The organism is Anaerococcus faecalis, assembly GCF_013371425.1.
GTDB classification, from domain to species: Bacteria; Bacillota; Clostridia; order Tissierellales; family Peptoniphilaceae; genus Anaerococcus; species Anaerococcus porci.
Genome location: NZ_JABVBA010000011.1, coordinates 1 through 57671, shown reverse-complemented (window position 1 = coordinate 57671; position 57671 = coordinate 1). Strand labels below are relative to the sequence as shown.

Here is a 57671-nt window from a genome sequence, read left to right as displayed (position 1 = left end):
TTCATTAACCTTAACATTTGCCTTACCACATATAACTGTGATACAAGCTTCAAATCCGTTCAAGCTTTCCTTAAAAGATGATTTCTCATCTATCTCAATAGCCTTCAATCCGATATAGTTTAGAACTGTTTTTTTTGGTTCTATATGTTGTAATAATTTAAGTCCTGCTATATCAATATTTAAGTTTTCCCTCTTTAAGTTTGTCAAAAGTGACTCCTTTCTTAGCAAACAATCATTTTTTTGATTAACTTTATCAAGTTAACTATATTATATGAGCAATTTGATAAGATGTCAAGCAAAAAAATGATTTTTTTATTTGCTTTTGATGATTGATTATAATATAATAAGTATAGGATAAATTATTTTGATGGAGAACTTATGGAAAAAGATAGAATTTCAAGCATGGGCAATTATATAATTGAACAGGGCGAGGTAACTACAGAAGAATTATCTAAAAAGTTTGATGTCTCTATAGTTACAGTTAGAAGAGACCTTAAAAAACTTGAAAAAGATAATGTAATAACAAAAATATATGGAGGAGCCAAGGCTAAGTCTGATAAGCTAGAAACCTTTATCAAAAGAAAAAGCCTAAATGCAGGTTCAAAACACTATATTACAAATATAGCCAAGGATTATATAGAAGATGGAGATAGGATTTTTATAGACTCTGGTACAACAGTAGAAAATCTATTGAATCTTCTGGATGATAATATTCACCTTACGGTCTTTACCAACAATTTATCTGTAATAAATGTTGCAAGTAAAATGCCTAATGTAAACTTATTTATAGTAGGAAACTTTTACAATAATATCAGTAATTCTTTTACATATTGGGGAAAGAGTTCAGAACTTTATTCTTTTAATATTGATAAGGCTTTTATGTGTACATCAGGCTTTACGATAAAAGATGGCTTAACAAATAAAAATCCAATAGAACAAGAAATAAAGGATATGATTTGTAAGCTTGCTGATTATATAATTCTTTTAGTGGATGACTCAAAAGTAGGAAAAACATCCTTAATGACCTATGCTGATGTTAAGGATATTGATATGATTATTACTAATAAAAAACCGAGTAAAGAATATATAGACTATTTTGACTCTCATGATATTAAGTATAGATATTGATTTAAAGCTATAAAAAGTACCGTTACATACATAGTGCAACGGTACTTTTTTTATTATTAAAAATAATTCCTATATAAATAATTTTTAGGCTAAAGTTTGTTTTAAAATTCAAATTTAGCTAACAATACCAACAATATAATAATTGTATATTCTTTTGATAGAGGTAAAGTATATAAAGTAAATAGTTAAAAAATCTACAGGAGGATTAAATGAAAACTTATAATATCGAGGATAAGGTTGCAGTTATAGTTGGAGCAAGTTCAGGACTTGGAGCAGATGCTGCAAGGTGTTTTGCTAAAGAAGGTGCAAAACTTGCAATTCTTGCTAGAAGAAAAGAAAAACTAGATACTTTAAAAGAAGAGATTTTAAATGACACTGATGTAATAGCAGTTTCTTGCGATGTGACAGATGAGGAAAGTGTAAAAGAAGCAATAAAAACTGTTATAGACCACTATGGAAAAATAGATATCCTATTTAATAACGCAGGTATTGCAGTAAGAGGCGGTGTTCATGAATTAAGTTTAGAAGATTGGAACAAATCTATAGAAACTAATCTAACAGGTATTTATTTAGTTTCTAAATATGTAGTACCACACATGATTGAGAAAAATTATGGTAAAATCATAAATACATCTTCAGTAAATTCAGTTATAGCAGATAAGCTTGATGTATTTATAAGACATGGATATAATGCTTCAAAAGCTGGAGTTCTTGGCTTAACAAAAGGTATGGCAGCATCTTATGCTAAATATAATATCACCGTAAACGCAATAGGGCCAGGATTATTTGAATCTGAAATGACAGCAAATACTCTTATGAAATCAGAAGAATTCTTAAAAGCTTATAATATGGCAAATCCTACAGGAAGACCAGGAAAAAGAGGAGAACTTAATGGATCAATTTTATTCTTCGCATCAGATATGTCTTCTTATGTTACAGGTCAATTCATACTAGTTGATGGTGGAGCAACAATAGTTTAATATTTAATAAAAATACCCCTTTAATGGTTTTGTCCAGTAAAGGGGTACATAACATGCCAGGATTTAGTTTAATAGACATAATAATTTGCATACTATTATAGAATAAATTTAATCATTCATCATCTTCGCTTATATTTAAACTATCTATATAATCATTTACATATATTATTTGATTTTTGGCTTCCTCAATTAATTCTTTCAAATCTTGTTCTGATAAATTTCCATTTTGTAAACTTAATGCAACGCTTAATAATAGTGGTAAATTCAACCCAGTTATTAGATAATAATTTTCTCTTGGAATTTTTTTAGCAAATTCTTGGTTAACTGAACCGCCTAACATATCGGTAAAGACGAATATTTGTTCATCTTTATCTATATTTTCTAAAGCATCATTTACTAAATCTTCTAGTTTCCTTTCATCAACATAAGCGGGTATAGCTATTACATCTTTAAATGATGGTAATATATAACTTAATGTATCTTTTAATCCTAAAGCTAGATTGTGATGAGATGATATTATTATTTTACTCATATTTATTAACTCCTTAAAATATTTTGTGCTTATTTAAGGTGCAACACTCAATATATTAAAGTAGGAGCACACTAAACATACTATAATTATCCCAATTATTATTCCTAAAAATCCAATTTTTTTCTTTTCCATTAGCCAATAAACTAAACCTACTAGCAATACAGGTAGTAATGAAGGTAATACCGCATCAAATATTTGTTCTTGTAAATTCATTGTTACATCACCAAATTTAAATTCAACTGATGTATACACTTTAATGGCTGTAGCTATAAGACTACCTACTACTGATAGTCCCATTACGGATGCAGCATCTGTAAATACGTTTAATTTTTTTGATAAATCTGTCACTAGTCTTGTACCTGAATTATAACCTAATTTATAGAATTTTAATCTCATTAGTACTAAAAAACAGTTAAGTATTATCCAAATAATAGCTCCTAAAGGATTACCCTCTAGCGCTAGATATCCTCCTATTGATCCCATGATTGTTGGATATAAAACCCATAATATAGAATCTCCAACACCAGCCAGCGGTCCCATTAGTGATGTTTTTATAGATCTTACGGCCTCTAAAGAATCAGATTTTTTTTGCTCTTGCATAGCTACATCTGCTCCCATTATTAGTGGAATCACATAAGGTGTTGAATTGAAATATTCATATTCAACGTCCATTGCTTTTATAAACTCATCATCATCTGGATATATTTTTCTAAGTGCATCATGAATTGCCCATGCATATCCTGTTCCTTGAAGAGTACCATAGTTTATATTGTTACTACCTATAAAAGAACATTTTAAAGCCGTTTTTGTATGATCTTTTTTTGTTAGTATTTTTTCCTTATTTTCTAAATTATTATTCATCCCAATCATCCCCCATTTCTTCGATTGTATTATGATTCAAAGCTACTTGATTTCTATTTATTAAGTAATTATAAGTAAATAAAGCTAAAGCTAAACCAAGGATTGAAACTCCTAATATAGGTAACTTCAAATATGCTGAGAATACAAATCCTATAAGAACCGCCCAGAAATATTGTTTAATAGGCATGTATCTTAGAAGCATCACGACTCCGACTACCGGTAACATTCCTCCTGCAATATTCAAACCATTTGTAACCCATTCAGGAATTATTTTCACTATGCTAGTAACTGCTGTTTGCCCCCATAATACCAATATTATCATTGGAATAAATCCTTGCAATGCAACAAATAATATTGAAATGAAATTTATATATTTAGATTGTGCGAATTTCTTTTGATGCAATAATTGTTTTGATTTATTTGTAACAAATGAGTTTAGTGTTCTTGTTAGTATATCTAAGTTAATAGCCAAAATTCCTACTGATAAACCAACTGTTACAGATGCCCCTATATCTATCCCACTTCTTCCATGTAAGTATATTGCTACTACTGTAGCTAGTGCATAGTCAGGTACTGAAGATCCTCCTAATGCGGCAACACCCAGGCTCATCAATTGAAAAGTTCCGGCTATATGAAGAGCAGCTTTTAGATCTCCCATTATCAAACCAGCTATTAATCCAACTGTTATAGGCCAGTGGTTTATTATTGTTATTCCTCTATTATCGATTAATGCCCACATTGGCAATAAGATTATTAAAATATTTTGTAAAACTTCACTCATAATAACTCCTTAAATATATTTGCTAAGCTCTTCTTTTGGATTTGTAGGTACATATTGAAAATAAACTGGAACACCTAATTCTTCTATTTTTTTTAAATCCTTCTTTTGTTTATCATTCAAATATACTTGATTAACTATTGGCTCACTGTTAGGTGTATTAAATACTATTCCTATATCAACTTCAGGTATTTTTACTCCACCTTCGATTAATTTTAAAACAGTTTCTGGTTCTTTTACTACTATTAATACATTGTGATTATCATATTTTCCTATACCGAAATTTTTAATGGCTGTTTCAGTGCTTATTATTGACATTCCTGTTCCTGCAGGTTTACTCATTCTCATTAAATTTTTTTGAGTTTCATCATCACATATAACATCATCAACCACCATAATTCTCTTAGCTTTTGTTGCGCTTGTATATTGTGTAACAACTATTCCATGAACTAATCTTTGATCTATTCTAACTAATTGTAACGACATTTAAATCCTCCTTTAACTTATCAAATGCTGAAGAAATATAATCGAAGTATTTACTGTTTTCTTTAATAAATACCGGTATAACTTCTAAGTTTAATTTAATCTTGTTCTTGCCTTTCAAGGCTTTATTTTTTGTGTAAGCATCAACCCAGTTATCATCTGGTATTAATACATCCATTTCTTTTATGTTATAATTTGTAACTGGACAAATTATTAAATCTTCTCCAAAAAAATACTGATATCTTTCATCCCAAGTTTCTTCTATATTAGGATATTCTAAAAATAATGGTCTTACTAAAGGCAATCCTCTGTCAGAAGCTTCTTTATATAAGTTATAAATATATTCAATCAAATCTTCTCTTAACTTTGTATAAGAAATTAGTATTCTTTCAACCTCCGGTCCAAACGACCAGATTTCATTAGCTGATCCACTGGTTCTTACTCCACCTCCACTATTTCCAATTCTTCCAAAGTGAGGTTGTCTATCACCATGCATTCTTAATATAGGAGAGAAAACTGCAAATTGAAACCATCTAATTAGTAGCTGTCTAAAATAATCACTTTCAGAGTTTCCACTATGAAATCCACCTATATCACTGGTCCACCAAGACTGACCTGATAGACCTACGCTTATGGCAAATTGTATCTGTCTTTTTAGTGATGAAAATGTAGAATCTATATCTCCAGACCACAATAATGTTCCATATTTTTGTGATCCTAACCAAGATGATCTAATCAGAGTAGGATAATTTTGATTTGTTACTGAGCTAATTGTCTTAGCATAATATATTGGATATAAATTGGCATTTTTACTCATATTCTCATTTGAAAATCCATAGTTAAAATGATTGTACTCATCCATCTCAGGCTCAGCTTGATCAGCCCAAAATAAGTCAACTCCTTTATCTATATAATTTTTCTGAAGCTTATCAACAACAAATTCATTTGCTAATTTCTTAGAGAAATCTAGTATATATTTACCATTAAATATTTTTGAATTCTCTCCATCTAATAATAATGAATTTTTATTATAATATTGGAAATTTTCAGATTTCCTGGCAACTGTAGGCCAAACTGAAACCATCAATTTAGTACCATTTTTGTGCATAAAATCTGCTACTTCTTTAATATTTTTCCAATATTTGTCATCAAATTTAAAATCTCCTTCTTCTGTCCAATGAAAATAATCAATAACCATTACAGAAGGTATTATATTTTTGGATAAATATTTTTGATATACATCTAAGAGTTCCTCTGAAGTTTGATATCTAAGTTTACTTTGCCATAAACCAAGAAGACTTTTATCTATCATAGGAGCTTTTCCCAAAAAACTAGATATGGTTTCTATTATTTCTTTTGGATTTTCGCCAATTACTATTGTATAGTCAATAATATCGCTATTAAAAGATTCCCAAAAAAATTCATTATTACCAAAAAATACTTTTCCAACAGCAGGACTATTCCAAATAAATCCGTAACCTTTATTAGAAAGATATGCAGGCATTGTTGTTTGTGAATTTCTTTGCATTAGCTCCAATATCTGACCATTTTTGTTTAATTTTTCGCTTTGATAACCACCCATACCAAATATTTTTTCATTCTTATCACCATAAAATCTAAGATTTGCTTTACATATATTTTTTCCTATATTTAAAAATTCATAAGCACCTATATTTAATGAAAAAGATTCTTCTATATCCTTTAATGGCACCAACTTATAATTTTCCATTGTTCTTCTTACATTATTTTGTACTTTTGAGTATTCTTTTAAAAAATCTATACCATTATTAAATGTAAGACTATTACCATCAAATTTTGTTTGTAATTTATTATTAATAAATACCAAATTTTCTTCTTTTTTTTCAAAATATAATTTACAATTTTTGTGATTTTCGTATTTTAGATTTACATTTTTTTCTTCTAAACTATCTAGTTGCTTGGACGCCCTAACCCTAATAGCATTTTCTCCAACTGTTTGCAACTCTAAATAAAAATTCTCTTTATATATTAAAGCTCGATAATCATCTAACTTTATTTCAAAATCATTTATTTTGCTCATATCACTTTTACTTATTTAAAAAATCAACTAAATCTTTAAATTTATCTAAAGCACTAAATTTAACAAATACTGGTATTTTATCAATTGGTGCATTTATAATATATGTTTTACCGCCTTCATATATTTTTTTATCAAATATATCTATCCAATTGTTATCTTTTGGAAAATATACTTTTCTTTCATAACAATTTTCATAAATAATAGGAGCTACTAATAAATCTTCTCCAAACATATATTCATTGTCAGTGTTCCATGATTCTTTATCGCTAGGAAATTCATAGAATAATGTTCTCATTAGTGGATTTCCTGTTTCATGTGCATCAACCATCAAATCATAAATATATTCTCTAATTATTTCTCTTATATTTAAATATTTTATAAATATATTTTCGGCTTCTTCTCCATATGACCATATCTCATTTGGAGCACCTGTAGGCATTTTTCCTCCTCCGCTATTTGATAAAGATTTACTGTGAGGAAGTCTATCACCGTGCATTCTCAAAATCGGTGAAAAAGTTGAATATTGAAACCATCTAACAATTAATTGTCTAAATGTAGGATTTCTTGGATCTCCACCATGAAATCCACCAGTATCTGTAGTCCACCAAGGAAGTCCAGCTAAACCAACATTTAATCCTGTATTAACTTGATTTCTCAAAGCCTTAAAAGAGCTATCTATATCTCCTGACCATGCCAAAGCACCATATCTTTGTGCTCCTGCCCATGCTCCTCTTACTAAGGTAACTACAGAATCAACATAATCCTTATTGCCATCATATATCATTTTTAGATAACCAATGGGATATAAATTACCTACTTGTTGTACTGTTCCTTTGTAGTATCTATAATTATCAAAGTCGTATACTGCATAACCTGGTTCAGCTACATCTATCCAGTAATAATCTATTCCCTTGTCCTTATAGTTTTTCTTTAACAAACTCCAAACATATTCTGTTGCTTCGGGATTAGTTGTGTCAACAAAAACTGTTGTACCTTGAATTTGCATTGTCAATCTAACACCTCTATTAACATTTACCATATAACCTTCTTCTAAGTAAACATCATAATTTTCTGCATCAGATTGAACTGTTGGCCATACTGAAATTATTGGCTCAACTTTGTAATTATTTTTTAATTCATCTACTAGCTTCTCAGGATTAGGCCAGAAATTTTCATCAAACCTATATTCTCCTTGATGTGACCAATGAAAATAATCTATAGCTATAGTAGATAATTGAATATTTTTTTCCTTATACCTCTTTACTACATCTAATACTTCTTCTGGAGTTCTATACCTTAATTTACTCTGCCATAAACCAAGAAGTTTTTTTGGCATTATTGGTACCCTACCTGTAACTTCAGTATAATTATTAATTAGTTTTTTAGGTGTATCTTCTGACGTAATCCAATAATCAATACTATAAGTAGATTTCATATTCCACTCAGTTAGATTCTTTGCAAAATTAACTATTCCTATACCAGGATTATTCCAAAGAAATCCATAGTTCAAATTAGATATATAAAAAGGCACAGAAATTTGAGAATTTCTTTGAGCTAATTCTAAGCTTGTATATTTTAAATCTAAAAACTCATGTTGATATTGACCCATACCAAATATTTTTTCAGAATTATTAGATTCAAATCTTGTAGTTATTTCAAAATCTCCACCAAAATTCGCTCTATATTGTCTTGATTTCAATTTCAAAGTAGAATTAAAATCGCGAGTTACTTGAATTGTTCCAACATCTTCTGAACCATCATCATGTTTTACTGCTCTTAACCTTATAAACTCTTTTAATAAAATATCTCCATTATTGTTATAATATGTTATTCTATCTCTGTGATCTAAAATAGCATAAATATTTCCATTCCTAATATAATATTCTTCAGAATCAAGTTTCTTAATCTCTACTTCTTCGTAATTATTTTCAGGAACTAATAACGCAAAGTTTTCATCTATAAGTTTACCTGCCGGAAAAGCTCTAAATCTCAATGAATTATTTCCCCATGGTTCTATGATTATTAATTCACCATCATATTTTTTTATTAATTTATGATCACTTGTAACAATCAATTTAACCTCCTTAATGACACCAAAAATAGTTTGTTTGTATATTTTACTAACTGAAGTATAGCATATATTTTTTAAAAAGTAAAGCATTCTAATTTTATTTGATAATAGTGATATCTATTATACAGAATACTTTTCATCCTTAACTACACTATTTTCAATGATTGCAAAACTTACTTTATGTTTTAAAAATTAATTAGATATTTAAAAATCTTTACTTTTTTTAAAATAGTATTATAATATAAACAAATAGTTTGTTTTAATTATTTACTAACTAGTGCATTAAAAAGGAGAAAAAATGACTTTTTTTAACAATATTAAAGAAATAAAATATGAAGGAAAAGATTCAAAGAACCCATTTTCTTACCGCTACTATAGTCCAAATGAAGTAATTCTTGGAAAATCAATGAGGGAACATTTAAGATTTGCTCTTGCCTATTGGCATACTATGACAGCTGACGGTTCTGATCCATTTGGTGTTGGAACTTATAAAAGAAATTGGTTTGGAAGAACAACTAAAGAAACTACAAAAAATAGAGCTGATGCCTTTTTTGAAATACTATCAAAAATGAATGTTGATTTTTTCTGCTTCCATGATGTAGATATTGCTGATCAAGGGAATAGTTTACAAGAATTTTTCGATAATCTTGATGAGATGACAGATATAATCAAAGATAAGATGAAAGAATATGATAAAAAACTTCTTTGGAATACTGCAAATATGTTTACTCATCCAAGGTATGTTAATGGTGCTGCTACAAGTAATAATGCTGATGTATTTGCTTATGCAGCTGCTCAAGTAAAAAAAGGTATTGATATTAGCAAAAAACTTAATGGTGATAACTATGTATTCTGGGGAGGTAGAGAAGGATATGAATCCTTAATTAATACAAATTACGGATTAGAATTAGATAATATGGCAAGATTTTTCCATATGGCTATAGACTATTCTGATAAAATTGGACATAAAGTGCCATTTTTAATCGAACCTAAACCAAAAGAACCAATGACACATCAATATGATTTTGATGCCGCCACTGCCCTATCATTTATAAACAAATATGACCTTCAAGATAGATTTAAATTAAATATTGAAGGTAATCATGCTTCTTTAGCAGGCCATACTTTTGAGCATGAATTAAGGGTTGCTAGGGAGAACAACGCTCTAGGTTCTATTGATGCAAACCATGCTGAATGTCAATTAGGATGGGATACTGATGAGTTTCCATATGATATATTCCACATAACATTAGCCATGTACGAAATTTTAGAAAATGATGGATTAAATCCAGGTGGCATAAACTTTGATGCTAAACTAAGAAGAACTTCGACAAGCCCTGATGATATATTTTTAGGTCATATTTCTGGAATTGATACCTTCGCTAGATCATTAAGAGCGGCAGCTAAGATAAAAGAAGATAATTTCTTAGAAAATATACTTGATAAAAGATATGAATCTTACGATAGTGGGATAGGAAAATCAATTGTTGAAGGTAAAGAGTCACTAGAATCTTTAACTAAATATGCTTTAGAACATGACCAAATAAATGTAGAATCAAATCATCTAGAGTATATAAAAGTTAGAATTAATGATTATCTAGTATAATATTAAAAAAAGTTTTCGTATCAATAATTTACGAAAACTTTTTTTGAAAGGAGAAAAAATGAATTATATTCTTGGAATAGACTTAGGAACAAGTTCTTTAAAAGGTGTAGTTTTTGATGATAAAGCAAACTTTATAGGTTCATCGTCAGCATCCTATGATGTTTATAATCCTAAAAAAGGATATTCTGAACAAGACCCTAATGATTGGATTAAAGCATTTGAAAAAGTAGTTGATAATTTAAATAATTCTTTAAATATAAAGGATAATTTAGTAGCCTTAAGTTTTTCAGGACAAATGCACAGTTTGGTTTTATTAGATAAAAACTCTATCCCTCTTAGAAAAGCTATATTATGGAATGATGTAAGAAATAGTAAACAATGTGATTATATAATGAATGAATTTTCTCAAGATCTTTTATGCATGACTAATAATATAGCCCTAGAGGGCTTCACTCTTCCTAAAATATTATGGGTTAAAGAAAATGAACCTAAAATTTATGAAAATGTAAATAAAATTCTTTTACCTAAAGATTATTTAAGATATTATCTTACTGGAAAGTTCAATATGGATTATTCTGATGCTTCTGGTACTCTTTTATTAGATTTAAAAAAACATAAATGGTCCGATGAAATTCTAGATAAATTTGAGATTAATAAAGAATGCCTTCCAGATTTAGTTAACTCCACTGATTTAATTGGTAGTATCAGGGAGGATTTAAAGAAAAAATATGGTTTTAAAAATGATGTAAAAGTATTTGCTGGTGCCGCTGACAATAGTGCTAGTGAAATAGGAAGTGGTGTAATAGGTAAAGAAAATTCTATGCTATTAAGTATAGGAACTTCAGGTGTAATATTATATCCAGAAAAAAATGTCCATAATTTATATAAAGGTAAATTACATTTTTTTAATAGTATAAATAAAAATTTATACTACTCGATGGGTGTTACACTTGCAGCGGGACAGTCTTTGAGTTGGTTTAAAAATAATTTCGCAAAAGATGAGAGCTTTGGTAAGCTCACAGAAAATATTGATAAAATAAGTCCAGGATCAGATGGGTTATTATTTACTCCTTATTTAAATGGTGAAAGGAGTCCTTATTTTGATAGTAAAATTAGAGCAAGCTTCATAGGTCTTGACATATCCCATACTAAATTACATTTAGTCAGATCTATTTTAGAAGGCATAACTTTTTCTTTAAAAGATAACTTTGAAATTATCAATAATTCCTTAGATAGTAAAATAGATAATATAATATCAACCGGAGGTGGTAGTAAAAACAAAGACTGGCTTCAAATTCAAGCTGATATATTTAATAAAAATATACTAACTATTGATATTGAAGAAGGCCCAGGATTAGGAGCTGCAATGATTGCAGCATTAGGTATGGGTTATTACAAAAATTTAGTTGAATGTTCTAAAGCTTTCATAAAATATAATAATTTAATAAAGCCAAATTTAGAGAATGTAAAAATTTACGAAAAGCTTTTTAAAGAATATAGAAAAATTTATACTAACACTAAGGATATATGCAAAAATCTTTCAATAATATAAGAATTTTAATATGAAATATATAAATAGAAACAACAAAACTAATTTATAGCTTATGCTTAAATATATGATATACTATTTATATAGTTAGGTGATTTATATGAAAAGAAATAAAACACAAAATAAAATTTTAAAAGTATTATTTGAAAATCCAAATTTGTCTAGAGTTGATTTATCAAATGTTCTTAACATAAATAAAAGTACAATTTCTACTAATGTTCAAAGACTATTAGATTTTAATTTTTTAAAAGAAACAAGTAAGGGAAATTCTACTCCAAAGGGCGGAAAAAAACCTATTAACTTAATGTTAAATTATGATAAAAAATTATTTTTGGGATTTGATATTTCAAAAAATTATATATCATATGCCTTAACAAATTTAAATCTTAATATAATTAAATATGGATTAAAAGAAACATCTATTAGCAAAGAAAATATATATTATGAAGTAAATAGAGTTTTAAATAATCTTAAGAATTACTATATAGATAAAAAAGAAAATAAGTTATTTTCTATTAGTATTTCTATTCATGGAATAATTTTTAACAATAAAATTACATTTACTCCTAATTATGATTTAGATAAGTCTGATTTTATTAGTAGATTAAAAAGAGAGAATGATGGAGTTAATATTTATCTAATAAATGAAGCAAATGCAGCCGCTCTTTGTGAACATCATTTTAATAAATATAAAAACTTAGCAAGTATAAACATAAGAACAGGTATAGGCTGCGGTTTAGTTATTAATGATAAATTAATAGAAGGTTTTGAAGGTTATGCAGGTGAAATAGGACATATGATAGTAGTTCCAAATGGAAAACTTTGTAGATGTGGTAATAATGGCTGTTTCGAACAATATTGTTCAGAAAGCGCTGATATTTCTTACTTCAATACCATTTCAAAAGAAAAAATATCATCTGTACAAGATCTTACAGCACTATATAAGAATGGTAATTATGCCGCAATTGAAACAATAAATAGGAATATATTCTATATGTCAATAGGTATTAATAACTTAATAAAAATTATTGCTCCTGAGATAATCTTTATAAATTCTTACTTGGCTTATAATATAGATAATTACATTGAAAGAATTCTAAAGCATATGAATGAATCTTTCAAACAAAATGTAATTGTAGAGGTATCTACTTTCTATAAAAGATCTACACTACTTGGATGCATTTACTATGGTATTAAAAAATTCATAGAAAATAAATAATATAAAAATATCTTAATTAAACTATAAAATTATTTTATTGGAAAATATACTGATAAGGTAGAATAGTATAAAATATATTATTTAAACTACTATATAATAATTTGCTAACATATACTATTTAATCTGGAAGAAAGCGCTTTTTAATCAAGTCTGTTAAAAATTTTATGCATCAACCTAAATCCTAATTAATATAGTAAGGATTGATACAGAAAATAATTTACAGGCCAAAAAATCTTATGGAATTTATATAAAAAACATTATCACACTTTCACAAAAAAATTCACTTTTATAGTGGATTTTTTTTAATTTTATTACATATTAAGTTTGTATATAAAAGAATTATTAGAATTAAAATATATTTGACAGCTAACGATTGTTATCCTATAATAAAGCTAACAAGTATTAGCTTAGGAGGTGAATGTGACTACTAGAGAATTAATTTTAGATAAGGCTTTATTTTTATTTTCTAAGTTTGGTTATTCAGACGTTAGTATGAAAGATATAGCAAACGAGGTTGGGATTAAAGCTCCATCTATTTATAAACATTTTAAATCAAAGGAAGAAATTTTTGATACCATTTTAAATAATGCAATAATAAGCCTAGATGAAAAGATTCATGATGCTGAAGATTATAAAATTATTAGAGATGGTAAAAAAAGTCTAGATATCGAAAAATTAGCAATAGATATTTTTTCCTATCTGCTTAACGATTCTTATGTTTCTAGAGTAAGAAAGATGATTTCTATAGAAATGTATAAAAACCCTCAAGCCATGAAATTTTATGTTGATAGATTCATAGAAACTCCTATGAGAAAACAAGAAGAGATAATAAATTACTATGGTTTAAGTAAATATGGAAGTTTAAAAGTTATTTCCACAATATTTTATTCCCCAATACTTTTCGCAATAAAACTTCATGATGCAAATCCAGAAAAAGAAGAGGAACTGCTTGAACTTTTAAAAGATACATATAAAAAATTAGAATACATTTTGTAAATAACTAAAATTTTAAAGGAGAAATTATGAAACTTAGTTTAGATCAAAAAATGAAAGCTTATGGATTAGATAAGTTATTAAAATATGTACACAAAGATCCAGAAAACAATTTACCAAAGGCGATAGATTTTGCGAAAAAAATTTCACCTAACGATTTTAAAAGTCAAATAGATTTGATAGAGCAAACTGTAAATGATAAAGATAATGTCTATTATAAATATATACTTGACATACTTGATAGAATTGATTCGGATGTTGTTGATACTTTCATTGAAAATTTCTTATTAAATGCTACATTATTTTCTGAAGAAATAAAACAAGATACTAGGACTAAATATAATTGTAATGTTCCATGGACTATACTTTTAGATCCCACAGCAGCTTGCAATCTAAAATGTAAGGGTTGTTGGGCAGCAGAATATGGTTATAGTTTAAATTTATCTAATGAACAAATAGATGATATTATAAATCAAGGTAAGGATATGGGTATATATTTCTACATTTTTACGGGTGGAGAACCTTTGGCTAGAAAAAAAGATATCCTAACAATATGTGAAAAACATAAAGATTGTGAATTTTTAATTTTTACAAATTCAACTTTGATTGATGAAGATTTTGCTAAAAAAATGCTAAGAATCAAAAATATAATACCTGCAATATCTATAGAAGGATCTGAATTTACTACAGATTCTAGAAGAGGTAAAGGTACTTATAAAAAAATTATGAATTCTATAGAAATATTGAACAATTATAAACTTCCATTTGGTATATCTTGTTGTTATACTTCAGAAAATTATGAATCTATAGTTAGTGAAGAATTTGTTGATTATATGATAGATAAGGGTGCTTTGTTTGCTTGGTACTTTCATTTTATGCCTGTAGGAAAATCAACGAGTAAGCAATTACTTCTAAAACCTTATCAAAGGAAACATGTGTATGAACAAATTAGAAAATTTAGAGCAACAAAGCCACTATTCTTCTTAGATTTCCAAAATGATGCAGAATATGTAGGTGGTTGTATAGCAGGAGGAAGAAACTATTTTCATATAAATGCAAATGGAGATATGGAACCTTGTGTATTCATTCATTATTCTGATTCTAATATTAAGGATAAAACTTTAATAGAGGCTTTGCAATCACCATTGTTTGTGGCATATCGTAACGGACAACCATTTAATGATAATATGTTAAGACCTTGTCCAATGCTTGAAAATCCAACTCTACTTAGAGATATGGTTAAAAAATCACAAGCTAAATCAACAGATATATTAGTAAAAGAAGATGTAGATGATCTTTGTGGAAAATGTGACGACTATGCTGAAGTATGGAAAGAAACAGCAGATGAAATTTGGTATTCAAATAAAAAATAGACAAATAAAATAATGACCTCAAAAAGTTGAATTTTGGCTTCCAACCTTTTGAGGTTATTTTATTGACTACTTATAAATGTTACTTTTTATTTTATCCAAATATTAAATTTAATAAAACAATAGTAACAAATCCTACTGCCCATGCTATAGTTGATATAATTGAATATCCTTTAATTTGTTCTTTTGCATCTGTTAAGCCCAATGATCTATTAACAACCCAAAAGAATGAATCATTAAAATATGAGAAAAAAAGTGAGCCTACACATGCTGATAGTGTTGCAAATACAGGATTAACACCTAAAGGTAATACTATTGGTGCTGAAATTGAAGCTGATGTAAGCATGGCTACTGTTCCAGAGCCTTGTATAAATCTAATTAAGGTAGATATAATAAAAGGAAGCAATAGAGGGTTTATATTCATCTTTGATATCGAATTAGCTATATCAGCCCCTACTCCTGATTCAGTTAAAACTTTACCTAAAGCTCCACCACCACCTGTAACTAAAATTATAATTCCTGCAGATTGTATCCCAACTTCTAACTCTTTTATTACCTTATCTCTACTCATGCCCTTAGTTAATGTAATAATAGCTATTATTAAACCTATACCTACAGCTACAATAGGTGTTCCTAGAAATGACAAGGCAGAATAAATTCCTTTTATTTCTAATCCTGATACTTTAGAAATTGTTGATAAAATTGTGTTTATGAGAATTAAAATTATTGGTACTATAATCGGTAAAAACGCTATCAATGTTGATGGCATTTTTTCATTATCTTCAATTGTATAATCATTAATATCTGCTAAAGATGATTTCTCAGGCCTTATCCAATTGCCTTCCTCATCTGGTATTTGATAAATCTTTTTCCCATAAAATCTTGCATATAACAATGTTGCAATAACCATAGGTATAGCTATAACAATACCCCATAGGATTACTGCCCCTACATTAGCTTCAAAAATTCCAGCAGCTCCAACAGGGCCAGGTGTTGGAGGTACAAGAGTGTGGGTTATAACTAAACCTGAAGCCAAAGCAAGTCCTAATGTTATTATTGATTTTCTTGTATTCTTTGACAATGCTTTTGCCACAGGAAATAATATAACAAAACCAGAATCACAATATATTGGTATAGATACTAAGAATCCAGTTATTGCCATAGCTAAGTCTTCCCTTCCCTTACCAAATATCTTGATAAAAGTTAGAGCCATCCTTTTTGCTGCATTTGATATTTCAAATAGCTGCCCCATCATAACACCAAAACCAATTATTATTCCTATAGAACCTAAAGTTCCACCAAATCCATCGGTTACACTTTTTATTACATTTTCGTAAGGCATACCCCCAGCAATACCTATAAACAAAGCTGATATTATTAATGCTAAAAATGTATGTATTTTTGTCTTAACAATTAGACCTATTAATAAAATAAGTCCAATTATTAAAGCAATTATTATCCTATTATCTGACATAATAAACTCCTAATTTTTTCTAAATTGTGGTCCATATTTAGCTGCTAATTTTACAGCTTCTACCATGCTAACCTCTGATGCTACATTTTTCCCAGCAACATCAAATGCTGTACCATGATCTACAGATGTTCTTAAAAATGGCATAGAGTTTGTTAGAGATATAGTTTTCATAAAATTATATGTTTTTGTGGCTATATGACCTTGATCATGATAAAGTGATAATACAGCTGCATATTTTCCTTGAAGCCCTTGAGCAAAAACCGAATCTGCTCCTATTGGTCCTACAACATCATATCCTTTTTTCTTAGCATCTTCTATTGCAGGAATTATCTCATCTACTTCTTCATATCCAAATAAGCCATGTTCTCCTGAATGAGGATTAAGTCCAGCAACTGCTAAAGTTCCTTCTACTCCTAACCTATGCATTGCTTCTGTACATCTTTGAATGTATTCATAAATCTTGTCATATTTAACCTCATCTATGGCATCCCTCAAAGATAAATGTCTTGATAAAAAGAAAACTCTTAGACCTTCAACTTCAAACATTGTTAGAGGATCTGATACTTTAGATATTTCTTCAAACATTTCTGTATGACCTATGAAAGGTATTTCTGCAGCTCTTAATGATTCTTTGTTAATTGGTGATGTCGCTACTGATTCAACCTCTCCATTCATCGCTAATTCCCCTGCTTTAAATATATATTCATATGCTGCTTTACCACATTCAGCGCTAACTTTTCCGAATTCATAGTCTTTACTCATATTATTAAGATCTATTAAATCTATTGTTCCATATTCATATAGACCATCTTTAACATGATCTATTACATTAATTTTTAAACCAAGCTTGGTAACTTCTAGAGCCTTTTCTACTACATTTTTATCACCTACTAAAACTATATCTGCATCTTCATATAATTCTTTTTTAGCAAATGTCTTTACTACTATTTCTGGGCCTATTCCTGCTGGATCTCCAAGTGTTACTGCAATTCTACTTTTTTTCATGTTATTCTCCTTTGCTTAATAATCTAGCTATACATTTAACCATAACCGAGTCACTTCCTACCATTCCACCCTTACTAACAATTTTTAGACCATCTACTTCTCCACCAATAAGTCTTCCATACGCTACTAAAGGCTCTATTTCTTCTCTAATTTCTATTCCTTGACTACCTAATTCTTCTGTTACTGCTATCGTTACATCACCTCCCGATGAAAATATTCCTGAAATCGATTTATCTTTTGTAACTATTGATTTACCAATTTTTGCAAGTCCTCTTGATATCATTAAGGACAAATCATCTATACTCATATCCCTACTTTCAGATATTTCCTTTAAATTTAATCTTTGAGAAACATCATCTGGTGTAGTAGTTATAATAATGAGATTATTATCATTTAGCTTTTCTTTAGCCAAAAGACTACATCTATCAATTTCATTTAATGCTAGATCTATATCAATTAATTTTAAAGGATCTACTTCTATTTTAAAAATATCAAAGTTTCCATATAAGGCTTTCATCTGATTAATGGTTACATTTGTTACCGATCCAATAATGGCTAAAGATTTAGTACTAATACTACTTTTTTTATACATCACCTTAGTAACTTCTTTTGTAAATGGACCCGGGTCGACACTAATAAATCTAATATTAGTACTTACACTTGCAATTGCAATATTTTCTATTTGCTTATTAGTAATTGCATCAAATATTATCAAGTCTTTATTTTTGTTTTCGATAATTTTTTTACTAATATTTTCTATACCTTTTTCTATTTCATCTATAGAAATATGTACTATCTGACCTTTATAATCCTTACTAAAATTTTCTGTTACAAAATTTGAAACAGCTGATATCTTTGAATCCTTACCAGCATCCGTATTTATTAAAGGAACTCCATCAACATACATAAAATCATTTACTACAATTCTTTTTGAATCTGGAAAAGACGGGACACATATAGCTAAGTTATTAGTCTCTAATGCATCTTGAAATGCCCTAAGTTCTGATCCTAGATTTCCCCTTAAGGTAGAGTCTATTCTTTTTGAGTATAAGATTACATCTTCTTTTTTTAATTTTCTTACTCTATCATATACTCTTCTATAAGCTTGATCTTTAGTCATAGCTCTTGAATCTGTTGTAAATGCATAAACATCAATATCTTCATCAAGATGTTTAATGTCATCTCCAGTAACGCTTGCAGCTCTTAATCCTATACTCTTCATTAAAGCACAATTAGCATTAGCTCCTGTTAAATCATCAGCTATAATAATAACTTCACTCATATATGCCTCCAAAATTTATACATTGCTTAACCCCTCTATTTTCTTATCGCTTATAAAATAATCGAAATTTTTACTTTTATAAAATGAGTATAAGCCAGTTTTTCCATACTTAGTACTATCACATAACAAAATGCTTATTTCCGAATTAACAATCATCATATTTTTTATTTTCCCTTTATTTTCAGAGGTAGAATAAACATAGTCATCATCAAAGGCATCTGTACCTATAAAGCAAATATCCCCATGAAAACTTGATAAATTTTGAAATCCTTCAATAGACAAAGAAGTCCTTGTTTTCTTTTCTATATAACCACCTAATAAATATGTATTTATAGAATTGTATTTAGATAAAAGAGTAGCTATATCTAAATCATAAGTAATAACCGTTACATTTTTTAGTTTAGATATATACTCTATTAGCATTCTAGTAGTGGTCCCAGCATCTAAGAAAATTGTAATATCATCTCTTAGATATTTTCTAGCTTTCTTAGCTATAATTTTTTTTAAGCCTATATTATCTAAAATTTTATTATCTATAGGATTTTCTAATACATGCTCCTTAACCTTTATAGCTCCTCCATGAGTCCTTATAGCTATTTTTCTATCTTCAAGTTCTTTAAGATCTTTTCTGATAGTTACTTCGGAAACTTCAAGTTGTTCTGATAAATCAGATACATTTACCCTATTTTTTTCATTTAATTTATTAGTGATAAAACTAAGCCTTTCTTCTAAAAACATTTCGTTTTATTTCATTTCCTTTCGTTTTCTTTTTTTATTCTAACATATATTTATAACGTTTGCAAGAAAAATATATGTTTTTAAAATTCAAAAACTTAAATACAAATTTAAGAAAGTATAAGTTTTTTATATACTAATAGTTTAGATTATAAGAAAGGTGATGTTACAGAACAGATAATTCTATTCTGCAACACCACCTTTATTTAGAATAAGAAATAAATTTTAAACTCCAGATAAAATTTGGAAAGGAAATATAACTATTTGTGGAAATATAATCATAAGAACTATAATTATTACTTCAACAAGTAAAAATGGAAGAACTGATTTTACTACTCTCTCCATACTTATGCCACCTGCAGCACTAGCTACATTTAATACCGTCCCTACTGGTGGAGTCAGAAGCCCCATAACTATAGATATTACAAATACTACTCCAAAGTACACTTCATTAATTCCTGCTTCTCTTATAACTGGCATAACAACTGGTGCTAATATTAGTATAGTTGGATTTACATCCATAGTTGTACCAATTATTAATATTAATCCTAGTATTATAAACATTAAAATTCTAGGGGACCCTATAAAAGGATGTAATAAATTTGAAACTAATAATGGAATATTTGCAACAGTCATTACCCATGATGAAATTGCGGAAGCAGCAACTAAGAACATTATCGTAGCAGCCGATTTAGCTGAAGATATTAATCCTTCAATTAAATCTCTAATTTTTAACTCTTTATAAACTACAAGCCCTATTATCATTGAATAAACTACTGCAACCACACCTGCTTCTGTAGGAGTAAAAACCCCTGTTTGCAAACCCAATAAAATTCCAACCGGCATTAAAATAGCCCATATTGCATCAACCGTTGCCTTTATTCTTTTTTCTACAGGAGCTTTAGGAAGAGGGGCTACACTTCTTTTTTTAGCCACTATAAACCACATTATAGATAATCCTATAGATATGTATATTGCAGGTGCTACTCCAGCTAAAAACAAATGTGATACAGGTATACTAGCTGTTACACCCAATACAATCATTGGTGCTGATGGTGGCATAATTGGTGATAAAAGATTTGAAGCAGCTACAAGACCAGTCGCATCATCTCTATCATAATTTGCTTTAACCATCATCGGTATTAATATTCCACCTAAAGCTGCTGTAGAAGCCACTGCTGAGCCTACCATGCTTGCAAAAAGCAATGTTGCAATTATTGTTACATATCCCAGACCACCTCTAAAATGGCCAACCCATGCACCAGCAGCATCAACTAATCTATTTGTAAGTCCACCTCTATTCATTAAGTCTCCAGCAAGCATAAAAAATGGTAGAGCCATCATTGAATAGCTATCTGCTCCATTAAACATGTTTTGAGAAATTATTTGAACATCAAAACCATTAAGATATGCAAGCATGCTTACACCACTAAAAATCAGGGCAAATGCTATAGGCAATCCTATTGCCATGGAGCCTAATAAAGATATTATAAATACTATAAGAGTCATATATTTTTCTCCTTATTATCAATTTTTTTAAATTCCTTTTCTATATAATCATCTTCGCAAAAATCAATTTCATCTGGATTTATAATAGCAGTATATATTTTTTCGATTGCTATAACTCCAATTAAAACTGCTGAAACTATACAAATAGAATATAAGAATGAAAATGGGATTCCAAGAACAGCTGTTCTTGCTCCAGAACTTTGAATTACCATCTTTATAGATCCTAGTGACAGAATTATCATCATAGCAATTATTATCAAATTTACTATAATAAAAGATATAAGTTGTCCTCTTCTAGAAAATCTTTTTACTAACATATCCACACTTAGGTGTTCGTTCTCTCTCATAGCAACTATTGCACCTATAAATGTCATAAATACAAATGTATATCTTGATATCTCCTCTGAAGAAGCAAGTCCTGTATTGAAAATAAATCTTAAAACTACATTCAAGAACACAAACGCTACCATTATCCCCATCATTATTCCTAATAAGATATCAATAGCTTTATATATTTTATTAAACTTTTTCATTTAGTTCTCCTACTTTACTTGTTCAATTCTTTTAATTAGGTCTTCAGCCCAATCATATTTTTTATATAAATAATCATATACTGGCTTAGCCATTTCTTTCATTTTTTGTCTATCTTCTTCTGTAGGTTCGGTTATATTTAAACCTTCTTTTTTCAAGAACTCCTTATCGTCTTCTATACTTTTCTCATATATATCCCAAGCTCTTTGAGCTGTTTTTTTTGCTGCTTTTTCAAAAATTTCCCTATCTTCTTTAGGCAGACTATCTAAGAACTCTTTATTGCCCAACATTTCTATAGAGGATACCATATGATTTGTTTCATATATATCTTTTGAAACAGTATACCATCCTTCTTGTCTAAATGTTGATAGTGGGTTGTCTTGTCCATCAATAACTCCTTGTTCTAACGAAGTAAATACTTCACTCATATCCATAATAACAACGTTTGCACCTAAGGACTCAGCTAATTTAACGTGGATAGGATTATTAGGCATTCTTAATTTTTGACCTTTAAAATCTTCTATTTTTTTGAGATCTTTAGATGAAGAAAACACTCTTGCTCCATTTGGAGCCCAAGCCATAAACTTAAGTGGTTCTCTATCTTCTAAATATTTAGCTATCTCATCACCAATTTCTCCTTCATATACTTTCCTAGCATGTTCTACATCTCTAAATATAAATGGAAAATCTGGCGTAGCCATCATGTCTATTTCAGACCACATAACAGTACCTACTGCAGTTATTTCAATAATTCCTGATCTAGTATAATCGTAGAGTTGTTTTTCTCCTCCAAGTCTACCAGAATCATATAGTTGAACATTATATCTACCATTAGTTTCCTCTTCAATCATAGGTAAAAAAACTTCTCTCATAGCTATATTTACAGGATGAGTAGGAGCTACAACGGTGGCAACTTTTACAAGCTGGCCACCATTACCAGAAGTATCATCACTACATGATGTTAGAGAGAACAAAAAAAATATTGCTACAATTAAGCTAAATAATTTATTCTTTCTCATTTCTATCCTCCAGATTTAGTTTTCCAATGTTAATACTATTTTTTCTGTATATACATCTTTATCTATAATCATTTTTATAGCTTTTTCAGCGTCTTCAAATTCCATTTCATGACTTACTAAATCGTCAAATGATAATTTTCCAGTATTATATGCCTCAATTACTTCAGGAAATCTCTTATTGCTTAATCTTGAACCAAGAATATCTAATTCTTTTGAAGTAATATCAACTGATGCTATTTGTGAAGGTTGTGTTGAAAAGCCCAAATTTACAACTCTTCCAGCACTTGCTGCTGATTTTACAGCTATTTCAAATGTTTTAGGAGTACATATAGCATCTACTACAACATCAGCAAGTCTGCCTTCATTATTTTCTTTAATAAATTCGATAGGATTTTGAGTATTAACATCTATTGGAATCATTCCAAATTTCTTTGCTCTTTCAAGTTTTTTTTGATCCATATCAGATGTGAAAACTTTAGCTCCAAAATATTGAGCTACTCTGGCTACTGTTTGACCTATTGTTCCAGCTCCCATAACAAATACTACATCATCTTTTTTAACATCTGCTCTTCTATTTGCTTGAAAACCTATAGAAAATGGTTCTATAAGTACACTCCTGTTAAATGGCATATCTTTATTAACTTTATAAGTTTGATAATCTTTTACTACAATCTTTTCACTAAATCCACCTTCAACATGTACACCTCTTACTTTAAGATTTTCACAAATATTTGGTCTTCCATTTTTGCAGTTTTTACACTCACCACAATTTATAACAGGATCAACTACAACCTTATCACCCTTTTTAAAATTTTTAACTTCTTTTCCAACTTCTTCTACAATTCCTGTCATTTCATGACCTATTACTCTGGGATATTTTGCCATAGGATTTGAACCTTTATATATTCCTACATCAGAACCACATATTCCTACAGCTTTGATTTTTATTTTCACATCATCAGGTTCTTTTATTTGAACTTCTTCTAAATCTACTATTTCTAAGTTTTCTACTTTATTAATCCTTACTGCTTTCATCGTATCCTCCGTTATTGATATCTTGAATTCTAGTATACTAGTACATTATTAGAATAGCATCAAAGTAAAACGATGTCAAGAAAAAAATATTTTTTTACATATTTCCTAAAATACAAACTATTCTGATATAATATAAGAGGTGATAAAATGAATTTTAAAATATTAGAAAGAAAAGATAGAGAAAAAACAAAAGACTATGTAATAAGAAATATGAGATACAATATTTTGTTTTTTAATTTAGTACCTGGTGAAAAAATAAGTGAAAATCAGATATCTGACCTTTTAAATTTATCTAGAACTCCTGTTAGAGAAGCTTTCATTGACTTAAACTCTAGCTTACTTTTAGATATAAAGCCACAAATTGGTACTTTTATTTCTTTTCTAAATATAGATATGTCAAAAGAACTGCTATTTTTCAGGTCAAGTTTAGAACAAAATGCAGTTATAGAAATATGTAAAAAAGGAAATTTAACACTTGAAAAAGAGTTTAATGAAATAATTGAAAAAGAGCAAATGTTACATCAAACTAATGATTTTGAAAAGTTAATAAAATTAGATAATAGATTTCACGAATTAATATTTGAAGAGCTAAATTATAAAAAAATCCCAAAAATAATAGAGAATAATACTTCATATCTTATAAGAATGAGAATATTAAGGTTAAAAGCTAATATTAGACAAACAAATTATATTGATGAGCATAAAAATATATTAGAGTTAATAAAAAATAACTCTCCAAAAGAAGCTTCCCGTTTAATAACAAGCCACATACTAGAACTTATAGATGATATGAAAATTCTAAACAACAAATATCCAGATTACTTTAATTAAAATCCAAAGTTCCGCAATTAACAAATCTTTGGACATCTAGAGACTTTGTAAACTATCCTATAATATTAGTCTATAATAAATCGTATTGGTGAAAGTAGATGATACTTTTAATAATGCGATTTTTTATTGAAAAAAGTATACTTATTTAATCATTTACATTTTTTATTAAGGCTATTTAATCCTATTGGTTTTAGAGCTTTTGTTAATTTTAGGACTATAATTTTTATGACTAGAATTTTAGTTTTAAGAAATCAAAAAGCAGGAAGTAGCATGTTCTACTTCCTGCTTCTTGATTGTGTTTATTTTTGTCTACCAAGACCATTTGATAAAGGACCATTCTTTCTTAAGAAATATTCAATTTTTTCTCCAAGTTTTTCTTCAAAATACATTTCGTATTTTTTTAAGATTTTGTATTTTTCTTTTTCAAAAGGAATCTTACCATATTTTTCTTTTAGAATTTCTTGTTTTTTCTCTATCCCTACGAATGTATCTGTTATTGAATTATCTAATAGCTGAATTAATTTATCATAGTCATTGTAATCGTGAGATATTAAAAAATTTTCTAATATTTTCCTATCTCTTTTTCCTATATTATCGTCTCCTACATATGCTTTGATATCTTTTATTATAAAAGAATGACTGATGGAAATTTTTGCAGGAAAAAAGTAGGCTTCATTACGAAGCATATAGAAGCTTTCCATTATCTGAGAAAGACCTGTTTTCCTTTTGCTTTTTCCTATATCATGAAGAGAGCCTATAGCGTAGGCAATATCTTTATCAAGCCCTATCTTATCTGCAATGTCTCTTGCACTTTTTCCTATAAGCTTTGAATGGGAAACCCACTCTCCTAAATTTTCATTACTTTCTATTAGGTAGTAGTGAATTTTATCTTTATTTGGAATATTTCCGTAATTTTTCTTATACATTTCTTCTTCCTATCTTTCCATAGGTGTAAATTTTCCCATCTTCACTTATAATCCTATAAGATTCTTCATTTTCTTCTTTTCCAATTTCTCCAAGAACAAAGTTCTTATCTCTAATTTCATTTTTATAGACTATATTTATATATCCTATATCTTGGTCTTTGATATCTGATATTTCCCTTATAAGGTCCATATAAGATGCATTATTTACATGACCATTTATGTCTATATCATTTTTTCTTATATAAATTTTTTGAGCTTCTTCAAAGTTTTTGGAATATTTTTGTCTTTTTCCTATATAAGCCGGTTCTTCTTTCCCATATGCTTTTATTAAAAAATCAGGAATTTTTATAGCTCTCATCTTGTTTAAATCAAAAAGTAAGAAAGAACAAAAAGCAAGTCCTATAGTTTCTCCATCTCTTTCTATAATAAAGTTTCTATTAGCATAAAATCTTTTCATATCTATGGCAAATGTTGTTATTTTAAGCTTATCACGTGCCTTTATAGGCTCATTTATTTTTATATCCCAAGAGTAGACTATCCATCTTTTATCTTTCATTAAATTCTTATCTTCTAGTTTATCTGCTTGGTCAAAGGATACTTCAAACATAAGTCCCAATAGATATTTCATTTTAAGATAGCCGTCACTATTTGTTAGAAAGTTTTCTATTATAAATTCTTTACTTGTTTTCATTTTTATCCTTTAATTTTCCCTTCTAAATATATTTATGAGTATTCCACAAGCCATTACAAGACTTATGCTAAGTACTAAGATTAAAAAGGCCTCCATAGACCTTGTTTTGTATCCTAAGATAATAAGTGATATTATAGTTGTTGATATTATCATAGATAAACCCATAAATATGAGTGCTTGACTTTTTTTATTTTCTACATTTTCATATGATTTTTTCTCTTCTATAGATTTCTGATTTATTAGCCTAAAATCACCATTTGAAAGTTGTCTTAATATGTTTAAGGAACTTTGTGGAAACTCCTTTATTAGTGAATATATATCATAAAGCTTTGGTCTTAGTCTATCTGATACAATTTTAGGATTTATTAATTTAAATACCATCTTTTTTGCTATTGGTAGAGCTAGTTCTATGAAAGATTCCTTGTAAACTAATTTTTCAATAAGACCTTCTAAAGTAAAGATTGTTTTGGCAAAGTTTGTAAGTTCCGATGGAATTTTAATCGAATAATCTACAAGTAAAGTATAAAAATCATTTATAAGGTCTGCAAGCTTAATTTGATTTAAACTAATTACCATATACTTATCCAAAAGTCTTTGTATTCTTTTCTCAAAGTCAGATATTTGCTTAGAATCAAATTCCAAAAGACCCATACCTATAATGGCATCAGTTATCATCTTTACCTCATTGAAGCTTGCTCCCAAAAACACTTTCATTATCTGATACCTGTAATTTTCAGAAAGACTTGCAACTATCCCAAAATCTAAAAGATAAATTTCAAGCTTATCATTTACGAATATATTTCCAGGGTGAGGATCTGCGTGAAAGTAACCATAGGAGAACATTTGATTTACATAAGCTTTAATGATATCTTCTCCTATCTTTTTTCTTATATCTGATCTTTTATTGTAGATAGATCTTACAGACTCTCCTTCTATGTATTCCATAGTAATGACTTTTCCCCTACAATAATCCTCATAAACATCTGGTGCCTTAAGATCATCATCTCGAGTGTTTAGGGCCCTATATTTTTTGATATTTTCTTTTTCTATATTAAAATCTATTTCCTTATTTAAAGAAATTTTAAATTCTTCTATTATCTCACCAAGATTAAATGATTTAATTCCTTCAAGTCTTCTTTCAAGCCTTTTATAAAGGTCTGTTATTATTTCAAGATCAATCCTAACTCTTTTATCTATATCTTTTCTTTGAACCTTTACCACAACTTTTTTCCTTGCTGACCCGACTTTAAGATAGGCCAGGTGAGTTTGGGCAATAGAGCCTGTAGCTAGAGGCTTTTTATCAAATTCATCGTAAATTTCTTCTATTTTTTTACCGAATTCATCTTCTATAACTTCTTTTATATGATCATAGTTTTCTTCTTTTACCTCATCTTGAAGTTTCTCAAGTTCATTTATTATATTTTCTGAGAATATATCTCTTCTAGTCGATAAGAGCTGACCAAATTTAATAAAAACAGGACCCAAGTCTTCGAATAATGTCCTAAGATTTTTGCCAAACCTATGTTCTCTTTCTATGTCCTTTTGTGTTTTGTCAGTTTTTTTCTTAAAAACTTCTCTTGCATCTATCAGTAGATTTAGGTTTAGAAATTCCCTAATTATATCAATCTTTCTTTTTTTATATCCCATTTTTTTCAACTTCTATTTTCAATTTGCTTTAATTTTATGTTATTTCTTTCCAAAAGTGTTAAAGCATAATCATCTACCCTATATGCATTTGAATAATAAATTTCCTTAATTCCTGCTTGAATTAGTGATTTAGTACAATTAAGACAAGGAAAATGGGTCACATAGCACTTGGCATTTTTGACTGATATTCCTTCTTTTGCACAATATAAAAGAGCATTCATCTCAGCATGGATTGTTGCTATACAGTGATCATCTCTCATAGTATGGCCCACCTCATCACAGTGAGGATTTCCCTTGATTGAGCCATTGTATCCAGTAGAAATTATTCTATTTTCACTATTTACTATTACACAACCTACATAAGCCCTATCACAAGTCCCACGCATAGCAACCATATGGGCAAGTTTTATGAAATATTCATCCCAAGTTAATCTATCTTTTGCCATAATATCACTCCTTAAACTATCTGTATATACTATTTTACCAAATTTGTAAGTAAATATCAGCAATTAAAGAGCTGTCTAAGAATTATTTCTTAAACAGCCCCATTTCATAATATTACTTTCATATCAAGTTCATCTTTTTCTGCTTTAAAATTTATATCAATCTTTTTTCCAACACTTTCTACTTCTATAATTTCTCTAATTATAGGATTTATTTTTGAAGATGATATTTCTTCTTTTTTGACTATTTCTCCATCATAACTTTTACAAGTTATATTTTCAGTGTAGTTTGATTTTGTACTATAGTCCGGATTTGGTCTTAGGTCATTTATAATATATTCTAAAATAATATAGGATTTATCCTCATTTATTTTATCTTTTGAAAGAATCTTTTCACTTGACAAGTCATTTTTTGAAATCTCTTCAGCTTTTTGAATTGATATTTCATAGAATTCCCCTAATTTTCCTGTCTTTATTGGCATATCAACAAACTTTTGCTCTATCTCTATTTTTTTATAATCTTGACTTTTTTCTTCATTTGAAGCTTCTTTCTTTTTTAAATTATTATTTTGACACCCTATCAGTAAGAAAAGACTTAGGAGAAGTAATATTTTCTTTTTCATCTTATACCTTTAATTTCAGCTTAAATAAGATATTAAATATCTTTATAAATACATATGTGAGAATTATAAATATAAAGATATTTACAATTGAGAAGCCATCAAATACCGAATTTTGAAATATCAATGTCCCATAACTTGCTACAAGTAAAGTTATCATAACTTTTGCAAGAATTTCTATAGGCTTTATCATTATCATTATTCCAGAATTTTCTGTCTTAAGCCTATCTATAAGACTTAAGGCGATGAAAAATACTATTATTGAAAAGATTAATAAGCCCAAACGGCTCGCATTTGTACGGTCAAATTCATTAATCGGTCTAAGTATTGTCCTAATTACTGTATTTATCCTATTTCCTTCAGGAAATATCCTATCTATTATAGAATAGATTCCACCTTCCCATTCAAATCCACCTGTAAATATATTTTTAATATTTGCAAAGATTAAATCTAGAAGGTCTAGGAAGAATAAAAACATTACACTTAGACCAAAGTGACCTATGACATTTCCTGCAAGTATTCCAGTTGACATAAATATCACAAACATTACCAAAAGGTAGATAATATTTTTTAATATTGCTGGAATAAAGCCAAGTCCTATTTTTAATATATCAAAGTTAGATGTGCTTATAATCATATAAGAAAGGATAGATGATAGGATTGAAAAGATAAATATTATCCCACTTCCTATTAGAACTTTCATCAAAAAGTCTTTTTTTCTTGACCAAGGATACATCTTAGAGAATTCATAATAGCTTGTAGCATGCTCCATTGAAGTAAATAGAAAGGCTAAAGCTAGAACCAGAACAATTCCCAAGCCATCAAACATATACATATCCCTATTAAAAAGTAGTCCTTCCTTAGTGAACTTATAAGACTTTAAGCTACTTAGGTACTCTCCATTTTTTAAATTATACTCATCAAACTCTTTCTGTTCTTTTTCACTTGCCTCATTGTAATCAAAATCTTTATACTTATCAACTTCATATTTTTCAGAAAGCTCTTCATATAATTTTTCATTTTCATCGAAGAATTTCTTATCAATTCTTGTATCAAGACTATATTTTCTACCAGTTTCACCCATCAAATTAAGGTCATTTGCATTGGCAATTAAGGTCGAATGAGTAGAATCAAGTGAATTGTTTTGGATTATTCCTGTAAAAAGTAAGGCTAGTAAAAAGGTTAGTAATATCCAAAAACCATTTCTTTTTAAAAGAATTTGACCTTGTTTTTTTAAGTCTGTCATTATTTACTCCTTCCTTTCTCCCAATAAAAGCTATCTTCTATCTTTGAATCCAAGATGTCATATTGAACAATTGTTTTATTTTCATCTAAGATATTCCTTATATTGTCTTTATTTTCAAGTAAAATCACATAAACCCTACCCATATTAAACCTTAGGACAGAGTGGTTTAGGATAGCTTCATCGAGCTTATCTTTTACAACTATCTGAACTTTTATGAAAGAATTCTTACTCTTTGATATATTTCTAATCTTTCCATCTTTTGTTAGATATAGGCAAACATCAACAATTTTAGCTAATTCTTCAAGTTCGTGACTTGAGGCAAGGACAGTTCTTCCCTGATCCTTCATATCAAGAATATAAGAGATTATAAGTTCCTTATTTAAGACATCCATACCATCTAGGATTTCATCAAGTAGAACAATTCTAGCATTACTTGCTATAATCGCTAAAAGTCCAATAAGATTCTTATAACCTTTAGAAAAAGATCTCAAAGTTTTTTTACCATCTATCTTGTTTTTCTTAAGTTCTATTTTAAAAAAGTTATCATCAAAGTTTGGATAAAGTATTTTATAATAATCTTTAATCTTTAAAATACTATCATAGTCAAAATAATCAAACCTATCAGGCAAATATGCTATATTTTCAATTATATGCCTATCTTCTTTATAGCTTTTACCTAAAATTTTAAGACTCCCCTCGTCCATATTTAAAATATCCACTAAAATCTTAAGAAGTGTGGTTTTACCTGAACCATTTCTTCCAACAAGTCCATGGATTTGCCCATCTTCAAGATTAAAACTTAGCTTATCCAAGACTCTTTCACTTTCAAATGACTTAGATAAATCTTTTACTTCTAAAATCATATATCCTCCCTAGTTTTTTCATAAATTTCTTTAATCTTGTCAAAATTTATATTATATAGCTTACATTTTAAAAAAATTTGATATAGGTCTTTTATTATATTTTCCCTTTCATAATCAAATTTTTCTTCATCAATTGAAACAAAAGTCCCAAGTCCAGGTTTAGAAACTAAGATTCCCTCTTCCTTTAATTTGTTATAAGCCTTTTGTACTGTTGATTGATTGATAAGAAGACTTTTTGATAAGTCTCTTACACTTGGCATAGAATCTCCGTTTGCTAATATTCCCTTGGCTATCATAAGTTTTGTTTTTTCGACTATTTGCTCGTTTAAAGGAATCTCAGCTGAAAGATTTAAATCAAACATAGGCCCTCCTTTCTTCTTTTGATTGTGTGGTGTATGGTATATCTCCATACACTTCTTGATTTAATTATAACAGGTCTTAAAAAAAAGTCAAAAAAAAGACTCGATAAAAATCGAATCTTTTTTAAGCTCTACATCAAAGGAGCAAATGGTTTTGCTAGTATTGCCATTAATTTTTTGTTAAGTGGATATTTCTTTACATCTTCCATGCTCACTCTTTTTGATATGTCAAAGCATACTTTAAAATCATCAAGTATATCTGAAATTACTGGGTGATCATGAAGGTATACTCCACATTCGAAGTTTAAGTAAAGTGCCCTAAAATCCAGATTTACTGATCCTACTACCGCTTCCCTATGATCTGATACCCAAGTTTTAGCATGAATAAAGCCAGGTGAGTACTCGTATATTTTTACTCCTGCCTCTATTAATTTTTTATAATGGGACTTAGCTAAATAATAAGGAATTTTCTTATCTGGTATGGCAGGAAGAATCATCCTTACATCTATCCCCCTTTTTGCTGCAAAAGTCAAAGATTTCATCATCTCATTGTCAATAATAAGATACGGTGTCATTATATAACAATAGTCTTTGGCTGTATCTAGGATATGCATATAGACATTTTTAAAAAATCTTTCCTTTCTTATAGGATTATCTCCAAGTCCTACGACGTAACCTTCTCCATTTCTAGGATAGGTTTTTAAGTATCTTTTTAAATCTTCTTTCTCATCTGCATCCCATAATTGTAAAAACATTATAGTGAAAGTTTGAACGCAAGCTCCCCTTAGTCTTATAAAGGTATCTTTCCAATGACCAAATCTTTCTTCTACATTTATATATTCATCTGCTAGATTTACCCCACCTGTGAAAACTTCCTTGCCATCTATTACCAAGATTTTCCTATGATCTCTATTGTTATAGTAGGTAGATATGATTGGATAGATAGGCGAGAATACTTTGCATTTTATCCCCAAATTTTCCATTTCCTTAGGAAAATTTTTTGGAAGCCTAAGTATGGCATTTGTCCCATCATACATCAATCTTACTTCAACACCTTGAGCTGCTTTTTTGGTAAGTTCTTCAAGTATGGTTCCCCACATATAACCTTTATTTATTATGAAAAATTCTAAGAAGATAAAGTCTTTGGAACTTCTTATAGCCTCTATTATATCAGGCATAGCATCATCACCTACGCTATAATATTTAGCCTCATTATTATCAAAAACTGGGAAAGATCCATAATCATTTAGATATTTGACTAGCCTATAAAATTCCTTATCTTCTTTTTTTAAAGTTTGTACAAGTTCATCATCTACGGTGTGTAGGTAGTTTGTTTCTTCTTCGCTATCTATGATTGAGGATTCTTCTAACTTTTTTCCTATATCTATTCTCGATAAGATGAAAAATATAATTCCAAAACTTGGAATTACTGCTATTAGGAAAAACCAGGAGAGTTTTTGGTATGGATTTATATCCATAGATAGAATTACTAAAAGTGAGATTGCAGATAGTAACACTGATGATCCCAAAATTACCGTCGCATCTACTGATATGTAGTTAATTAAATAGAAAAATAGGAATATTTGCAAGCATATTATAAAGGCATAAATACCAACTCTAGAAAATATAAGACTTATTATTGAAGACTTAGTCTTTTTCACAAACCTATTTTTATTAAGGATTTCTTTTATTTTTTTGTATTTCTCTTTACTAATTTTAATATTATTCTTCATACTATAATTATAACCAATTGTGAGAAAAAATCCCATTTAATTGCTATTAATAATTTTTTACAAATATTATATATTCTGTCAAACCTTTATATTTCTTTAATATTTGCTTATTTTTTAAATAATCACTATAATGATAACATATAAAGAATTAAAAGGAGTTTTAATGGTAAAGAGAAGCGCTAAAAAGATTTTACTTATAAGTGATTTTTTATCCTGTGGAAATATAGGGGGCAATCTTGTTAGGGATGTGCTTTCTTTTTATACCTATAATGTTGATTTTGTTCCTACAGCTTTAATTTCAAATAAGTTTTCTATAAGTCCTATAGAAATTTCTATACAAAGTGATTATTTAAAAAATACCTTAAAGGTATTTAAAGAACAAGAAAAAAGCTATGATGCTATATTTATAGGTTTTATAAAAAAAGACCAGGTAGATATTATTAAAGACTTTGTAAAAGATTATAAGTGTCCGATTTTTCTCGATCCTATTATGGGAGACAAGGGTTCTTTGTATAAGTCTTTGGATGAATCTATAATAAGGGTATACAAGGATATTTTAGACGTAGCTGATATTATCTTACCTAATTTTACTGAAGCAAGCCTTTTGACTGATTATAAGTTTGACAATCCTAGGTCCCTTTTAGACTATTTTTCATCTTTTGGGAAAAAACTCATTATTACAAGTGTTAAAGAAGGAAATAAATTTTACATCTATGCTAAGGAATTTGATTTTATTAAAGTAGAATTTAAATACATATCCCATTCCTTTGGAGGAACTGGTGACTTGTTCGATGCCTTATTTATAAATTTCTACCTTGCTGGATTTAGCTTTATTGAATCTATAGAAAAAACTAGGATAATGATTGAGAAAATTCTCAAAAAGCAAATGGAAATTGATCCAAAGACAAGTGATATAGATATAGGAGAGATTTTTAAAAATATTTAGAAAGAATGGTGGTATTATTTTGATTAAGAATAAGTATGTTAAAAGGGCCATACAAATTGCCTGGCCTTCTGTATTAGAGTCGTTTTTTATTTCACTTGCTGGTATCATAGATACCTTTATGGTATCAGGCATTGGTTCATCCGCAGTTGCAGCTATAGGTCTTACAACTCAACCTAAGTTTATAGCTCTTTCATTTTTTATAGCTATCAGTGTTTCAGTATCAGCTTTGGTTGCAAGGCGTAGAGGTGAAGAGGATAAGCATAAGGCCAATCAAACTATGGTGACAGCTCTTATATTTGCTTTAATCTTGTGTATGATAATTTCAACTATTTTTGTTGTATTTACTCCATCAATTATAAGGCTTGCAGGCAGTTCAAAAGATACTCATGACTTGGCTGTAGATTATTTTACAATAATTATGGCAGGATTAATCTTTAATGTAATATCTATGACTATAAATGCAGCTCAAAGGGGTTCGGGAAACACACAAATAGCCTTTACTACTAATGTAGTCTCCTCTATTGTAAATATTTGTTTTAACTTTTTACTAATTAATGGAAACTTTGGTTTCCCAAAAATGGGAGTTGCGGGTGCTGCTCTTGCTACTGTTATAGGAACTTTTGTAGCAGCACTTATGTCCATATCTTCCCTATTTAGGAGAAGTTCATTTATGTCATTTAGGTTAATAGTTAGAGATAAGCTTCACTTTTCAAAAGCTATTTTTAAAGAGATATTAGGACTTGGTTCAAATATATTTGTTGAAAATATAGCAGCAAGGATTGGATTTTTAGTAACAGCTATTACAGCTGCAAAGCTTGGTACAGATCAATTTGCAGCTCATAATATAGGTATGAACCTACTTTCCTTATCATTTTCATTTGGTGATGGTATGCAAGTTGCTGCGGTTGCACTAACGGGTAAAGCTTTAGGTGCAAAGCTTAAAAAGGATGCTGTTATATATGGAAAAACTTGTCAACAAATAGGTCTAACTATTTCTGTTATAATATCAATTATTCTTGTTCTTTTTAGGAAAAATATCTTTATGATGTTCTTTGATGATCCTCATATAATTGAAATGGGTTCAATCATAACATTCTACTTAATATTTATAGTGATATTCCAAATATCTCAAATTATATTTGGAGGATGCCTAAGAGCTGCAGGAGATGTAAAATATACTCTTGCAGTAAGTCTTATTGCTATAACTTTAATAAGGTCAGCGGCCACCCTATTTTTTGTAAATGTTTTAGGTCTTGGACTTCAAGGAATCTGGATGGGTGTTTTAGCAGACCAAGCCTCAAGATTTTTAGGTTTGTGGCATAGATTTAGACAAGGTAAGTGGGTTGACTTAGAAATATAAAATATTTATTATTATTAATCATATTAGCTAATTTGGAATAAAGTTCCACTAATATTTGAATTTTTTATTAATTCAGGTATATTATAATTGCTATCAGGAATGTAAGGTAGCAATATAATTTTAGGGGGATTTAAAAATGAAAATTAAAAAAGTATTACCAGTATTAGCATTATCAATTGCACTAGTTGGATGTGGAAACTCAAACAATAAAAAAGAAGAACCAGCTTCTACAACAACAACAGAAACAACAGCTCCAGCATCAAATGATGCTAAGTCAAATGATAAATCAAACGATAAGTCAAAGACTAAATCTGATGATAAATCAAATGCTAAATCTGATGACAAATCAAACGATTCAAGCAAACCAGAATCAAATGATGCTAGCTCAAATAAGTAATAAGTAAAAAAGAAAAAATCTATTGCAAATTAATGCAATAGATTTTTTTATACCTAAAAATCAAAAATCACCGTATATCTCAACGATGATTTTTATATTAATTTAGTTTTTTATCTGTAACTTAACAGTTGAAGTTAGTACATCTGAGTAACTGTAAGATACAGTTCTTTCTGTATTAAAATCATTATTTACTTTTATTGTAAAAACACTTGGGAAAGCGTCTAAAATCACACCATTTTTTGTGACAATTCTTTTCCTACCTTTATCAGCTTTAAGTGTAACTTCCTTACCTACATTTTCTTCAACAGCTGTCCTTATTTCATTTACTGATTTAAATTCCATATATCCACCTTCCATGCATTTGTAACTATTATACTATAGAAAGCATAAATTGTCAAATCAGCTTAATATTATACGACAGATTAAATATATTGTCAAATGTTTTTATAAAATGCTTTATATGCTGTAAATGTAGAGTAAAAGTCAGCTTTTGAGATTAGTTCAATTGGTGCATGCATGGATATAACTGGTGTCCCACAATCTACTACATCCATTCCATATTCTGCAAGTATATAAGCTATAGTTCCACCACCACCTTGGTCAATCTTTCCAAGCTCTCCTGTTTGGTAAATAACTTTCTCTTTATTAAAGGCAATACGTACTTCTGAAAGATATTCTGCATTAGCATCATTTGAGCCACCTTTTCCACCTGAACCTGTATATTTAGTTAAAGCTACACCATGAGATAATTGGGCTGCATTTTGGCTTTCTGTGGCATCAGGAAAATTAGGATCGTCAGCAAGAGTAACATCTGCTGAAAGTACCTTAGAATTTTTTAAGGCTCTTTTGAAAGTCACTAAATTTACTGCTTCTTTTAAATTCATCAGCTCAAGTAGGGTATTTTCAAAAAATTGTGATGTCATGCCTGTAGCTCCAACAGAACCTATTTCTTCTTTGTCTACAAAAAGCCCAACTAGAGTTTTTTTAGTTTCCTTTATATCAAGTAAGGCTCTTAAGGCCGCATACGAACACACCCTATCATCATGTCCATGAGCTGCAATCATTGACCTATCAAATCCAACTTCTCTTGATTTTCCAGCTGGAACTACTTCAAGTTCTGCTGTAATGAAATCTTCTTCTTCAATATTGTACTTATCATTTAATATCTTTAGGATATTTTTTTTAACTGGATTGTCATCCTCATTTTTTAAAGGTCTGTTTCCAACTATGATTGAAAGTTGCTCTCCTGTTACAACATCTTTAGCAGCTTTTGTAAGTAATTCTTTTGATAGGTGAATTAAAAGCTCTGAGATGAAAAATACAGGTTCATCTTCTCTTTCTCCTATAGAAATATCTATTTTTTCACCATCTTTTGTAAAGACTACACCATGTAGGGCAAGCGGGATGTTTGTCCAATGGTATTTTTTTACTCCACCATAATAGTGGGTCTTAAGATAGGCAATTCCATTATCTTCTTTAAGTGGAACTGGCTTTAAATCAAGCCTAGGTGAGTCTATATGACCTCCTACTATAGAAAGACCCTTACTGAAATCCTCACTTCCTATATGAAACATAGCTACTGCTTTGTTTTTATTTATAGCATAAACCTTGTCCCCTGCTTGGAGTTTTCCGTCTTTGATTTTTTCTTCGATATCAACATAACCATTTTCTTTGGCATATCTTACAATTTCACTACAAGCAAGCCTTTCAGTTTTTGCAACATCAAGAAAATTCATATAATCTTTTGATAGATTCTCTAATTCTTTTTCTTCATCTGTTGTAAGATTTTGCCAAACATTTTTTCTCTTATACTCTGTCATGATTTCTCCTAAATTAATTTCCAAATATTTTTAGTATAGGTCATTGGATCTTCTATTTCTAGTCCTTCTAATAATTTTGCTTGGTCAAATAAGATATTTGTCAATATTTTTAATTCATTCTCATCTGCCTTTTTGAGTAGGTCATAAGCCTTAGAATTCTTATTTATTTCAAGAACTTTTTGAGCTTTGATATGAGGAGCATTTTCTTGCAATTTTAGGGTTTTCTCCATTTCTATAGAAACTTCACCCTTTTGCTTAATCATAGATATTACTTCATCAGATAGATTTTCAGATATCTTTACATCAACTACCTCATCTGGTAAAATTTCTTTCATCTTTCCTATAAGATCCTTGTCATCTTCTGATTCTTCTTCATTATCTTCTACTTGACTTATAGACTTAAACTCTATGTCCTTGTATTTTCCTAGCATCTTTATTAAGAATTCATCAAGCTTTTCATAAAGTAGAAGTACATCACAGTCTTTGTCAACTGATTTGAGGGCTGGTGATTCTTTTATTTTTTCCAAACTTTCTCCAACCGCATATAATATACTTTCATCAGTTGATTTCATATTTTCCTTGTATTCGGAAAGTGAAATTAGCTTATCTTCATTTCTTGAATAAAATAGAAGTAAATCTTCTAACTTATCCTTTTTTGCTCCGTATGATTCATATATAGCGACTTTAATATTGTTCCCAAATTCTTTGAAGAAAGTTTCATATTTTTCCCTGTCATTGTTCATTAAGTCTAGAAGATGAGATTTTATTCTCTTGTTTATTTGTTTGGATATAAACCTAAGCTCTCTTGTTTGTTGTAGGGTTTCTCTTGATATATTAAGTGATATATCATCACTTTCTACAACTCCCTTGGCGAAGGCAAATTCATCATCTAAAAGATCTTCATGTCTTTCTTTTATTTTTACACCATTTGAGTAAAGCTCAAGCCCTTTTTGAAAGTCTTTTGAATAAAAATCAAAAGGAGCCTTTCTTGGTATATAGATAATTGCCTTAAATCTAACCGCACCTTCTATGTCTAAATGAATCCATGAAAGTGGATCATCAAATCCATATCCTTGATCCTTATAGAAATTTATATATTCTTCATCTTTTAAATCTTTTTTATTCTTCTTCCAAATTGGAATTTCTGAATTTAGGACTTCAACTTCTGTATATTCTTCATATTTTGGATTTTCATCAGTGGAGTCTTCAGCCTTTCTAGACTTTGTAACTTCCATTTTTATAGGATATCTAATATAGTTGGAATATCTTCTTACAAGTTCTTTTATTTTATATTGGTCAATGTAGATGTCATAATTTTCATCTTTAGTATTCTCTTTTAAGAATAGGGTAATCTCTGTACCTTGGTCCTCTTTTTCTGAATCTTCTATTTCATAGTTTTCAGCATTTTCACTAATCCATTTATGAGCTTTGTCATCTTTTTTGGAATTTACTACAATCTTATCACTTACCATAAAAGCCGAATAGAATCCTACACCAAATTGTCCAATAAGATTATCTATATTTTCATCTTTGACATTTTTTTTGAATATCTCAGTTCCTGATTTTGCTATAGTTCCGAGATTTTCTTCAAGTTCAGTTTCATCCATTCCTATACCAGTATCTTTTATAGTAAGACTTCTCTGATCCTTATTTGGTATAATTTCTATATAATAATCACTTTTATCAACATTTTTATCTGATTTTAAATCTTTATAATATAATTTATCAATAGCATCTGAAGCATTTGAAATTAATTCTCTAAGAAAAATATCCTTATTTGTATAAATAGAATTAATCATTAAATCCATAACTTTTTTAGCTTCAGCTTTAAATTCTTTTTTCATAAATCCTCCTTAGCACTTTACTCTTTCGACTGCTAATATTATACTAATACTTATATCTTTTTCAATTGTTAATCTATTTCAAGTCTTTTGAAAGTTTAAATATTTCAACTTGAATTTTAATTTGCTCTTTTTTTAAATTTTCTAGTTCATCTTTTCTAGTATGCTTAATTATTAAAGCCTGAAAGAAATTTGCCATGATAAAAATAAGAACAAAAACTATAATTTTAGCTTGATTTGGAAGATTAAAAAGATTTGATACTAATACAAAGACTATAGCTGTAAGAATAGATTTAATAAAAAATAAAAGGAAATTCCCCTTATTTGATAATTCAATCATTTTTTCATCTATTTTTCTAAGTTCTTCTCTTAGTTCATTTATTTGATTTAATTTTTACTTATCCATAATAACTCCTAAGTAAATTGTACTCCAATCCATAGTAAAATGCTTTGATTTTTTATATATCTTATAGTAAAATGTATCTATACTAAAGGAGGGTTATTTATGGCTTTAGAAGAGAAAAGAAAAGAAAAGGTAGAAATTACACACGATATGTTAATCGGTGATATAATACAAGCAAAACCAGAATCAATAAATAAATTCCTACAAGTAGGAATGGGTTGTATAGCATGCCCTTCATCATTATACGAAACCCTTGATGAAGCTTGTATGGTACATGGACTAGATCCTGATTATATGCTTGAACTTTTAAATAATTAATAAAAATCAGCTGACTTTATAATCAGCTGATTTTTGTTTACTTGTTTTTAATTTTCAAAATATTTTCTCCACTTATTATCATAAGTCCATTTATAATCCCCTCTTAAAGATCCATCCTTATACTTATCAAAATCTTTTAAAATCTTTCTATAAGTATTACTCATTATAATAAGTGCTATAACATTTGGTATTACCATAAGAGCATTGGCTGTATCGGCAACACCCCATGCGAATTTAAGACCACCGATAGAACCTAGATAACAAAATCCAATATAGGCATACTTAAAAATTTCTGACAACTTACTTGAACCAGTAAGATATTTTACACATCTTTGACCATAATAACACCATGATACAGCTGTTGTAAAAGCAAAAAGAATAAGGGCTACAGCTACTATATATTTCCCTAGAGGAAGAACTTTTGAAAAGGAATGAGCTGTTAAGGCTGCACCTTGAAGTTCTGGATTTTTCCAAAGTCCACTTGTTATAATTACTAGGGCTGTCATGGTACATATTATCATTGATGATACAAAAACTTCTACAGCTCCCCACATACCTTGTCTTATAGGATGGTCTGTATGGCTTGTGGCATGGGCCATAGGAGCTGTTCCGAGACCTGCCTCATTTGAAAAAATCCCTCTTGCTAGTCCCCATCTTATAGACACAAGAATTCCTCCTCCAGTAAATCCACCAATAGCTGATGATTTAGTAAATGCACTTATAAAAATTTCTTTAAAAGCTGGCAGTAATTTATCTATCTGAAGAATAAGAATTAAAATACAACCCAAAATATAAAAAATTGACATAAATGGAACTATCTTTGCCGCAAAAGCTCCTATTCTTTTGATACCTCCAACTATTACTAGAAACATAAATACTAAAATTATTATTCCAGTTATGTATAGGGGTAAACCTGTAATGCTATTAACTGATTCAGAAATTGAGTTAGACTGAACTAGGGCACCTGTACCAATTATTGCAATGAAGGCAAAAAAAGAAAAAAGTTTTGCTAAAAATTTAGATCCTGCACCTTTTGATATATAATACATAGGACCACCAATGAGCTTACCATCATAATCATTTTCTCTAGTAGCTACAGCCATCGACACTTCAACCATCTTTGTAGTCATACAAATAAGGGCTGCAATCCACATCCAAAATATAGCACCAGCACCTCCAAATTCAATAGCTGTTGCAACTCCAACTATATTCCCAGCTCCTATTGTTCCAGCAAGGGCAGTTGATACAGCCTGGAAGGGAGAAATTGAATTTTTATCACTTTTTGAATCTTTAAAAAGTCTTCCAAATGTATTTTTAAAAATATATGAGAAGTTCTTAAAGACCCAAAAATCAGATTTTATTATAAGGTAAATTCCTCCAAATAAAAGTACAACAATCATTGGATATCCCCATAAAAAGTTGCTTAGTTCTGTATTTATTTTTATAATTCTATCCATTGTTTCCATCCTTTTTAATTAAAAACTAATATTTTTATTATAAAGCAAAATGAAAATTTTAAAATCTTTTTTTATATTATTTCTTTAGACAAAATAAATAATTTAAATATTTTTTAAATAAAAAAAACTCTTGCAGTAAATTTTCTTTGCTGCAAGAGTATCATTATTTTTTATATATTCTTGGAACTCTTTTACTTACTGAGGTCATAAGCTCATAAACTATGGTATCAACCTTATTTGCTTCTTCATATATATCTGAATAAACTATTACCTTATCTCCAACTTTGCAATCTAATCCGGTAATATCAACCATAACTTGATCCATACAAACCCTACCTACTACCTGACAAGGCTTTCCATTTATAATCATTGTTCCACAATTTGAGAATTTTCTAAAGTAACCATCAGCATAACCGATAGATATAGTGGCAATTTTCATATTTTTAGGTGCCTTAAATGTTCTCCCATAGCTAATATAAGTCCCTTTTTTAACTTCTTTTATAAATGACACACTTGAATATAATTCAAAAGTTTTTTTAATTTCTATCTGATTTAATTCTCTCATATAATCAGATGGATATATTCCAAATAAACTTATTCCACTTCTTACCATATCCTTTGTAATATTGTGAGCTATTGCTGATGCATCATTTGAAATATGTACAAATTTAAAATCAAAGTCATTCTTTACTTTATCTATTATCTTATTGAATGTTTCATACTGAAACTTAGTATAAGACTTATCTTCTTCATCAGCAGTAGAAAAATGTGAGAAAGCAGATATTATATCTATATTATCTAGTTTTTTAAGCTCTTTTATCTTATCAATTTCAAAATCTCTAAAGCCAATCCTACTATGTCCTGTATCAAGAGCTAAGTGACCCTTTATTTTATTATCAATACAACTATTAATAGCCTTAGCTAAGTCCAAATCATAAATTGCTATATCAATATTATATTTTATGCATTTTTCTATATTTTCTACTGGAACATATCCAAGTATCAATATAGGAGTATCGATACTATTTTCTCTTAATTCTATAGCCTCAGAAAGTCTTGCTACAGCTATATAATCTATATCCCCCTCTATTTCTTTGGCAATTTTTACAGCTCCTAACCCATAGGCATCTGCTTTAAGAACTGCACAAAACATAGCATCCTTATCTAAATTTCTCATAGCATTGAGATTGTATTTTATATTACTTAAATTGACTTCTAAATAAGTTTCCACAAGTATTACACCTTCTATCCTTCTCTGTTATAAATAAATTTTATTATCTAATAAAGTAAAATAGCAAATTATTCTATTAAAAATATGTATAAAAAACCGAGACAAAGCACTTTATTAAAAAAAAGCAAATTTCTAATCTTACTTCAAAAAATAAGTCGGATAAATTTCTATACAATTATCAGTTAACTAATAACTTTTATATTTTTATTCTATTATTTAACCATCCTATTTGCAACTAATATTTTGCTTGTAATATAGAGTAATCCTTATTTTTGCTTAAATTTTTCTATAAAAAACCACTTGTCCCCTATAGGAACAAATGGTTAATTCGTGATGCCATCCTATACTTAAAGCTTTCGATTTTCTATCAGATAATTACAAATCCTATTTTTATAGATGAAGAAAGCAACTCAGTTACTTTCTTCAGCTCTCATTCATATCTCCATTCATCCTTACTCATCCTATAAGCTTCCAACCATATGCTTATTTTCTTTAAAGCCTTGTAGGGATTTCTTACTTCTAATCATAAATTTCATATTTAATTATCTATACAAATCTTTTATTATAAAGTCCTAAAATTTTGTCAAAGAATAAACCCACTATTATATTTACTGCTGCTGTTGGTATAACTAGAGCTAAAAACATAGCTGGCACTCCAACGCCTTTAGGAAGAGCTCCTGCTAAGTTCATTAAAAATAAAAATATAAGTCCAGAAAGACATGTTCCTAAAAAGTAAAGTGCTCCTTTTGATACTAGACTTCCTATTTTATTTTCAGCTATAAATTTACTTCCTGCATAAACAAATAAGCTTGAAATGACCTTATCTACAAAATTCGGAACAAATCCACCTGGAGCACTTGTTGTAATTCCAGCAAGGATTCCACCAGCAACACCTACTGCTAAGGCTGTTTTAATATCTTTATTTGCAATTATTATAGTAAATACGCAAACTAACATAAAATCTGGTTTTACCATATTTACGAAACCTGGTATAAGGTGAAGTATTGTTCCTATAGCTAAAAGTATAGCTGACTGTGTAATTGTTCTTGTTTTCATTATAAACTCCTTTTTTCCTAATATTTAAAAATTCCCAATAAAAAACCACTTGCTCCTATATTAGGAGCAAATGGTATAAATTCGCGGTGCCATCCTACTTATGCAAAAAAATCTGCACATCTTTATTCTGATACTAATCATAATAACTTTCATATCATATCCCTATAACGCGGGAAACGACTCGGCTACTATATTCACCTCGCACTCTCAGATCCATTCAGTCTTAGTTCCTTACTTGTTTCCACCACACACAAGCTCTCTATAAAAGAATTGTAAAACTTACTTACTTCTGATCAAAGTTTTAAAATAATCTAAAACTAATAACTTATAAGTTATTATGATTATATATCCATTTTTAGGATTTGTCAAATTAATTTACTATCTTTAAAATTCTATATAATTTCCCATAAATTCAAAATCATCAGCTTCCTTTTTCAATATATCTAAAAGTACTCTTACCTTCTTTTCTCTTATATTTCCATCAAAGTCAAAATAAAAAATAAATTTAAAGTCTGAACCTGGTATAGGACTTGACTCAAGTTTAGTCATATTTATACCTAAAATTTTAAAAAATTCTACTATTTCTATAAGAGATCCCGGTTTATCTAGGGCCTTTAGTCTTATGGAAATTTTGTTTGAATTTTCAAAGATTTTTATATCCTTAGCTACAATAATAAATCTAGTGTAGTTGTTTTCTTCATTTTGGATATTCTTATCAAGTATTTTTAATCCATACTCTTTTGCTGCAAATTTGCTAGCTATGGCTGCCTTACTCTTATCATTAGATTCTTTAACATACTTTGCAGAAAGAGCTGTATTAAAATACTCATTTTCCTTAAAGTTTCTTTCATAAATATAGTCCCTACACTGACCCAGTGCTTGGGGATGAGAATATACTTCTTTTATATCAGCTAAATTTGCATCTATATTTCCAAGTAAAAAATGATTTATGTCTAGCTTAAATGACCCAATAATATAAAAATTTCTCTTAAGCATAAGATTATAAACTTCTTTAACAGATCCATAAGATGAATTTTCTAATGGTAAAATTCCATACTGAGATTTTTCTTTTTCTATGCTATCTAGAATTTCTGAAAATCTCTTAAAATAAGAAATTTTCTTATCTTCAAAAATTATATTTGCAACCTGATCTGCATAAGAGCCCTTACATCCTCCTACTGCAATTTTACCTTTTTTAATAAAAGGATTTTTTGAAAGTTTTTGATATATTTTTTTTGAAAATTCTCCATCTTCTTTTGAAAGAAGTATATATTGATACCTATCTTTTATAATATCTTCAATTTCTTTTAGCTTATCTTCAGAAAATCTGTCTATGTTATTTTTTAAGTCATATATATATTTATAAGTCATTTAAGAAGTCCAATATTGTAAGGGCCATTATAGATTCTGCTATAGGTGGCGTTCTTAGGGCAAGGCATGGATCATGACGTCCCTTTATTACAAGCTCTTTTTCTTTTTTTTCTTTTAAGGAAAATGACTTTTGAGGAAGGGATATTGATGCTGTAGGCTTGAAAATAAGATCAAATACCACAGCCTCACCATTTGTAATTCCACCTACAACACCACCTGCATGGTTTGTTTTAGTCCTTACTTTTCCGTCTATTATTTCAAATTGATCATTATGTTCTGACCCTCTCATTTTAAAAGAGTCTAAGCCATCTCCAAAAGAAACTGCCCTAACTGCTGGAACTCCATAAGAAAGGTAGGCAATCCTTGATTCAAAAGAATCGTAGTTTGGATCTCCAAGACCTTTTGGAACTCCTGTTGCAAAAACTTGACAGATTCCCCCAACCGAGTCAAGATTTCCCCTTACATCTTCAAGTAAGACTCTTATCTCTTTTTCCTTTTTTTCATCAAGAACTGCAATTTCTTTGTTCTTTATTTTATCAAGCTCATCCATAGGAGGATTTAGCAGAGATATTTTCCTATCTTCTATTCCTCCTATATTTTTAAGTCTAGCATGAATTTTTATACCTTTTTTTTCAATTATTTGCTTAGCAATACCTCCTGCAAGGCAAAGCGGAGCTGTTATACGACCTGAAAAAGGTCCTGATCCATTCATATCCAAATCTTTTCCATATTTTATAAGGGAAGTGTAGTCAGCATGAGAAGGCCTTGGTACATCTATTAAGTTTTTATAGTCTTTTGAAAGATAATCTCCATTTCTTATAATCCCTACTATGGTCTTGGATACAATTTTATTGTCTATTACACCAGATAAAAACTCAGGTTTATCTACTTCTTTTCTCTTTGTAGTATATTTAGACTTTCCCGGAGCTCTTCTTTGCATAAAAGTGCAAAGTTTTTCATAGTCTATCTCAAAGCCCGGTTTTATATCATCCATTACTACCCCAATAAAAGATTGGTGACTTGAGCCAAATATAGTTGTCTTTAAATTTTTTCCAAAGCTTTGGGTCATTTATTTCTCCTATAAGCTTTTTCTTAATTCATGAATTTGTTTTGTTGCCTTTAATAGCATATCAAACTCATCTGGAATGATACATTGAGCTCCATCCGAGAAGGCCTTAGCTGGATTTTCATGTACTTCTATCATTAGTCCATCTGCTCCAACTGCAACTGCAGATAAGGATAAGTCTCTTACATATCTTGCTATTCCTGCCGCATGGGATGGATCAATAATTACTGGAAGGTGGGTTTTTTCGTGTAAGAAAGGTACAGCTGTTACATCAAGGGTATTTCTTGTTGCTGTTTCAAATGTTCTTATTCCTCTTTCACATAAAATAACCTTGGTATTTCCATTTGACATAATATATTCAGCAGCCATTAAAAGCTCTTCATAAGTTGCTGAAAGTCCTCTCTTAAGTAATATAGGTTTGTCAGTTTTCCCAAGTTCCTTAAGTAAGTCAAAATTTTGCATATTTCTTGCTCCTACTTGAAGGATATCTATGTCATCAAAGTATTTTAATTGATTTATTTCCATTATCTCAGATACTAAGGCAAGTCCTGTTTCCTTTTTAGCAGATACTAGGTAGTCTATAGCTTTTGGACCATAGCCTTGGAATGAGTATGGGCTAGTCCTTGGTTTGAACGCTCCACCCCTAAGTATCGTAGCTCCTGATTCTTTTATTTTTTTTGCAATTGATACAATTTGCTCTTCGCTTTCAACAGAGCATGGACCTGCCATATATACAAAAGTACCTCCACCAATTTGAGTTCCATTATTTAGTCTTATTATTGTATCTTCTGGGTGAAATTTTCTATTTGCTTTTTTGTATGGTTCTTGAATTCTTATAACATCATCTACAACCTCTTTTGATTTCATATCATCTTTTGATACTTTTGATGTATCTCCTAAAAGACCAAGGGTAGTAGTATTTTCTCCAACTGCAGTGGATACCTTAAGCCCCATATCTTCAATTTCTTTAATTAGTTCTTCTATTTTTTCTTTTTTTACTCCATTTTTTAGTTTAATAATCATATTCTTTTCCTCCAAATTAAATAAAAAAAGCTTCTTGGCAATCTACCAAGAAGCTAAATTCAAAACTTAAAGTGTTTTTGGATTTTGCACATGATAAATAGCCTTACTCTTATTAAAAGTAAAGTAAAAAAAGTAAAAGCTATATTGTACAAAATTTATGGTTTTCATTACTTTAATCTCCTCTAAGTTTTAATTGAAATCATTATAGCATGATTTTCCTAAAAAGTAAAATTAATTATTATGGCTATTTACAATTGCTTCAGTAATTTTGGGTATAACTTGTTTCTTTCTTGAAAGAACTCCAGGAGCTGATATTGTACCATTTTTAACCTTATTTCCAAAAACATTTTCTATATCAGATAAATAATTACCTACAACTAAAAGTTCAGATTTTTTATTAAATATATCTGTAAGAACCAAGACAAAGGTGTTTTCTCCTTTTGAACTAATTTTCTCTTTCATCAGCTCTTCTAATTCTTCCTTTATAGGCTCAAGCTCTTCTGGATTCATAGTCATAACCTGACCTACCCTAATCTTATCTTCACCTATGGTAAAGGCCTTTACATCACCTTCTATCAAATCTTCTGGAGACTTGTTTTTTAGACTTGTACCTGCCTTAAACATCTTCATAGCAAAATCTTCTTCATCAAGGTCTGCTATTTTTGTAAGTCTTTTTAGAATTCTCTTGTCTGTCTCTGTAGTTGTAGGCGATCTAAACAAAAGGGTATCTGAGATAATAGCTGCAGAAAGAATGCCTGCAATATCCTTTGATGGCCTAATTCCTGATTCAAAAAACATCTTTGCAACTATTGTTGCGGTTGAACCTACAGGTTCTGCCCTAAAGAATAGGGGTGAATTTGTAACAACATTTGCCACCCTATGATGGTCTATTATCTCTACTATTTCAGCATAATCTATGTCATCTATTGACTGATTACGTTCATTGTGGTCGACTAGGATGAGTTTTTTCTTATCATCTGTTATAAGATGGTATCTAGAAATTGCACCTAAAACTCTCCCCCTAGTATCAAGGATAGGGTAGGATCTAAATCTTGTTTTACCCATAAGCTCTCTAACAGTATCTACAGTATCATCTGGTGTAAAATATACAATATTTTCTGTACTCATAACATTTGCTATAGGAATGGACATTGGAAGAAGCCTTGCCGTCATGAATGTATCATACTCTGTAGAAATTATTGTTATGTGATTGTTCTTAGCCATTTCCTTTAAATCTTCACTAATATCTGAGCCATTAGTTAAGATTATAAGAGATACATTTCTTTCTAATAAATACTCTTGAGCTTCTCTCCTATTTCCTGTGATTACAAGATCTCCATCACCAATCAAATCATTTTGTGGAGAATCTTTCTCATTCATGGCAAATACCATCATCTTTCCTGTAAACTCTCTTGGATTTTCAGGATTTACTATAACCTTAGCTGATAACACATCAGCAATATTTTCTAAAGAAGTATGAGTTCTTCCTATTATCTTATCATCCCAAACTTCCATATATGAATGGGTGAGATTTGAAAGACTTGCTACTCCTATAAGTTTTTCTCTTTCATCTACTACAAAAAGCGAGTTAAGCTTATTTTCTTGAATGATTGACCAAGCATGTCTAATTGGCAAAGATTCATCCACATTATAAGAATTATCGTAATTTATATCCTTTATTTGAAGTTTCATTGAATCCTTGAATATAGGTGCCTTCATTCCAAAATAATCTAGGACAAATTGAGTTTCTTGATTTATATGTCCAAGCCTTATTGGTATGGCATTTGTTTCTCCTAGCCTATTCTTTAAATTAGCATAGGCAAGAGCCGAGCATATAGAGTCTGTATCTGGATTTTTATGCCCTGTAATATATACTGTATCTTTCATAATCACCTCTTAATTTTCATTAAATCTTACCCTAACTAAGTCAATTTTATATCTTTCAACCTTTTCACATATAAGGGTAATACCTGAAACTTTTACCAAATCACCAGCTTTAGGTAACCTATTTAAATAATCTATAACAAGACCACCAATAGAATCGTTCTTTACTTCTTGTAAATTTTTGTTGAAATAATCATTGAAGTCATTTATATGCATACTAGCTTCAATTATAAATTCATTGTCGGAAACTTTATAGATTTTCTCATTATTTAGGTCATATTCATCATAAATATCACCAACCAGCTCTTCTACTATATCCTCTATGGAAACAAGACCTTCTGTTCCACCATATTCATCAACTACAATTGCAAGGGAAACATTCATCTTCTTCATAGACTTAAACAAATCAATAATATTCATATTCTCATAGGCATAGTAGGTTTGTCTTAACATATCCTTTAATTTTGGATCTCTTCCTTCTGCTATAAAGGTTACTATGTCTTTCATATGAAGAACACCTACAATATTATCAATGCTTTCTCCATAAACTGGAATTCTTGAATGTTTACATTCTATTAAAAACTCATCTAACTCCTTCTTGCTTGAATCAATTGAGATAGTTTCCATGTTAGTCCTCGGAGTCATTATATCTGATGCAAAAGACTGACCAAAGTCAAATACATTATTTATAATTTCACTTTCTTCGTTATTTAGGACACCTTGCTCTTCACCAACATCTACTATGGTCTTTAAGTCTTCTTCTGTAACCTGGTTTTTATCAACACCCTCATCTGACATAATCTTGGTTAAGTACTTTGTGAAAATTCCCAACAAAAATACAAGTGGTTTTAATATTAGTGATATAAAATAAATAGTTCTTGCAAATCTAAGGGCAATTTTTTCACTATTTATTTGAGCTTCCATCTTTGGAGTAATTTCACCAAAAATAAGTACTGTTATAGTAACAATAACTGTTGATATTGCAGCTCCTGCTGCCCCAAATATATCTGTAAAAAATAAAGTTGCTATAGTAGTAGTAAGTATGTTTACTATATTATTCCCAACTAGGATAGTTGTTATTGTGTTTTGGCTATCTTCCACTAATTTTTTCAAAAGACTAGCATTCTTAACTTCTTTTTCTTCAAGCTGCCTTAGTTTAAATTTGTTAATCGATGTAATAGCTGTTTCTGATGATGAAAAAAATGCAGATAATAAAATACCTGTAATCATAGCTATAAGTTCTATAATGTTTTTTGTCGTCAAAACGCCCTCCTTAACATACATTATAATAGAAGGCTATAAAAAAATAAAGTGATTAAATTAAAGCAATTATGGTATAATATGTGCCGTAAAATACTTAAGGAGGTATTAATGGTAAAGAATCAAAATTCACTTGCCGAAAGATTTTTTAAGCTCAAAAAAAATGGCAGTGATGTAAAAACTGAAATTATGGCAGGGATTACTACCTTTATGACTATGTCTTATATTTTGGCAGTTAATCCACAAATCTTAGGAGATGCTGGTATGGATAAGAGTGCAGTATTTACTGCGACAATTATCTCATCTATAGTGGCAATACTTGTAATGGCCCTATATGCCAATCTTCCATTTGGACTTGCTCCAGGTATGGGACTTAACGCATTTTTTGCCTATACTGTAGTACTTACTATGGGAAAAAGTTGGGAATTCGCCCTAACAGCAGTGTTTATTGAAGGAATTATATTTATACTTTTATCCCTTTTTAATGTTAGAGAAGCCATATTTAACGCAATTCCAAGAAGCTTAAAAACAGCAGTTTCAGTAGGTATAGGACTCTTTATAGCCCTAATAGGCCTTTTAAATTCAACAGTTATTATAAAAACTGATGTTTCTTTAGGACTTGGAAACCTTGTAAGCAAAGAAAGCTTTATATTTTTCATATCCTTATTAATAATGGCAGTTTTAACCGCTAGAAAGGTAAAAGGGGCCCTTCTTATTGGTATAGTAGTATCAACAATTTTGGCACTTTTTACTGGGGTAAGCCATCTACCTGAAAATGGAATTGTACAGCTTCCTCCAACACTTAGTCCTATAGCATTCAAACTTGACTTCTCATCTATATTTTCATTTGAGATGTTCTCTGTTGTATTTGCCTTTTTATTTGTTGACTTATTTGATACAGTAGGAACCCTTACAGGTGTAGCAACAAAGGCTAATATGCTCGATGAAGATGGAAAACTTCCTAATGCAGGAAAAGCCCTTTTTGCTGATGCAGTTGGTACAACTATTGGTGCCCTATTAGGCACTTCAACTGTTACAACATTCGTAGAAAGTGCAACTGGGGTTGCAGAAGGTGGAAGAACGGGACTTACTGCTCTTTCAACAGGATTTTGCTTTCTACTAGCAATATTTTTCTATCCACTAATAGCAATAATCCCAGCACAAGCTACATCTGCTGCCTTAATTATGGTAGGACTTTTCATGATTGACTCAATAGTTGATATAAACTTTGGAGACTTTACAGAAAGCTTCCCAGCTTTTATGACAATTATAATGATGCCATTTGCCTATTCTATAGCAGAAGGGATTGCCTTTGGTATGATTTCTTATGCTATAGTAAAACTTCTATGTGGAAAGGGAAAGGAAGTTTCACCTTTAGTTTATATCCTAGCTATATTATTTTTAATAAGGTACATGATTCCACTCTTTGCATAATTTAAAAGATTCCAAGCTCAAATGGGTTTGGAATCTTTTTTATCTTTTTCTTAATAGCTTATATAAAGTCTTGTTAAAGCCATATATAAAAATATAGTATCACATAATTATGAAAAAATAGAGATATGTAATTTTACTAATTTGTGATAGGATTATACGATATAAATCAAAAGAAATAATACATTGTAAACAGCATATACACAAGAATAAACCCAATAGAACAAATTTGGAAACAATTTAGGTCTATAGATTAAAAAACGAATTCTTTAATTTCTTACCAGATGCTGATAGGTTGTGTAAAATAATAAATATCAACCAAAAGAATTATTAAAAGCGTTAACCCTAGGGATTGATAGTTTAGAAAAATTAATTAGTATTATTATATTACTTTCACATCAGACAAAGCAAGTAAAGCATCCGCAATATTTGCAATTTTTCATTCAATTTCTTCATATTTGTTTGATATATGGATAGAAAAAAGTTTATCGAGTTAATGCTTGACAAATCCTAAATATTATTGTATTTTATTAATTGATGTAACCGATTACATGATTGGTTTTTAACCTATGTAAACTTTTGCACATATCTTGTATCGGTAAATATTTTATAAGGAGAAATAAATGGATGATAAGAAACTTTATGTAGCAGGTCATGAGACCGAGCCTTACCATAGGGCCAAAATGTGGGAGATTGCTCTTTTTTCACTTAACAATAGTGCTTCAAACTTCTACCTCTTTGCCTTTGGATTTTTAGGTTTTTATGCAACAGGTGTAGCTGGCATGGCTACAGTTGTTATAGCAAGTGTACTAGGTCTTGCAAGACTTTTTGACGGTATTATCGACCCAGCCATCGGTACTATTATCGATAATGTAAACACAAAATGGGGACGTTATAGACCAATCATGCTTCTATCTAATATAGGCTTGATTTTATCTTTTATATTTTTATTTAATATACATAGGATGCCTATACCAACAGTAGTTGCCTTATTTATAGGACTAATATTTCATAAAATTGTGTATTCATTTCAACAAACAGTTACCAAGGCAGCCCAAGCTTCACTAACTAATGATCCAGAACAAAGACCTTTATTTTCGATCTTTGACTCTATATTTAACTTAGTTGTGTTTACAGGTGGCCAACTTTTTGTTACTAGGATTCTATTTGCTCGTATAGGTGCATACAATATGGAATTTTATGGTAATTTCCTACCTCTTCTTTGTGCTATATCCTTTGGCTTTACAATTCTTGCCATGTTTGGTATCAAAAGAAAGGATAATCCAAAGTACTTTGGTCTTGGAGAAGAAGAAGGTGAAAAACAATCTCTTAAGGAATATTTCTCAATCCTTAAAGATAATAAGCCTCTAAAAGTCCTTGCATTTTGTGGAGCTATGATTAAGTTTGCAGCGACAGTTATAGGAGATCAAAACTTCCTTGCCATCTTCTTTGGTATAATAGTTGGCAACTACATGCTTTCTGGTGATATAGCAGCTTGGACAATAATACCACAGCTTGCTTTTGTATTCCTATTTACAAGATTTGCCCAAAAGAAAGATCTTAAATTCTCATACAAGTCCTCTGTTACTATCGCAAGTATTGGACTTGCAGCTGTTATAGGACTTTTACTTATAGCTCCAGATACAAGAAGCCTTTCTAGCTTCTCAACCTTATCTATTATATTTATAGTACTTTGGATCTTAGCTAAAATTTCTGTCCAATATCCTACTTCTATAGTCCTCACTATGAGTGCTGATATCACAGACTATGTTACAGCAAAGACTGGTAAGTTTGCCCCTGGCCTTATAGGCACTATCTTCTCACTAACCGACTCAATAGCTTCTTCACTTGCACCAGTTGTTATCGGTTGGATAGTAGCTGGTATTGGATATGCAGATGGCTATCCTCAACCAGGAGATACCCTAACACCATCTATATTTATGGGAGGGCTCATTATACTAGGTGTTGTGCTTGCAAGCATTATAGTTACAATGATTGTCATCAGGCACTACCCACTCGATAGAAAAGAGATGGAGCTTATAGCTGAAGATATAGCTGTAAGAAAGAAGGTAAAAGAAGACCATCTAAATAATGAAGAGCGTACAGAAATTGAAATTAAATAATACTAATAGAACCTTAGGCTTTTTGGATTAGGATTTTTTAAAAACTAATTAAAAGAAGTTTTTAGACAAAAAAGATAAAAGGCTATGAGTTTATTCGCTCATAGCCTTTAAAAAATAATTTATTTGAACAATTTTTAAAATTTTTTGAGTCTATAATAATCGTGTTGATGAAAGTAAATAATACTTTTGCTAACACAATTATTATAGAAGCTTTTATACTACATTTTATCTTCAACCGATTTAATTTTTTGATCAAGGCTGGCTTTTTTATCTCGCCTATCATCTATCTTGATTACCGAGTAAACTCTGTCTGCACCATTTTCAAAAACAGATTCTTGACAAGCTCTTATTGCTTCAAAGGCTTTATCTATATCTCCATAGATGACTGTTCCCATTGGATTTAGCCTTATTTCGAGATCAGGATAGTTTTGTAATACTTTTTCACATCCTGCCACATATTTTGATACTGATGTTTCTTTTGTTCCAATTGGTACTACTGTTAGCTCTAATACTGCCATTTTTATTCCTTTCTTTTTATAGCATCTATGCCACATTACATAGCTTTTAATGATGACTTGTAAATATTTCCTGTAACAAAAACAAACTCTTTAATAACTTAAATCCTCTAAGATTATAACTTTTAAAATAATCAGTATTTCTTATTGTAAAAATCTTTGAAAATTTCTATAGCTTTTATATGGTCTTCTACACCTGCAAATTCTCTTATAGAATGCATAGCTAAAATTGGTGTTCCTACATCTATTGATTTTATCCCAGACTTAGCAGAAACTATCGGTCCTATGGTTGACCCACCAACTTTATCAGACCTATTGTGGAATGTCTGAACATTAGCTCCTACATTTTGAGCATGTTTTAAAAATCTAGCCCTAGTTTCAATATTCGTTGAATAAGCTCCATTGGATGCTATTTTTATAGCTATACCCTTGTTTATCCTAGTATTGTTTGTTGGATCGTAAAGACTTGTATAGTTTGGATGGATAGAATGAGCTAGGTCAGCTGATATTAGGTATGAATTAGAAATTGCAATCATATAATCTTCTTTATCATAGCCTAGATTTAGAGAAATTCTTTCTAAAACTTCATCTAAAAATGGAGATTGTGCTCCTGCTCTTGTCCTTGAACCTATTTCTTCATTATCATTTAATACACAAACATTAAATTTATTATTTTCACTTTCCACTAAAGCTCTTATAGATTGGTGAACACTAGCTAGATTGTCAAGTCTTCCTACTTGAATAAACTCATTGTTTGCACCAAGAATAGAGCCTTTTTGTCTATCAAAAAGGGCAAGATCCAAATCTACTATAGATTTATAATCTATTCCTATTTCATCTGCAATAAGCTTTTGTAAAAAACCATTTTTTTCAAAATCATCTTCAACTAAAGCTAGAATTGGTGATAATTCATCTTGTATATTATATTTATAAGCTGAATTTAAGTCTCTATTAATATGAATAGCACAATTTGCTATAGTTAATAAATCTCTATCAATTTTTACAAGTTTTGATTTAAGCTTATCCCCATCTTCAAATACCACCTTGCCAGCCAAAGATAAGGTCCTATCAAGCCAAGTTGAAACAATCATACCTCCATAAGCTTCAACATTTAATTTCAAAAACCCATTCTTAGTCATTTCTGCCTTAGTCTTAATTTTAAAAGTTGGAGAGTCTGTATGTGAACCTATTATATCAAAGCCCTTTCTTAAATCATCTCCTACGCTAAAGGCTATAAGAGCAGTACCTTCTCGGTCTATAAAGTACTTGCCACCTCTTTTAAGCTTCCATTTTTCATTATCCTTAAGTTCTACAAAACTATTTTCTTTTAGTAGATTCTTAGAATTTTCCACCGCAAAATAATTCAGTGGACTATTATCAATAAATCCTAACAAATCTTTAATTATATTATATTTATCCATATTATTATCTTACCCAAAAAACACTTTATATAAAGTGCTTTTGACTTTTAAAGCCCCTTTGCTTTATAATAATAGAAAGATTATGGAGGTAAATATTTATAATGAAAAAATTAGAAGAAATAATATTGAGCCATGGAGAAGTCTATGGTAAAGATATTTTAAAAGTTGATTCATTCCTAAACCATCAAATAAAACCAAAATTGATTCAAGAAATGGCAGAAGAATTTGCAGATCATTTCAAAGATAAAAATATAACAAAGATTCTTACAGTTGAATCATCAGGTATAGCCCCTGCCCTTTTAACAGGATTAAAGCTTGGCTGTGATGTGGTATTTGCAAGAAAGCAAAAATCTCTTACAACTGATGATAATACATATTCCTCTACTTGTTATTCCTACACAAAAGAAGAAATGAAAAGATTAATGGTATCTAAAAACTTCCTTAGTGAGGAAGACAATGTTTTATTAATAGATGATTTTTTAGCAAATGGTCAAGCAGCAAAGGCCATGGTTGCAATCTGCAAACAAGCTGGTGCAAATGTATGTGGTATAGGAATAGTTATAGAAAAATCATATCAAGATGGAAGAGCCCTTCTAGATGATATGGGTATAGATGTTTACTCTTTAGCAAGAATAAGTCATATGGATGGAAAAGAAATAGATTTTATTGATTAATTTTTTATATTTAAGATGGTTAAAAGCCATCTTTTTTTATTTTTAATATTTTTTTAATATTTTCAACCACTAATAAAATTGTTATACTAATACCTATTTAACTCCATATATTGTATCCAATCTCTATGAGTTATACTTTTAACCATTTCTTTAGTAAGGTGATTTATAGTTTCACATAATCTATTTACAACATCTGTCAATGAATGAAAAAACTCATTTCTAAATCCCATTGACCTTATTTGTTTCCAAATTTGTTCTATGGGGTTCATTTCTGGAGTATAGGGTGGTATATGTATTATTTCTATGTTTTCTGGGATTTTAAGTCCATTTGATTTATGCCATGTTGCACCATCACAAACTAGTAGTATTTTATCTTCCTTATAATCTTTTGATAACTCTTCTAAAAACACGTTCATGCAATTTGTGTTGCAATAAGGAAGTACTAAAAAGAAATTTTCGCCAATAATTGGCTCTACCGCACCATATGCATATCTAT

The 57671-nt window shown here is 29.6% G+C and carries 54 protein-coding genes and 1 other annotated feature (1 of these 55 running past the window's edge); of the genes, 15 read left to right on the top strand and 39 right to left on the bottom strand.

The genetic code is table 11. The features are described from left to right. Window positions 1–207: the beginning of a 5-deoxy-glucuronate isomerase gene (iolB, locus tag HV819_RS09870; RefSeq protein WP_154540369.1), read on the bottom strand. The gene continues 615 nt to the left of window position 1, outside the view; the window shows 207 of its 822 coding nt (coding positions 1–207); it begins with the start codon at window positions 205–207; its stop codon lies off the left edge, out of view. Between the two features lie 171 nt (window positions 208–378). Here iolB and HV819_RS09865 point away from each other — a divergent pair, with 171 nt between their 5' ends. Both HV819_RS09865 and HV819_RS09860 read left to right on the top strand, forming a co-directional pair. After that, window positions 379–1128 carry a DeoR/GlpR family DNA-binding transcription regulator gene (locus tag HV819_RS09865; protein ID WP_154540367.1) on the top strand — a complete coding sequence of 250 codons (750 nt, stop codon included), beginning with the start codon at window positions 379–381 and terminating at the stop codon, window positions 1126–1128. Between the two features lie 209 nt (window positions 1129–1337). Next, window positions 1338–2108, top strand: coding sequence for an SDR family NAD(P)-dependent oxidoreductase (locus HV819_RS09860; protein ID WP_154540365.1), 771 nt, complete (start codon window positions 1338–1340; stop codon window positions 2106–2108). 112 nt (window positions 2109–2220) lie between these two features. Here HV819_RS09860 and HV819_RS09855 read toward each other — a convergent pair whose 3' ends face one another. From HV819_RS09855 to HV819_RS09830, 6 genes are read right to left on the bottom strand one after another with little or no spacing between them, the layout of a single operon-like run. Further along, entirely contained in the window at window positions 2221–2640 is a 420-nt protein-coding gene (locus HV819_RS09855) for a PTS sugar transporter subunit IIA (RefSeq protein ID WP_154540363.1), read from the bottom strand. A 33-nt stretch (window positions 2641–2673) separates the two neighbouring features. Further along, the gene (locus HV819_RS09850) at window positions 2674–3501 is read right to left on the bottom strand and encodes a PTS system mannose/fructose/sorbose family transporter subunit IID (protein WP_154540361.1); all 828 of its coding nucleotides are present in this window, start codon (window positions 3499–3501) and stop codon (window positions 2674–2676) included. Next, window positions 3494–4282, bottom strand: a complete 789-nt coding sequence (locus HV819_RS09845) for a PTS mannose/fructose/sorbose/N-acetylgalactosamine transporter subunit IIC (protein WP_154540359.1) — start codon at window positions 4280–4282, stop codon at window positions 3494–3496. Before HV819_RS09845 ends, HV819_RS09850 begins: the two co-directional genes overlap by 8 nt. A 9-nt stretch (window positions 4283–4291) precedes the next feature. Then, a complete protein-coding gene (locus tag HV819_RS09840) occupies window positions 4292–4765 on the bottom strand; it encodes a PTS sugar transporter subunit IIB (RefSeq protein WP_154540357.1) in 474 nt (157 codons plus the stop codon). After that, window positions 4746–6821 (bottom strand): glycoside hydrolase family 31 protein, encoded by a 2076-nt coding sequence (locus HV819_RS09835; RefSeq protein ID WP_176270097.1) that lies wholly within the window; start codon window positions 6819–6821, stop codon window positions 4746–4748. The genes HV819_RS09840 and HV819_RS09835 overlap by 20 nt, the downstream gene beginning before the upstream one ends. 7 nt (window positions 6822–6828) lie before the next feature. Continuing rightward, entirely contained in the window at window positions 6829–8895 is a 2067-nt protein-coding gene (locus tag HV819_RS09830; RefSeq protein WP_216629241.1) for a glycoside hydrolase family 31 protein, read from the bottom strand. 295 nt (window positions 8896–9190) lie between these two features. Between HV819_RS09830 and xylA the strand changes: the two genes are divergently transcribed. The 5 genes from xylA (at window position 9191) to HV819_RS09805 (ending at window position 15632) form a co-directional block, all read left to right on the top strand. Then, the gene (gene xylA, locus HV819_RS09825) at window positions 9191–10498 is read left to right on the top strand and encodes a xylose isomerase (protein WP_176270096.1); all 1308 of its coding nucleotides are present in this window, start codon (window positions 9191–9193) and stop codon (window positions 10496–10498) included. Window positions 10499–10556: 58 nt separating this feature from the next. Next, a complete protein-coding gene (xylB, locus tag HV819_RS09820) occupies window positions 10557–12050 on the top strand; it encodes a xylulokinase (RefSeq protein WP_154540349.1) in 1494 nt (497 codons plus the stop codon). Window positions 12051–12147: 97 nt separating this feature from the next. Next, complete coding sequence (locus tag HV819_RS09815) at window positions 12148–13266, top strand: ROK family transcriptional regulator (protein ID WP_154540347.1); 1119 nt, start codon at window positions 12148–12150, stop codon at window positions 13264–13266. Window positions 13267–13686: 420 nt separating this feature from the next. Next, a complete protein-coding gene (locus HV819_RS09810; protein WP_176270095.1) occupies window positions 13687–14262 on the top strand; it encodes a TetR/AcrR family transcriptional regulator in 576 nt (191 codons plus the stop codon). Between the two features lie 26 nt (window positions 14263–14288). After that, complete coding sequence (locus HV819_RS09805; protein WP_176270094.1) at window positions 14289–15632, top strand: radical SAM protein; 1344 nt, start codon at window positions 14289–14291, stop codon at window positions 15630–15632. A 91-nt stretch (window positions 15633–15723) separates the two neighbouring features. Here HV819_RS09805 and HV819_RS09800 read toward each other — a convergent pair whose 3' ends face one another. The 8 genes from HV819_RS09800 to HV819_RS09765 form a co-directional block, all read right to left on the bottom strand. Next, entirely contained in the window at window positions 15724–17103 is a 1380-nt protein-coding gene (locus tag HV819_RS09800) for a GntP family permease (RefSeq protein ID WP_176270093.1), read from the bottom strand. Between the two features lie 9 nt (window positions 17104–17112). Beyond that, complete coding sequence (gene pdxA, locus HV819_RS09795) at window positions 17113–18108, bottom strand: 4-hydroxythreonine-4-phosphate dehydrogenase PdxA (protein ID WP_154540341.1); 996 nt, start codon at window positions 18106–18108, stop codon at window positions 17113–17115. Window position 18109: 1 nt separating this feature from the next. Then, the gene (locus tag HV819_RS09790) at window positions 18110–19390 is read right to left on the bottom strand and encodes a four-carbon acid sugar kinase family protein (RefSeq protein WP_176270092.1); all 1281 of its coding nucleotides are present in this window, start codon (window positions 19388–19390) and stop codon (window positions 18110–18112) included. Between the two features lie 15 nt (window positions 19391–19405). Beyond that, entirely contained in the window at window positions 19406–20128 is a 723-nt protein-coding gene (locus tag HV819_RS09785) for a DeoR/GlpR family DNA-binding transcription regulator (protein ID WP_176270091.1), read from the bottom strand. A 222-nt stretch (window positions 20129–20350) separates the two neighbouring features. Next, on the bottom strand, window positions 20351–21634 hold the full coding sequence (locus HV819_RS09780; RefSeq protein ID WP_176270090.1) for a TRAP transporter large permease: 1284 nt from the start codon (window positions 21632–21634) through the stop codon (window positions 20351–20353). Next, window positions 21631–22167, bottom strand: a complete 537-nt coding sequence (locus HV819_RS09775; RefSeq protein ID WP_176270089.1) for a TRAP transporter small permease — start codon at window positions 22165–22167, stop codon at window positions 21631–21633. Before HV819_RS09775 ends, HV819_RS09780 begins: the two co-directional genes overlap by 4 nt. Window positions 22168–22176: 9 nt before the next feature. Beyond that, the gene (locus tag HV819_RS09770; protein ID WP_176270088.1) at window positions 22177–23184 is read right to left on the bottom strand and encodes a TRAP transporter substrate-binding protein; all 1008 of its coding nucleotides are present in this window, start codon (window positions 23182–23184) and stop codon (window positions 22177–22179) included. A gap of 15 nt (window positions 23185–23199) precedes the next feature. After that, window positions 23200–24219, bottom strand: coding sequence for a zinc-binding alcohol dehydrogenase family protein (locus HV819_RS09765; RefSeq protein WP_176270087.1), 1020 nt, complete (start codon window positions 24217–24219; stop codon window positions 23200–23202). Window positions 24220–24366: 147 nt separating this feature from the next. On the opposite strand from HV819_RS09765, the gene HV819_RS09760 reads away from it, so the two are divergent. Beyond that, window positions 24367–25050, top strand: a complete 684-nt coding sequence (locus HV819_RS09760) for a GntR family transcriptional regulator (RefSeq protein WP_154540327.1) — start codon at window positions 24367–24369, stop codon at window positions 25048–25050. 299 nt (window positions 25051–25349) lie between these two features. On the opposite strand, the gene HV819_RS09755 is transcribed toward HV819_RS09760, so the two are convergent. The 9 genes from HV819_RS09755 to cls all read right to left on the bottom strand — a co-directional run bounded on the left by HV819_RS09755 (window position 25350) and on the right by cls (window position 33578). Then, window positions 25350–25976: an HD domain-containing protein gene (locus HV819_RS09755; RefSeq protein ID WP_154540325.1), complete on the bottom strand. Its 627-nt coding sequence runs from the start codon at window positions 25974–25976 to the stop codon at window positions 25350–25352. After that, on the bottom strand, window positions 25969–26667 hold the full coding sequence (locus HV819_RS09750) for an acyl-[acyl-carrier-protein] thioesterase (protein ID WP_154540323.1): 699 nt from the start codon (window positions 26665–26667) through the stop codon (window positions 25969–25971). Before HV819_RS09750 ends, HV819_RS09755 begins: the two co-directional genes overlap by 8 nt. A gap of 9 nt (window positions 26668–26676) precedes the next feature. Continuing rightward, window positions 26677–28314: an ABC1 kinase family protein gene (locus tag HV819_RS09745; protein ID WP_154540321.1), complete on the bottom strand. Its 1638-nt coding sequence runs from the start codon at window positions 28312–28314 to the stop codon at window positions 26677–26679. Window positions 28315–28319: 5 nt separating this feature from the next. Next, window positions 28320–28760 (bottom strand): deoxycytidylate deaminase, encoded by a 441-nt coding sequence (locus HV819_RS09740; protein ID WP_176270086.1) that lies wholly within the window; start codon window positions 28758–28760, stop codon window positions 28320–28322. Between the two features lie 104 nt (window positions 28761–28864). Next, window positions 28865–29380, bottom strand: coding sequence for a hypothetical protein (locus tag HV819_RS09735; RefSeq protein WP_154540317.1), 516 nt, complete (start codon window positions 29378–29380; stop codon window positions 28865–28867). A gap of 1 nt (window position 29381) precedes the next feature. Then, window positions 29382–30623, bottom strand: coding sequence for a hypothetical protein (locus tag HV819_RS09730; RefSeq protein WP_154540315.1), 1242 nt, complete (start codon window positions 30621–30623; stop codon window positions 29382–29384). After that, the gene (locus HV819_RS09725) at window positions 30623–31486 is read right to left on the bottom strand and encodes an ATP-binding cassette domain-containing protein (protein ID WP_154540313.1); all 864 of its coding nucleotides are present in this window, start codon (window positions 31484–31486) and stop codon (window positions 30623–30625) included. The genes HV819_RS09730 and HV819_RS09725 overlap by 1 nt, the downstream gene beginning before the upstream one ends. Then, window positions 31483–31848 carry a GntR family transcriptional regulator gene (locus tag HV819_RS09720; protein WP_154540311.1) on the bottom strand — a complete coding sequence of 122 codons (366 nt, stop codon included), beginning with the start codon at window positions 31846–31848 and terminating at the stop codon, window positions 31483–31485. The genes HV819_RS09725 and HV819_RS09720 overlap by 4 nt, the downstream gene beginning before the upstream one ends. A gap of 128 nt (window positions 31849–31976) precedes the next feature. Beyond that, the gene (cls, locus tag HV819_RS09715) at window positions 31977–33578 is read right to left on the bottom strand and encodes a cardiolipin synthase (RefSeq protein WP_176270085.1); all 1602 of its coding nucleotides are present in this window, start codon (window positions 33576–33578) and stop codon (window positions 31977–31979) included. 163 nt (window positions 33579–33741) lie between these two features. Between cls and HV819_RS09710 the strand changes: the two genes are divergently transcribed. From HV819_RS09710 to HV819_RS09700, 3 genes are all read left to right on the top strand, one after another. Then, entirely contained in the window at window positions 33742–34524 is a 783-nt protein-coding gene (locus HV819_RS09710; RefSeq protein WP_229771212.1) for a PfkB family carbohydrate kinase, read from the top strand. 19 nt (window positions 34525–34543) lie between these two features. Beyond that, window positions 34544–35884 (top strand): MATE family efflux transporter, encoded by a 1341-nt coding sequence (locus HV819_RS09705; RefSeq protein WP_154540305.1) that lies wholly within the window; start codon window positions 34544–34546, stop codon window positions 35882–35884. A gap of 136 nt (window positions 35885–36020) precedes the next feature. Then, window positions 36021–36281 carry a hypothetical protein gene (locus HV819_RS09700; RefSeq protein WP_154540303.1) on the top strand — a complete coding sequence of 87 codons (261 nt, stop codon included), beginning with the start codon at window positions 36021–36023 and terminating at the stop codon, window positions 36279–36281. A 102-nt stretch (window positions 36282–36383) separates the two neighbouring features. Here HV819_RS09700 and HV819_RS09695 read toward each other — a convergent pair whose 3' ends face one another. From HV819_RS09695 to HV819_RS09680, 4 genes are all read right to left on the bottom strand, one after another. After that, window positions 36384–36623 (bottom strand): Veg family protein, encoded by a 240-nt coding sequence (locus HV819_RS09695; protein WP_154540301.1) that lies wholly within the window; start codon window positions 36621–36623, stop codon window positions 36384–36386. A 92-nt stretch (window positions 36624–36715) separates the two neighbouring features. After that, a complete protein-coding gene (locus HV819_RS09690; RefSeq protein WP_176270084.1) occupies window positions 36716–38101 on the bottom strand; it encodes an aminopeptidase in 1386 nt (461 codons plus the stop codon). Window positions 38102–38109: 8 nt separating this feature from the next. Next, complete coding sequence (htpG, locus tag HV819_RS09685; protein WP_154540297.1) at window positions 38110–39945, bottom strand: molecular chaperone HtpG; 1836 nt, start codon at window positions 39943–39945, stop codon at window positions 38110–38112. Window positions 39946–40018: 73 nt separating this feature from the next. Continuing rightward, a complete protein-coding gene (locus HV819_RS09680; protein WP_176270083.1) occupies window positions 40019–40282 on the bottom strand; it encodes a hypothetical protein in 264 nt (87 codons plus the stop codon). 165 nt (window positions 40283–40447) lie between these two features. Between HV819_RS09680 and HV819_RS09675 the strand changes: the two genes are divergently transcribed. Beyond that, complete coding sequence (locus HV819_RS09675) at window positions 40448–40663, top strand: DUF1858 domain-containing protein (protein WP_154540293.1); 216 nt, start codon at window positions 40448–40450, stop codon at window positions 40661–40663. Between the two features lie 47 nt (window positions 40664–40710). Here HV819_RS09675 and HV819_RS09670 read toward each other — a convergent pair whose 3' ends face one another. From HV819_RS09670 to HV819_RS09635, 8 genes are all read right to left on the bottom strand, one after another. Next, entirely contained in the window at window positions 40711–42120 is a 1410-nt protein-coding gene (locus HV819_RS09670) for an alanine/glycine:cation symporter family protein (protein WP_154540291.1), read from the bottom strand. Between the two features lie 163 nt (window positions 42121–42283). Then, window positions 42284–43351: an alanine racemase gene (alr, locus tag HV819_RS09665; protein WP_326831242.1), complete on the bottom strand. Its 1068-nt coding sequence runs from the start codon at window positions 43349–43351 to the stop codon at window positions 42284–42286. A 546-nt stretch (window positions 43352–43897) separates the two neighbouring features. Then, the gene (locus tag HV819_RS09660) at window positions 43898–44407 is read right to left on the bottom strand and encodes a tryptophan transporter (protein ID WP_154540289.1); all 510 of its coding nucleotides are present in this window, start codon (window positions 44405–44407) and stop codon (window positions 43898–43900) included. A 59-nt stretch (window positions 44408–44466) separates the two neighbouring features. Further along, window positions 44467–44713 (bottom strand) — a binding site (T-box leader). A 78-nt stretch (window positions 44714–44791) separates the two neighbouring features. Then, window positions 44792–45778 carry a prephenate dehydratase gene (locus HV819_RS09655; RefSeq protein WP_154540287.1) on the bottom strand — a complete coding sequence of 329 codons (987 nt, stop codon included), beginning with the start codon at window positions 45776–45778 and terminating at the stop codon, window positions 44792–44794. Continuing rightward, complete coding sequence (gene aroC, locus HV819_RS09650) at window positions 45768–46847, bottom strand: chorismate synthase (protein WP_154540285.1); 1080 nt, start codon at window positions 46845–46847, stop codon at window positions 45768–45770. The genes HV819_RS09655 and aroC overlap by 11 nt, the downstream gene beginning before the upstream one ends. 9 nt (window positions 46848–46856) lie before the next feature. Beyond that, window positions 46857–47867 carry a 3-deoxy-7-phosphoheptulonate synthase gene (aroF, locus tag HV819_RS09645; RefSeq protein WP_176270082.1) on the bottom strand — a complete coding sequence of 337 codons (1011 nt, stop codon included), beginning with the start codon at window positions 47865–47867 and terminating at the stop codon, window positions 46857–46859. Between the two features lie 231 nt (window positions 47868–48098). After that, entirely contained in the window at window positions 48099–49754 is a 1656-nt protein-coding gene (locus HV819_RS09640) for a putative manganese-dependent inorganic diphosphatase (RefSeq protein ID WP_176270081.1), read from the bottom strand. Window positions 49755–49763: 9 nt separating this feature from the next. Continuing rightward, window positions 49764–51014 (bottom strand): hemolysin family protein, encoded by a 1251-nt coding sequence (locus tag HV819_RS09635; protein ID WP_235942784.1) that lies wholly within the window; start codon window positions 51012–51014, stop codon window positions 49764–49766. Window positions 51015–51122: 108 nt separating this feature from the next. Between HV819_RS09635 and HV819_RS09630 the strand changes: the two genes are divergently transcribed. Beyond that, entirely contained in the window at window positions 51123–52445 is a 1323-nt protein-coding gene (locus HV819_RS09630) for an NCS2 family permease (protein ID WP_176270080.1), read from the top strand. 620 nt (window positions 52446–53065) lie between these two features. After that, window positions 53066–54565 carry an MFS transporter gene (locus HV819_RS09625; protein WP_154540276.1) on the top strand — a complete coding sequence of 500 codons (1500 nt, stop codon included), beginning with the start codon at window positions 53066–53068 and terminating at the stop codon, window positions 54563–54565. Between the two features lie 218 nt (window positions 54566–54783). On the opposite strand, the gene HV819_RS09620 is transcribed toward HV819_RS09625, so the two are convergent. Then, the gene (locus HV819_RS09620; RefSeq protein ID WP_154540274.1) at window positions 54784–55083 is read right to left on the bottom strand and encodes an MTH1187 family thiamine-binding protein; all 300 of its coding nucleotides are present in this window, start codon (window positions 55081–55083) and stop codon (window positions 54784–54786) included. Window positions 55084–55214: 131 nt separating this feature from the next. Then, a complete protein-coding gene (locus HV819_RS09615) occupies window positions 55215–56501 on the bottom strand; it encodes a M18 family aminopeptidase (RefSeq protein ID WP_154540272.1) in 1287 nt (428 codons plus the stop codon). A gap of 101 nt (window positions 56502–56602) precedes the next feature. Here HV819_RS09615 and HV819_RS09610 point away from each other — a divergent pair, with 101 nt between their 5' ends. Next, a complete protein-coding gene (locus tag HV819_RS09610; RefSeq protein ID WP_154540270.1) occupies window positions 56603–57175 on the top strand; it encodes a xanthine phosphoribosyltransferase in 573 nt (190 codons plus the stop codon). A gap of 86 nt (window positions 57176–57261) precedes the next feature. On the opposite strand, the gene HV819_RS09605 is transcribed toward HV819_RS09610, so the two are convergent. Continuing rightward, window positions 57262–57671: IS630 family transposase (locus HV819_RS09605; RefSeq protein WP_176270079.1), on the bottom strand; the 410-nt coding region annotated here is incomplete at its 5' end.

Excerpts from the sequence above, each read along its gene's own strand:
- xylA (WP_176270096.1), top strand. The coding sequence starts at position 9,191 with ATGACTTTTTTTAACAATATTAAAGAAATAAAATATGAAGGAAAAGAT.
- HV819_RS09730 (WP_154540315.1), bottom strand. The coding sequence starts at position 30,623 with ATGACAGACTTAAAAAAACAAGGTCAAATTCTTTTAAAAAGAAATGGT.
- HV819_RS09765 (WP_176270087.1), bottom strand. The coding sequence starts at position 24,219 with ATGAAAGCAGTAAGGATTAATAAAGTAGAAAACTTAGAAATAGTAGAT.
- HV819_RS09680 (WP_176270083.1), bottom strand. The coding sequence starts at position 40,282 with ATGATTGAATTATCAAATAAGGGGAATTTCCTTTTATTTTTTATTAAA.
- cls (WP_176270085.1), bottom strand. The coding sequence starts at position 33,578 with ATGAAGAATAATATTAAAATTAGTAAAGAGAAATACAAAAAAATAAAA.
- HV819_RS09780 (WP_176270090.1), bottom strand. The coding sequence starts at position 21,634 with ATGACTCTTATAGTATTTATAATATCTTTATTAGGCTCCATGGCAATA.
- HV819_RS09835 (WP_176270097.1), bottom strand. The coding sequence starts at position 6,821 with ATGAGCAAAATAAATGATTTTGAAATAAAGTTAGATGATTATCGAGCT.
- HV819_RS09815 (WP_154540347.1), top strand. The coding sequence starts at position 12,148 with ATGAAAAGAAATAAAACACAAAATAAAATTTTAAAAGTATTATTTGAA.
- HV819_RS09860 (WP_154540365.1), top strand. The coding sequence starts at position 1,338 with ATGAAAACTTATAATATCGAGGATAAGGTTGCAGTTATAGTTGGAGCA.
- HV819_RS09700 (WP_154540303.1), top strand. The coding sequence starts at position 36,021 with ATGAAAATTAAAAAAGTATTACCAGTATTAGCATTATCAATTGCACTA.
- HV819_RS09660 (WP_154540289.1), bottom strand. The coding sequence starts at position 44,407 with ATGAAAACAAGAACAATTACACAGTCAGCTATACTTTTAGCTATAGGA.
- HV819_RS09630 (WP_176270080.1), top strand. The coding sequence starts at position 51,123 with ATGGTAAAGAATCAAAATTCACTTGCCGAAAGATTTTTTAAGCTCAAA.
- HV819_RS09755 (WP_154540325.1), bottom strand. The coding sequence starts at position 25,976 with ATGTATAAGAAAAATTACGGAAATATTCCAAATAAAGATAAAATTCAC.
- HV819_RS09720 (WP_154540311.1), bottom strand. The coding sequence starts at position 31,848 with ATGTTTGATTTAAATCTTTCAGCTGAGATTCCTTTAAACGAGCAAATA.
- xylB (WP_154540349.1), top strand. The coding sequence starts at position 10,557 with ATGAATTATATTCTTGGAATAGACTTAGGAACAAGTTCTTTAAAAGGT.
- HV819_RS09865 (WP_154540367.1), top strand. The coding sequence starts at position 379 with ATGGAAAAAGATAGAATTTCAAGCATGGGCAATTATATAATTGAACAG.
- HV819_RS09750 (WP_154540323.1), bottom strand. The coding sequence starts at position 26,667 with ATGAAAACAAGTAAAGAATTTATAATAGAAAACTTTCTAACAAATAGT.
- HV819_RS09855 (WP_154540363.1), bottom strand. The coding sequence starts at position 2,640 with ATGAGTAAAATAATAATATCATCTCATCACAATCTAGCTTTAGGATTA.
- HV819_RS09845 (WP_154540359.1), bottom strand. The coding sequence starts at position 4,282 with ATGAGTGAAGTTTTACAAAATATTTTAATAATCTTATTGCCAATGTGG.
- HV819_RS09805 (WP_176270094.1), top strand. The coding sequence starts at position 14,289 with ATGAAACTTAGTTTAGATCAAAAAATGAAAGCTTATGGATTAGATAAG.
- HV819_RS09775 (WP_176270089.1), bottom strand. The coding sequence starts at position 22,167 with ATGAAAAAGTTTAATAAAATATATAAAGCTATTGATATCTTATTAGGA.
- HV819_RS09640 (WP_176270081.1), bottom strand. The coding sequence starts at position 49,754 with ATGAAAGATACAGTATATATTACAGGGCATAAAAATCCAGATACAGAC.
- HV819_RS09655 (WP_154540287.1), bottom strand. The coding sequence starts at position 45,778 with ATGACTTATAAATATATATATGACTTAAAAAATAACATAGACAGATTT.
- HV819_RS09770 (WP_176270088.1), bottom strand. The coding sequence starts at position 23,184 with ATGAGAAAGAATAAATTATTTAGCTTAATTGTAGCAATATTTTTTTTG.
- HV819_RS09625 (WP_154540276.1), top strand. The coding sequence starts at position 53,066 with ATGGATGATAAGAAACTTTATGTAGCAGGTCATGAGACCGAGCCTTAC.
- HV819_RS09850 (WP_154540361.1), bottom strand. The coding sequence starts at position 3,501 with ATGAATAATAATTTAGAAAATAAGGAAAAAATACTAACAAAAAAAGAT.
- HV819_RS09620 (WP_154540274.1), bottom strand. The coding sequence starts at position 55,083 with ATGGCAGTATTAGAGCTAACAGTAGTACCAATTGGAACAAAAGAAACA.
- HV819_RS09690 (WP_176270084.1), bottom strand. The coding sequence starts at position 38,101 with ATGACAGAGTATAAGAGAAAAAATGTTTGGCAAAATCTTACAACAGAT.
- HV819_RS09675 (WP_154540293.1), top strand. The coding sequence starts at position 40,448 with ATGGCTTTAGAAGAGAAAAGAAAAGAAAAGGTAGAAATTACACACGAT.
- HV819_RS09840 (WP_154540357.1), bottom strand. The coding sequence starts at position 4,765 with ATGTCGTTACAATTAGTTAGAATAGATCAAAGATTAGTTCATGGAATA.
- HV819_RS09745 (WP_154540321.1), bottom strand. The coding sequence starts at position 28,314 with ATGGGATATAAAAAAAGAAAGATTGATATAATTAGGGAATTTCTAAAC.
- HV819_RS09725 (WP_154540313.1), bottom strand. The coding sequence starts at position 31,486 with ATGATTTTAGAAGTAAAAGATTTATCTAAGTCATTTGAAAGTGAAAGA.
- HV819_RS09785 (WP_176270091.1), bottom strand. The coding sequence starts at position 20,128 with ATGTTTTTAGAAGAAAGGCTTAGTTTTATCACTAATAAATTAAATGAA.
- HV819_RS09735 (WP_154540317.1), bottom strand. The coding sequence starts at position 29,380 with ATGAAAAAGAAAATATTACTTCTCCTAAGTCTTTTCTTACTGATAGGG.
- HV819_RS09670 (WP_154540291.1), bottom strand. The coding sequence starts at position 42,120 with ATGGATAGAATTATAAAAATAAATACAGAACTAAGCAACTTTTTATGG.
- HV819_RS09740 (WP_176270086.1), bottom strand. The coding sequence starts at position 28,760 with ATGGCAAAAGATAGATTAACTTGGGATGAATATTTCATAAAACTTGCC.
- HV819_RS09610 (WP_154540270.1), top strand. The coding sequence starts at position 56,603 with ATGAAAAAATTAGAAGAAATAATATTGAGCCATGGAGAAGTCTATGGT.
- aroC (WP_154540285.1), bottom strand. The coding sequence starts at position 46,847 with ATGACCCAAAGCTTTGGAAAAAATTTAAAGACAACTATATTTGGCTCA.
- aroF (WP_176270082.1), bottom strand. The coding sequence starts at position 47,867 with ATGATTATTAAACTAAAAAATGGAGTAAAAAAAGAAAAAATAGAAGAA.
- htpG (WP_154540297.1), bottom strand. The coding sequence starts at position 39,945 with ATGAAAAAAGAATTTAAAGCTGAAGCTAAAAAAGTTATGGATTTAATG.
- HV819_RS09615 (WP_154540272.1), bottom strand. The coding sequence starts at position 56,501 with ATGGATAAATATAATATAATTAAAGATTTGTTAGGATTTATTGATAAT.
- HV819_RS09790 (WP_176270092.1), bottom strand. The coding sequence starts at position 19,390 with ATGAGTGAAGTTATTATTATAGCTGATGATTTAACAGGAGCTAATGCT.
- HV819_RS09800 (WP_176270093.1), bottom strand. The coding sequence starts at position 17,103 with ATGTCAGATAATAGGATAATAATTGCTTTAATAATTGGACTTATTTTA.
- HV819_RS09710 (WP_229771212.1), top strand. The coding sequence starts at position 33,742 with ATGGTAAAGAGAAGCGCTAAAAAGATTTTACTTATAAGTGATTTTTTA.
- HV819_RS09760 (WP_154540327.1), top strand. The coding sequence starts at position 24,367 with ATGAATTTTAAAATATTAGAAAGAAAAGATAGAGAAAAAACAAAAGAC.
- HV819_RS09695 (WP_154540301.1), bottom strand. The coding sequence starts at position 36,623 with ATGGAATTTAAATCAGTAAATGAAATAAGGACAGCTGTTGAAGAAAAT.
- pdxA (WP_154540341.1), bottom strand. The coding sequence starts at position 18,108 with ATGAAAAAAAGTAGAATTGCAGTAACACTTGGAGATCCAGCAGGAATA.